We start from the raw sequence: 55,764 nt of genomic DNA on the forward strand, positions 1-55,764 counted from the left end.
GTAACCGACTCGGTGCGGGTGTTCCGGAGCGGGAGCGCCTCGTAAATGCCGCTGCCGCCGATGAAGCCGATGGTCATTCGTGATTCACGGTTCCGGCGGTTCCGGCTAAAGGGATGTGGATCCGATCGGGACCGGGGGATCCGACCCGAACCGGGGGATCGGACCGGAGTCGACCGCCCGGGGGGACCGCCCCGACCACGGATCCACACGTCTTTGTACGACGACGCGGGAGAACAGTCGGATCATGCTACTCGCGGGAACCGTCGTCGCCGACCCCGAAACCGTCGTGGAGGACGGCGCGGTCGTCGTCGAGGACGACACGATCGTCGCCGTCGGCGACGACGCCGACCTCCGGGATCGCTACCCCGGGCACGAGCGACGCGAGTTCGGGATCGTCGCGCCCGGCACCGTCGGCGCGCACGTCCACTCCGTGCAGTCGCTCGGACGGGGGATCGCCGACGACGCCGCCCTCCTCGACTGGCTGGAGGACCACGTGCTCCCGATGGAGGCCGGCCTCGGAGCCGACGGAATGCGACTCGCCGCCGAGTTGGGCTATCTGGAGTGCATCGAATCGGGCGTCACCACGGTGATCGACCACCTCTCGGTCCACCACGCCGAGGAGGCGCTGGAGGCGGCGATCGAGTCGGGAATCCGCGCTCGCGCCGGGAAGGTGCTGATGGACACGAACGCGCCGGACGGGCTGCGCCAGGACACCGAGCGGGCGCTCGCCGAGTCCGAGGGACTCATCTGGACGTACCACGGCGCCGACGACGGCCGGATCCGCTACGCCGTAACGCCGCGCTTCGCCGTCACCTGCACCGACGAGTGTCTGCGCGGGTGTCGCGAGTTGGCCGACGCGTACGACGGCGTTCGCATTCACACCCACGCCTCCGAGAACACCGACGAGATCGCCGTCGTCGAGGAGCGAACCGGCGAGCGCAACGTCGAGTACCTGCACGAGGTCGGCCTCACGGGCGAGGACGTGATCCTCGCACACTGCGTCCACACCGACGACCGCGAGCGCGAGATCATCGCCGAGACGGGCACGCACGTGACCCACTGTCCGTCCTCGAACATGAAGCTCGCCTCCGGGATCGCGCCCGTCGAGGACTACCTCGCGCGCGGCGTGAACGTCGCCCTGGGCAACGACGGTCCTCCCTGTAACAACACGCTCGACCCGTTCACAGAGGTGAAGCAGGCGAGCCTGCTCGCGAAGGTCGACGCGCTCGACCCCACCTCGGTCGACGCCCCGACTGCCCTCCGGATGGCGACGCTGAACGGCGCGCGGGCCGCGGGCTTCGAGCGCGTCGGCGCGCTCCGGGAGGGGTGGCGCGCGGACGTGCTCGGCATCGACACCGACCTGACGCGGGCGACGCCGATCCACGACCCCGTGGGCCACCTCGTGTTCGCGGCCCACGGCGACGACGTGACGTTCACGATGGTCGACGGCGCGGTCCTGTACGACGAGGCCGACGGCGGGCACGTGCGCCTCGACGCCGAGCGGATCCGCCGCGAGGCGAACGCCTTCGACGTGCCCGGAATCTAGGTGTGAGACGATTCACGGGTCCGTCGTTCGTGCCGCTTCCGCCGCCTCCACGTACCCGCGAGTGAATCCGGGCATGTCGGCCTCATCGCCGTCGTCGCCGGCGACCCGGTCGAGCGTGTACCAGTCGACGGCGGCGACCTCGTCGGGCGCGGCCGGGTAGGGGTCGCCCGCCTCGTGCTCGGCGAGGCAGACGACGTTCAGACACGGCTCGCCGGTGTCCAGCGCGAACACGCCGCTCGTGACGACCACGACCTCGCCGACCTCGACGGCGACTTCCTCGCGGAGCTCCCGCCGGAGGGTCGACTCGATGGCGCCGGCGCCCCCGAGGTCCGCCGGGTCGTCGGGGCTCGTCTCCATCGTCCCGCCGGGGAGGCCCATCGTCCCCGCGGCGTGGTCCTCGTCGGCGCCGCGCTCGATCAGCAGGTACTCCGGGTCGCCGTCGCGGAGGCGGTACACCGCGGCGTCGACGTTGACGACGTAGCTGTCGGTCATGCGATCGCTCCCGACGGACCCGTGAAAGGCGTTCGGTCCCCGTGTTTCGTGGTACCACGCGTGAGAAGCGTTCAAGACCCACCTTCGCTTCGTAGGTGGTATGACCGATTCCCCCTCGGCAGCGCAGGTGTCGGATCTCGTCGAGGGGGATCTGCTCCGGCCGATGTTGCGCGTCGCGTGGCCCCTGGTGCTCATCCAGCTGCTGCAGGTGATGTACAACGTCGCGGACACGTTCTGGCTGGGGCGGCTCTCGGCCGACGCGGTCGGCGCGCTCTCGTTGGCGTTCCCGATCGTCTTCCTGTTCATCAGCATCGGCGGCGGCTTCACCGCCGCGGGGGCGATCCTCGTCGCCCAGCACACCGGCGCGAGCTCCGCGGGCAGCGGAAGCGACCGCGAGGCCGGCAAGGTGGCGGGCACGGTCCTCGGGTTCGTGATGCTGGTTGCGCTGGTACTGGGCGCGCTGGGCTACCTCGCGGTCGGGCCCGCGCTGTCGCTCATCCCGGCCGACGAGGCGACGGCGAGGGACATCGTGCCGCTGGCGGCCCTCTACATGCGGGTGTTCTTCCTCGCGACGCCGTTCCTGTTCGGCTTCTTCGTGTTCGTGTCGCTGATGCGCGGCTACGGCGACACGCGCGCGCCGCTGCGGGTGATGGTCGTCTCTGTCGCGGTAAACGTCGCGCTCGACCCGTTCCTGATCTTCGGGTGGGGGCCGTTCCCCGCGCTGGGGATCGAGGGCGCCGCGTGGGCGACGCTGTTCTCGCGGGCGGTCGCGACCGTCGTCGGCTGGTACGTGCTGTTCGCCACGCCCGCCGGTCCGACGGTCCGTCCGGGCGACCTCGTGCCCGACCTCGGGATCGTGAAGAAGGTCGTCCGCCTCGGCGTCCCCTCTGCGCTGGAGCAGTCGGGCGTCTCGCTCGCGTTCGTCGTGTTGACGGCGCTGGTGGCGACGTTCCCGCCCGCCGTCGTCGCGGCGTACGGCCTCGGCAACCGCCTCATCTCGCTGGTGTTCCTCCCCGCGATGGGGCTGGCGCAGGCGGTCAACACCGTGGTAGGCCAGAACCTCGGGGCCGAAAAGCCCGATCGCGCGTGGCGCGCCGTCCGGGCTGCCCTGGGCGTCGTCACCGCGGTGATGCTCCCGGTCGCGCTCGCGACGGCGGCGTTCCCCGAACCCATCGTGCAGGTGTTCCTGCCGCCGGGATCGCCCGACGCCGCCGAGACGATCGCGTACGCCTCGACGTACCTCCGGGTCGCCACGGTGATGTTCGTGTTCCTCGGGGTCTTCGAGATCAGCCGCGGGGCGTTCCGGGGCGCCGGGCGGACCGGCACCGCGCTCGCGCTGTCGCTGGTGGCGGTGTGGCTCGTGCGCGTCCCCGTCACCTACGCGGCGGTGTTCGTGTACGACTTCGGCACCGCCGGCATCTGGTGGGCGGTCGTCGCCGGCGACGTGGTCGGCGCGATCGCCGGCCTGGCGTGGCTCCTGCACGGGACGTGGATGCGGTCGGTGGTGGAGCCGCCGTCGGGCGTCCCCGCGGACGATTGAGTCGTCACGGGTCCGTGTTATTCACGAATGTTCCCTAGTTTTCTTCCATGTCACTAGCGGAACTCCCTTATTCTTCAACAAGAGAGGTTCGGCAATGAGTGATGGACCCGGAACGTCCGATCCGCCGCCTGACGGCGATCGGCCGGTGCTCCTCCTGGCGCCCGCCCATCGACCCCCCGACGACGAGGCGTGCATCGACCTGCTCGCTGGCGAGGACCCGTCCGCGGCGAACGTCGTGAGCGTCACCCTGGAGGCGACGCCGGACGACCGACTGTCGGTCTGGCGGCGGGAGGTCGGGGACGAGCTCCCGAACCGGGCGACGGTCGTCGACGCAGGCAGCGGCGCCGACCCCCAATCCCAGGCGGTCGCATCCGACGAGTTCCCGCGGATGGACGTCGACGTGCTCCCGGAACACGCGGATCTCATGGACCTCTGTCTGTCGATCGCGTCCACGCTGGGGGAGTGGAGGAGCTCCGAGGGGCGGACAGTCCTGTGTTTCCACTCGCTGTCGACGGCGCTCCGGCGGTTCGAGCCGGAGCGCGTGATCGGGTTCGTGAACGGACTCAACGCCCTTTGTGAGCGAATGGGCGTTCGCGCGCACCACCACCTCGACCCCGACGGACACGACGAGGAGACGATCGCGACGCTGCGCCCGCTGTACGGAACGATCGTCGAGCACGTCCCCGACGGCGGATGGATCGTCTCCGCGGACGACCGGTCGGACACCGAGCCGTCGTTTCGCGAGACGAGCGCCCCGCCGGGCGGGGCGGCGCGGACCGACCCGGAGCGCCCCGAGACGGTCCCGATGCCGTACTCGTTCGACTCGGTCGTCGACCTGGTCTCCGAGCCACGTCGCCGCACTCTGCTGTACGTCCTGCGGTCGTGTCGGTGCGACGAGATCCACTTCGACCGGCTAATCGACCTGGTCGACGAGCGGGAACGTTCGATCCCGAGGCGCCGGTCGGACCGGTCGCGCGGGGACCTCGAGATCTCGCTCGGACACGTTCACCTTCCGAAGCTCGACGACATCGGCGTCGTCGACTACGACGACGCCGCCGGCGTCGTCAGGTACCACCGGAACCGGGGGCTGGAATCGTGCGTCCGATACGTCGAGACGCTCGAACTCGGCTGAGTCCTCCCGATCAGATCGGCGCTCCGGGGTATCAGATCAGCGCCGCGCCGTATCAGATCAGCCCTCCGGGTTCTCAGATCAGCGCTCCGCCCTCCAGCAGCGCGATCAGCCCCGTCAGTATCGGGATCGACGCCAGCGTCGTCACGAGGATCACGGTGCTCACGTACTCGGGGACGGAGACGCCGCCGATCTCGAGGTCGTCGGCGAAGGCGCCAACGAGGATGAGCGGCGTCACCGCCGCCGGCATCGCCGACTCCAGGACGAACACGCGCGCGACGGTGGCGTCCTGGAAGCCGACGGCGACCGCGATGGCGACCGCGACCGCGGGCGCGACGACCATCTTCAGGATCGAGGGGGCGGCCGCCTGCGAGAGCGCGGCGCCGTAGTCCGTGCGCGCGAGCTGGATGCCCAAGATCAGCAGCATCACCGGAATCGACGAGTCGCCGACGAGCTGGAGCGTCCCCATCGCGGTGCCGTCCGCGGGCGGGACGACGCCGAGCGAGCGGGCGCCGAGCGCGACGGGGACGGCCCACACCAGCGGGATCGTGAGCACGCGGCGGATCCCCCGGATCCCGCCCCCGCCGCCGGCCCGGGAGGCGACGTACACGCCGATGGTGTAGATGAGCACCGACTGGACCGCGAGATACAGCACCGCCGCCGGCCGGCCGCCCGCGGGGAACGCGAAGTCCGACAGCGGGATGCCGTAGTTACCCGAGTTGGGGAACGTCGCCGCGAGCACCAGCGCCGAGAGGCGGGGCTCCGACTCGCCGAGCAGCCGTCCGACCCCCTCGGCGACGACGAGCATCCCGAGGACGTACGCCGTGACCGCGATCGTCATCCGGGCGATCGTGGCGCCGGAGAAGGCGGCGGTCGCGAGGCTGTGGAGCACGAGTGCCGGCGCGAGCACGTACACGACGACCGTGTTCAGCGGGTCGGCGTCGATGTCGCTCGCGCGCCCCAGCGCGAACCCGAAGGCCGCGACCGTGATGATCGGCAGGACCGCGCCCGCGAAGATGTCGAGAAGCGCCACGTGGGCCGTTCCTGCCGGCGACGCCAAGAGCGGATCGACTTCGGCAGGCGCGACGGCCGCCGCGTCCCCGGGGACCGTTCCGGTGGTCCGGACCGGGTGTCCCGAACCACCGCCTCACGGGGCGGGGACTCGCGGTTCCAGCACGTCGTCACGGTTCCCGCACGTCGACGCCCGCGAACTCGAAGCGAGCGCCGCCCGCCCCGCTCTCGTCGACCCGGACCCGCCAGCCGTGTGCGTCCGCGATCTGCTCGACGATGTTCAGGCCGAACCCCGTTCCCCCGTCGGCCGTCGAGTAGCCGGCCTCGAAGACGGTGTCGCGCTCGGCGGGCGGGATCCCCGGGCCATCGTCGGCGACGGAGAAGCCGCCGTCGGCCCGACCGACCGACACCGTGACCTCCTCCCCGGCGTGCTCGACGGCGTTCCGGATCAGGTTCTCGAGGAGCTGGCGGAGCTGGTCCCGATCCGCCTCGACGACAGCGCCCGACTCGACAGCGAGCGTCGCGTCGCCGGTCGACACCGTCCCCCAGCAGGCGCCGACCAGCTCACCCAGGCGGATCGGTTCGACGGTCATCGCGTCCTCGCCCTCCCTGGCGAGCGTGAGCAGGTCGTCGGTGAGCGCGTCCATGCGGTCGAGCGCGTTCTCGACGGCCGCGACGTGCTCGCTGTCGGTCTCCTCGGCGACCAGCGAGAGATTCCCCCGCGCGACAGCAAGCGGGCCTCGGAGGTCGTGACTGACGACGCTCGTGAACCGGTCCAGCCGCTCGTTGCGGTCGACCAGCTCCCGCTCGCGGGCCGTCCGCTCGCCGATGTCGCGGTCGATGGCGACGAACCTGTCCTCGCCGTCGAGGTCGAGCCTGATGAGGTGGATCTCGATGGGGAGCGTCGTGCCGTCACTGCGCTTCAGCTCGCCCTCGAACCGTCGCGGCGTGTTCGTGGGCAGGTCGGCCCAGAAGGAGCGCGCGTGTTCCGGGTCGACCGTCGGGTCGAGATCCCACACTCGCATCCCGACGAGCTCCTCCTCGTCGTACCCCACTTCCTCACAGAACCGGCGGTTCACGTCGCGGACGACCCCCTCGGCGTCATGTATCACGATCATGTCCGGGGAGTTCTCGAACAGGGCCTCCAGCCGTGCGGTGCTCGCATGGAGGCGTTGCTCGCGCCGCTTCCGCTCGGTTACGTCGTTCTGGAACCCGACGAAGTTGGTGATCTCCCCGGTATCGTCGCGGATCGGAAAGACGTTGAGGAGGTTCCAGAACAGCTCCCCGTCGGCGTCGTAGTTGCGTATCTCCGTCGAGACCGGCTCGCCTGCGTCGATCGCCGCCCGGATCTCGGCGACCGTCTCGGGGTCGGTCTCCGGCCCCTGCAGGAACCGACAGTTCCGGCCGAGGACCGCCGACTCGTCGTACCCCGTCATCTCCTCGAACCAGTCGTTCACGTAGACGACGGGGTTGTCCTCCCGCGTCGGGTCCGTGATGACGACGCCCAGCTCGGCGGCGTCGAGCGCGTCGGTCTTGAGCGCCAACTCCGCCTCGAGCTCGTCCTCGCGGTCCAGCTCCTGCACGATGCAAACGTGACCGCCGTCGTCCATCTGCGTCAGGACCAGCCGCTCCGGGACCGGCCGGCCGTCCTCGGCGACCCCCGTCGAGCGTCCCCGCCAGGTCCCCTCGGACTCGAGCCGCGGGAGGATCTCGTCGTTGAACCGCCGCGTCTCCTCGGGCGGGTACAGCACCTCCCAGTGCTCGCCGATCAGCTCGGCGCGGTCGCGGTCGTACACCCCCGCGTACGCCTCGTTCATGTACTGATAGACGCCGTCCTCGTCGATGATCCCGATCCCTTCCTCTGCGGACTCGATCGCCTGGAACCCCCGTCGGACCTGGGCCTCCGCCCGGTGTTTCTCGACCAGGTTCTCGACCTTGTTGGCGAGCACCGGGTACTCCTCCGGGCCGCCCTTCTGGAGGTACTCGTCGACGCCCGCCGAGATCGCCCGGCTCGCGATCTCCTCGCTCCCTTTCCCCGTGAACAGGACGAACGGTACCTCCATCCCCTCCTCGCGGATCTCCTCGAGCAGTTCCAGCCCGTCGGTTCCCGGCATGTCGAAGTCGCTGACGACGCAGTCGAACTCCGCCTCGCGCAGTTCCCCGAGCGCGGCCTCCGGGTCGGTGCGGACGGTGGTCTCGGCGTCCGCGAGCTCGCGCTTCAGAAACGTCGCGGACAGTTCGGCCATGTCCTCGTCGTCGTCCACCAGGAGGATCGAGATGCCTCGCCCCTCGGGCCCGAACAGCGCGATCTCGCTCAGCGGAGACGTGACCATGGACCCACTGTTGCGCGTGGGATCGTATAATCGAACCCATTCGTTTCCGAATTAGTACATATCCGGGAGTCGGACACGCCCGCTCGACGGTCACTCGTCGCCGGCGTTGTCGAGCAGGCGGTAGCCGTCGGCCGTCTCGCGAACCACGTCGCGGCGCTCCATCTCGTCGAGCACCTCCTCGACGCGTCCCGGCTGGGCGATCTCCATCTCGATGCGGTCGATGCCGTGGAACTCCGCGAGGTAGTGGCGCACGTCCTCGACGGAGAACGTCTCGGCGTCCGCCTGCTCCATCGCCCCCGAGGTCAGGTCGATCATGTCCTCGATGAAGTTCCAGGGGTACACCATCCACGTCCACTCCTCGAGCTGTTCGCCGACGAAGTCGGGGTCGAACTCCGAGGTCTGCAGCAGCTGGAGCGTCGCCGTGCGCACCTCGCCGCAGTCGCGGTCGGCGACGTACTCGTGGGCGCGCTTGATCGAGCCGCCCGTATCGGCGATGTCGTCGATGATGAGCACGTCCTTGCCCTCGACGCTCCCTTCCGGCATCGGGTAGCGCACGGTCGGCTCGCCCGACTTCTCGGCGGTGCCGACGTAGTGCTCCATCTTGAGGCTCGTGAGGTCGTTGAGCCCGAGGAAATCACAGATACAACGGCCCGCGAACCAGCCGCCGCGCGCGAGCGCGACGACCACGTCCGGCTCGAAGTTCGCGGCCTTCACCTGATCGGAGACGTCCCGACACAGCCCGTAGATGTACTCCCAATTGGTGACCGTACAGTCGAAGTCGTCCGGGAGGTCGCTCATTACCGGCCTCTCGTGGCGGTGTTCGTATAAGGGTTTACAGCCGCGATCGTTCGGACCCGACGACGGTGCGGTCCGACGGCGACCGGGTCACAAATTCGGCCCACAGGGAAACGCCTTTACTCGCGTCGGATCTGTACTCCGGTAATGAGCGAGACGCCGACCTCGACGCGCGCCGTCGCCGTCGAGCCCCGCGTCCGCCCCGCCTTCTCCGCGAAACCGAAACGTGTGTGAGATCGTCCCTGGCCTGGCGTAGCGGCCGGTCGGGGGTGAGTTTCGGTCCGCCCGTGCCCGCCCGCATCCAGAACACACCCGACGAATCCACCCGACGAACCCAGACACACCACATCCATGACGATATCCCACGACACCTTCGCCGGCGTCTACCCGGCGATGACGACGCCGTTCACCGACGGTACCGACGAGGTCGACCACGAACAGCTCGCGGCCGACGCCCGACGACTCGCCGACGCCGGCGTCGACGGGCTCGTCCCCGTCGGCTCGACCGGCGAGGCCGCGACGCTCACCCACGACGAACACGCCGAGGTCGTCGAGACGGTCGTCGACGCCGTCGACGTGCCAGTGATCGCCGGCACCGGCTCGAACTCGACGCGCGAGGCGCTCGATCTCACCGAGCGCGCGGCCGACGCCGGCGCCGACGCCGCCCTGCTCATCTCGCCGTACTACAACAAGCCCGAGCCCGCGGGCCAGTACGAGCACTTCGCGACCGTCGCGGACGCCGTCGACATCCCGCAGGTCGTGTACAACGTCCCGAGCCGCACCGGCCTCAACCTCGACGTCGACACCGTCGTCGACCTCGCGGCCCACGAGAACGTCCGGGGGTACAAGGCCGCCTCCGGCGACGCGAACCGGATCTCGGAGGTCATCGAGCGCACGCGCGACGAGCAGTTCGACGTGCTCTCGGGTGACGACGGGATGACGCTCCCGCTCATGTCGATGGGCGCGACGGGCACCATCTCGGTCACCGCCAACGTCGAGCCCGAGCGAACCGCCGGGCTGGTTCACGCCGCCCTCGACGGCGACTTCGAGTGCGCACGCGAGATCCACCACGAACTCGGCCCGCTGACCCGGGCGCTCTTCCGCGAGACGAACCCCATCCCGGTGAAGGAGGCGATGGCGATCCGCGGCTACGGACCCGCCGAACTGCGCCCGCCGCTCACTCGCGGCAGCGACGAGACCCTGCGCGTGCTGACGGAGCTGCTCGCGGAGCTGGAGGAAACAGCCGACACGGCGGCGACCGCGACGGAGGTCTGAGATGGCGGCCGAGACGGGCGACTCGATCCGGGTCGCCGTCACCGGCGCCGGCGGCCGGATGGGACGGGAAGTGATCGAGGCCGCGAGCGACCGCGACGACTGCGAGGTCGCGCTGGCGGTCAACCGCTCGCCGGTCGACCCCGTCGCCGGCGTCGAGGTCAGGGACGCGGCCGACCTGCCGGCGCTGCTCGCGGGCGCCGACCCCGCGGTCGACGTGCTGGTCGACTTCACCGGCCCCGACTCAAGCGTCGAGTACGTCACCGCCGCCGCCGGGGCGGGCGTCGCCTGCGTCGTCGGCACGACCGGCTTCGACGACGAGCAGGAGGCCGCGATCGCCGACGCCGCCGACGCGGTTCCCGTCCTGCGCGCGTCGAACTTCTCGCGGGGGATCGCGGCCCTGCGCCGGGCAGTCTCGGCCGCCGCCGCCGCGCTCCCCGGCTACGACGTGGAGGTCACGGAGACCCACCACAACGGGAAGGTGGACGCGCCGAGCGGAACGGCGCTCACCCTCCTCGACGACATCGAGGAGGCCCGCCCCGACCTGGACGAGCGCGTCCACGGCCGCGAGGGCGACGCCCCGCGGACGGACGGGGAGATCGGTGTCCACGCTCGCCGCGCGGGCGACATCGCCGGCGAGCACGAGGTGCTCATGGCCGGCGACGAGAACGTGCTGGAACTGACCCACCGCGCCGGCTCCCGGCGCGTGTTCGCCGCCGGCGCGCTCGACGCCGCCGCGTGGCTGGCCGGCCGCGACGCCGGCGCCTACGACTTCACGGAGGTACTCGAATGACGACGACACTGGAATCCGACATCGACGACCTGTGGCACCGCTACGACGACGGACTCACCGCGGCCGACGCGACCGCCGACGACCGAGGCACCCTCGATGAGTTCCTCGACGCGCTGGAGGCCGGCGAGGTCCGCGCCGCGCGCAAGACTGGCGACGGTGTCGACTCCTGGGAGGCGAACGAGTGGGTCAAGCGGGGGGTCCTCCTGAACTTCGGGCTGCGCGAGACCGAGCGCCGCGAGTACGGCGGCGTCGGCTACTACGACGTGCTCCCGCTGCGCGAGACCGAGGACTTGGCGGCCAGAGGGGCGCGCAACACCCCCGACGGGACCGTGCTCCGCCGGGGCGCCCACCTCGGCGACGACACGATCATGATGAGCCCGTCGTTCGTCAACATCGCCGCGTCCGTCGGCGACGGCACCCTCGTCGACTCCTGTGACACGGTCGGCTCCTGCGCTCAACTGGGCGAGAACGTGAAGCTCGGCGCGAACACGCTGATCGGCGGCGTGCTGGAGCCGGTCGAGGACGCGCCCGTGATCATCGAGGACGGCGTCTCGCTGGGCGCGGGCTGTCGCGTCACCTCCGGGTTCCGCGTCGGCGAGAACTCGATCGTCGGGGAGAACACGCTGCTCACCCCCAGGATCCCGGTGTACGACCTCGTCGAGGAGGAGGTCGTCTACGGTCACCTGCCCGAGAACCGCCGCGCGTTCACCCGGTTCGTCGAGTCGAGCGTCAGCGACCACGACCTGTTCGAGGGCGGCGCGTACAAGCCCGCGGTCGTCGCCACCGACGTGGAGACGGAGACGCTGGAGGCGACTCGGCGCGAGGACGCGCTGCGCGAATGAGCGACGAGCAGCTACGAGGGGCTGAGAACCCGCCGATCCGGCGACTCGCGGAGTGGGACGTCGAGCGACTGCGCGAGCTGGCGGGCGAGCAGGGCACGCCGCTGTACGTCACCGACACCGACCGGGTCGCCGAGAACTGCGCCCGTCTCCGGGCCGCCTTCCCGGACGCGGACGTGAAGTACGCAGCCAAGGCCCACACCGGTCGGGCCGTCCTCGAAACGGTCCGCGAGGCCGGTCTCGACGCCGAGTGCGCCTCCGCCGGCGAGGTTCGCCGGGCGCTCGACGCCGGGTTCCCCGGCGCGCGCGTCGACTACACCGCGGTCAACCCTCCCGCTCGCGACCTCGATAGCGTGGTCGAGTGGTGGGACGACCACCCCGACATCACGGTCACCGTCGGCGCGCGCGACACGCTCGACCGGCTCGCCGAGCGGGGCTACGACGGCCGCGTCTGCGTCCGGGTCAACCCCGGCGTCGGCGCGGGCCACCACGAGAAGGTCCGCACGGGCGCGGCGCCGAAGTTCGGCGTCCCGTACGACCGCGCGGCCGAGGTCGTCGCCGACGCGCGCGACCGGTTCGAGGTCGTCGGGGTCCACGCCCACGCCGGGTCGGGCATCCACGGCGAGGAGGACCTGGCCGCCCACCGCGACCTCGTCGCCCGGATGGGCGAGCTGGCGCGCGAGATCGGCGACGACGAACTGGAGTTCGTCGACGTGGGCGGCGGGTTCGGCGTCCCGTACCATGAGGACGACCCGGCGCTCGACCTCGATTCGGTCGCGGACGCGACCCGGGAGGCGCTGGGCGACCTCGACGCGACGCTGGCGGTCGAGCCCGGGCGCTACGTCGTCGCCGACGCGGGCGTCCTGCTGACCCGGGTGAACACCGTGAAGCCGACGGCCGAGACGACGGTCGCCGGCGTCGACGCCGGGATGACGGACCTGCTTCGCCCGGCGATGTACGACGCGTACCACGCGATCCGGAACCTCGACGCCGGCGACGCTGGCGACGCCCGGGAGACCGGCCCGGTGACGGTCGCGGGGCCCATCTGCGAGACGGGCGACACGTTCTGCGACGGGCGGGAGCTGCCGCTCCCGGATAGGGGCGACCTGCTGGCAGTCGGCAACGCGGGCGCCTACGGCTACGAGATGGCTTCGACGTACAACTCCCGCCCGCGACTCGCGGAGGTGAGCCTCGCCGGCGATGTGCTCCGCGAGCGCGAGACGCTCGCGGGAGTTACCCGGCTGGAGCGGGGAGGGGCGGACGAATGAGCGAGTCGACGGAGCCGACCGAATCCGCCGGTTCCCGGACGGTCCCGGCGGTGAAGTACCACGGCACGGGCAACGACTTCCTCGTCGTCGACGCCGCCGACGCCGACGGACGGGTGCCCGACCGCGGCGCGTTCGCGGTCCACCACTGCGACCGCGAGACAGGCGTCGAGGGGGCCGATCGCACGGGTGCCGACGGCGTCCTGTTCATGGACATCGACGAGAACACCGTCGGCGGCGACGGGCCCGTTACGGCCACGATGACGCTCGTCCAGCCGGACGCATCGATCGCCGAGATGTGCGGCAACGGCGCGCGCTGTGCCGCCGCGTGGGTGCGCGAGCGCACCGGCGCCGACGTGGTCGATCTGGAGACGCCGGCGGGCGTCCGTCGTGCCGAGGTCCGCACCGGCGACGTGGACGGAACCGGCGGCGACGACCGCGCGAGCGACGCCGACGAGGTCACCGTCGAAGTGGAGATGGGTCGCCCGTCGTTCGCTCCCGCGGACGTACCGCTGGCCGCCGACCGCGACGAACCGCTCGTCGAGGAACCCGTCGAGGGGCTGACCGTCACCGCCGTCGACACCGGCGTCCCCCACGCCGTCGCGTTCGTCGACGGCGACGCCGGCGGCGTCGACGGCCTGGACCTGGAGTCGGTCGCGCCGCCGGTCCGCCACGCCGACGTCTTCCCGGAAGGGGCGAACGTCACCCTCGCGACGCGGACCGGCGAGGGAACCTTCGACCAGCGCACCTACGAGCGCGGCGTCGAGGGCGAGACGCGAGCGTGCGGCACCGGCGCGGTCGCCGTGGGCGCGTCCGCGCGCCGCCTCGGCCTGGCCGACAGAACCGACCTCGCCGTGTCGCCGCCGGGCGGCACCCTGCGGATCACGGTCCCCGAGGACGCGTCGGCGACGCTCACTGGACCGGCCGAGCGGGAGTTCGAGATCGACCTCGCGGTCCCGGAGTCGGGGACGGGGGGCGACGAATGAGCGACGGTCCACCGGCGTCGCCGGCGGTGGACTTCGACCCGGTCGAGTTCCTCGCCGACGCCGTCCGGATCGAGTCCCACGAGTCGCCCGCCGAGATGCGGGAGTTCCTCGTCGACACGCTCTCGACCCACGGCGCGGAGCCACGGGTCGACGCCGCGGGTAACGTCCGCGCGACGAAGCCGGCCGACGCGGCGGACGCGGCCGACGGCCCGCACCTCGTCCTGAACACCCACATCGACACCGTGCCCCCGCACGTCCCCTTCGAGCGCGGCGTCGACGACGAGGGGCGCGAGGTGTTCCGCGGCCGCGGCTCCTGCGACGCCAAGGGACCGCTCGCGGCGCTGCTGGCCGGCTTCCTCGCGGTCGAACCCGCCCGCGGGACGGTAACGCTCGCGATCACGCCCGACGAGGAGACGCTGTCGACCGGCGCGGACGCGCTGGTTCGCGGCCGCGGCGACGACCACCCCGGCGGTCCGGTCGACCCCGTCGACGGTGACCTGTTCCTCGTCGGCGAGCCGACCGACTGCGACGCCTGCGTCGCCGCCCGCGGGCGCTTCGAGGGGACGCTGACGCTCACGGGGTCGGCGGCGCACGCGGCCGAACCCGACTCGGGCGTCAACGCCGTCGCGGCGCTGGAGGACGCGCTGGCGGCGATCCGACGGTTCGACGACGACGCCGAGGCGCACCCGATGCTGGGGGAGCCGACGCTCGTTCCAACTGGCACGACGGGCGGGGAGGCGACGAACCAGGTGCCCGCCGAGGCGACGGTCACGCTCGACCGGCGGTCGGTGCCCCCGGAGACGGCCGAGGGGTTCCGGGCGTCGCTGGAGGCGACGGTCCGCGAGGCCGTCGCCGACGGGGTCGGCGTCGAGTTCGCGCTGACCGAGCGCCCGACGCCGTTCTTGGAGGCGTTCGACACCGACCCCGAGCACCAGTTCGTGAGGGCCGTGAGCGACGCGGCCCGGGCGGTCGGGGGCGTGGGTGGCGCCGCCGGCGACGACGGCAACGCCGACGCCGACGGCGAGGTGCGCCCCTTCGGCGCGGCGACGGAGGCGTCGTACTTCGCGCCGGCGCCGACGGTCGTGTTCGGCCCGGGCCACCTGGCGGACGACGCCGGCGCGGTCGCCCACAGCGAGCGCGAGTACGTCCGCGTCGACCGCGTCCGCGACGCCGCCGGGACGGTGCGGCGGGCGCTCGATTCGCTGCTCGGGTGATCCGACCGCCGTCGCTTTGTCCCTCGGGCGGGTAGCCGACGCCATGTGTACGCTGACGCTGGCCTGGCGGGTGTTCGACGGGGCGCCGGTCGTCGTGGCGGCCAACCGCGACGAGGCGTACGGCCGGCCCTCCGAGCCGCCCGCCGACCGCGGCGACGGCGTGATCGCCCCCCGGGACGCGAGGGCCGGCGGGACCTGGATGGGCGTCACCCGAGACGGCCTGTTCGTCGGGATCACGAACCGCTGGGTGGACGACCTCGAGGGCGAGCGCTCTCGTGGACTGCTCGTCGACGACTGCCTCCGGGCGGGATCGGCCGAGGCGGCCGCACGGCTCGTCGAGGAATCGTGTCGCGAGCACGGCTACGACGGCTTCAACCTCGTGTTGGCGGACGCCGAGGCCGCACTCCTGCTGGAGTGGGACGGCCACCTCACCGTGACCGACTTCGATCCGGGAGTCCACGTCGTCGGCAACACCGGTTACGACGGGCACTACTTCGAGCCGCCGGCACGGCCCGAGGCCGGCGCCGAGGAGGCGCGAAACGCGACTCGGCTCCGAACCGAACTCGCGCCGGAGTCGGGAGAGTCGGCGGACGCGTGGCTCGACCGCGCGGGCGCGGCGCTGGGCGACCACCGGTTCGGCGTGTGCGTCCACGACGAGGCGCGCGGGTTCGGAACGGTCTCCTCCTCGCTCGTCCGCCTGGGGGCCGACAGCGACATCCGCTACGAGCACGCTGACGGACCCCCCTGCGAGACGGCGTTCGAGCCCGTCGCGATCGACGGGTGAACGGTGGGGGCCTGGGCGGGTGAACGGCGGGGGTGCCCGGCGGGTGAACGGTGGGGTCGCGAGGAGGACAACGCCGCGGCGACGCCGGGAATTTTATCCGTGTAGGTTGCCGCCGGACGAACTAAAAGGGAAAGGGTAAACGGGGGCGCGGTCGTTGGGGCGTGTATGAGCGCCTCCGACGCCGAAGCGAGCCTCGCCGAGGACGAGCTCGCCGGCCTCGAACTCGTCCGCGAGACCGGCGGCATCCACCAGTCCGACTTCTGGAAGGAACTGGACGTCTCCTCGCGCAAGGGGAGCCGCATCGCCGAGAAGCTGGAGGACCTCGGGCTCATCGAGCGCGAGGACGCGGTCTACGACGGCCACAACACGTACTTCCTCGCGCCGACGGCGAAGGACCTTGACTTCTCGCTGCTCATGGCCGGCGACATGCTCTCGCCGTTCATCGGCGAGGAGGAGATCGACCCCAACTCCGACGCGTTCACGCAGTGGCTGATGAACCTCGCGTACGAGGAGTACTGACCGAACCGATCCCGACCCTACTGACGGCGTCGGTCGCGGACCCGCCGTCGTCCCGTTCCCTTCTGTCGTCGTCGTATCCGAGTCCGCGCTCCGGTCGCCCGAGCGACGGGAGGAACGAGACGGTCGCGCGGACAACGACACGCATTTCCGCGTCGTTCGGCTACGGGCGTCAGAATGGACGACCCGGCACGCGTGACCGTGGAGGCGGACGGCGATGCGGCGCGAGAGACGGTCTACGACACCGAGGGGGAGGTCGAGGCCGGCGGCGCGACGTTCCGGTTCAGCGTCGGCGGGGCGAGCGACGACGGGGACGACGCCGGCGAGACCGCCGGGAACGACGACGGGAACCCGGATGTCGACGAGGACGGCACCGGCGGGGATCCGCTGTTCGTCGCGTCGCTCTCGGAGGTGCCGACCGACTCAACGATCCGGCGGACGGCGATGTGGCCGGACGACCGCCGGGGCGTGGGATTCATCCTCCGGCGCGACGCCGAGACCGACGAGGTGTTCGCGTGGCGCAACTCCTGTCCCCACAAGCCGGAGGTGCCGTTGGACCCCGGCCGGGGGGCCCGCGTCGACGGCGGCGAGATCGTCTGTCACGAGCACGGCGCGCGCTTCGAGTGCGGCGACGGCCTGTGCACGTGGGGGCCGTGCGTCGGCGAGGAACTCGACCCCGTCGGCGTCGAGGTCCGCGACGGCGACGTGTATCTCGACGACGAGCGGTTCGCGTCGGTGCGTCCGCGGTAGCGACCGCGATCAGTTCCCGTCGCCGTCGTCGTCCAACTCGTCCACGAGGTCGCCGCCGTAGCCGACGTATCCCGCCGGCGTCAGCGCGTGCAGCTCCTCGCGCACCGACTCGTCCACGTCGAGGTCGTCGAAGAGGTCGCGGAAGTCCTCGATGGTGACGCGCTTGCCGCGGGTGAGCTCCTTCACGCGCTCGTAGGCGGCGGTGTCGCCCTCGCGTCGGAGGACCGTCTGGACGGCCTCGCCGATGACCTCCGGGGTCGCCTCCAACTCCTCGCGCATCACCTGCTCGTTGGGAACCACCTTCGCGAGTCCTGCGGCGGTCTTCGAGTAGCCGATGAGGCAGTGCGCCAGCCCGGCGCCGATATTTCGCTTCACGGTCGAGTCCGAGAGGTCGCGCTGGAGCCGCGAGGTGGTGACGTAGTCCGCGAGGAAGGTGAGATCGGAGTTCGCCTTCGAGAGGTTGCCCTCGCTGTTCTCGAAGTCGATCGGGTTCACCTTGTGCGGCATCGTCGAGGACCCGGTCTCGCCCGCGGCGGCCTCCTGGCCGAGGTAGCGGTCGGAGACGTACAGCCACACGTCCAGGTCCAGATCGAGGAGGACGTTGTTGACGCCGCGGAGGGCGTCGAAGACGGCCGCCAGGTCGTCGCAGGGGTTCACCTGCGTCGCCAGCGCGGTGTGGTCGAGGCCGAGCGAGGTCACGAACTCGCGGGAGAACGCCCGCCAGTCCACGTCGGGGTAGGCTGCGCGGTGGGCGGCGTACGTGCCGGAGGCGCCCGCGAGCTTCCCGGAGAGCGCGGCGGCAGCGGACTCGACGCGCCCGAGCGCCGTCCCGAGGCGGGCGGCGTAGACCGCGAGTTCCTTCCCCCACGTAGTCGGCGTGGCGGGCTGACCGTGCGTCCGCGCGAGCATCGGCACGTCTCGGTGCTCGCGGGCCTCGTCGGCGAGCGTGTCGCGCAGGTCGCGAAGCTCGGGCACGAGCACCTTCTCCACGGCGGGTTTCACGAGCAGCCGGTGGGCGAGGTTGTTCACGTCCTCGCTGGTGAGCCCGAAGTGGATCCACGGGTGGAGGCGCTCGGGCGTCTCCGTGCGAAGGAAGTACTCGACGGCCTTCACGTCGTGGTTGGTCGCCGAATACCCCTCGGCGCCCTCGGTTTCGAGGCGCTTGACGAGCCGCGCGTCGTCGGCGGAGAAGTCGTCGACGACGGCGCGCAGGTCGGCGCGCTCGCCGTCCGAGAGCGTCAGGTCGACGCCCGCCTCGTCGGCGAGCGCGAGCAGGTACTCGACCTCGACCTCGACGCGGGAGCGGATCAGGCCGGCCTCGCTGGCGTACGGGACCAGCGGCGCGGTCCGACCGGCGTACCGCCCGTCGAGCGGCGAGACGGCTGCGAGGGGGTCCTCGCGGGGGATGTCCATGTCCGGCGGTCCACCCGCGCGCATGAAAGCGGTTTCGGTCGACCGGCGCGCGAACCACCACGAGTGTGCATACGACACCGCGATCGACCCGTAGAGTTCGCGATTTCGATCCGGATTCGTGCATAATCGTGCCGCGAAGACCGCAACGCTCTTTCCGCCGGCGCGGGAGCGTTCGGGCATGAAGATCGCGGGCATGGCGAGCAATCGCGGGCGCAACCTTCGGAACATCGCCGACCGGGCGCCGGGCGGCGCCGAGGTGTCGGTCGTCCTCTCGAACGACGCCGACGCGCCGGTGCTGGACGCGATGGGCAAGCGCGGCGTGGCGACCGAGGTCGTCGAGCGCGACGAGGGCGAGGCACGGGAGGCCCACGAGAAGCGCGTCCTCGACGCCCTCGCCGACCACGAGTTCGACGTCGTCTGTCTCGACGGCTACATGCGCGTCCTGACGGACACGTTCCTCGACGCCGCGCCGACGACGCTGAACGTTCACCCGTCGCTGTTGCCGTCGTTCCCCGGCAACGACGCCCACCGGCGCGTGCTCGACGCGGGCGTTCGACAGACGGGCTGCACCGTTCACGTCGTCACCGAGGAGGTCGACGGCGGCCCCATCGTCACCCAGGAGGCGGTCCCCGTCTACGAGGGCGACGATACGGACGACCTGAAAGAGCGCGTGCTGTACGAGGCGGAGTTCGCCGCCTACCCGCGCGCGGTGAAGTGGTTCGCCGAGGGCCGCGTGACGGTCGATCCGGACGCCCACGAGGTCCACGTCGACGGCGACGACGCCGGGGGCGACGGGGACGGCGGACGCTTCCCGTCCCGGCGGACGACCAGCGAGGACCGCGTCCGGGAGCTGCGCTACGGCGAGAACCCCCACCAGGACGCCGCCCTCTACGCCGACACGACCTGCGACGAGGCGAACGTCGTCGCCGCCGAGCAACTGAACGAGGGCGCCAAGAAGCTCTCGTACAACAACTACAACGACGCCGACGGCGCGCTCAACCTGGTGAAGGAGTTCGACGAGCCCGCCGCGGCAGTGATCAAACACACCAACCCCGCCGGCTGCGCCACCGCGGACACGCTCGCCGAAGCGTACGCCGACGCGCTCTCGACGGACGCGAAATCGGCCTTCGGCGGCATCGTCGCGCTGAACCGCGAGTGCGACGCCGAGACGGCCGAGCTGATCGTCGACTCGTTCAAGGAGGTCGTCGTCGCCCCCGGCTACACGGACGACGCGCTGGCGGTGCTGTTCGGGAAGGACAACCTCCGCGTGCTCGACGTGGGCGACGAGGAGACGTTCGCGGAGCGGCCCGAGACACTCACCGAGAAGCCCGTCGTCGGCGGCCGGCTGGTGCAGGAGCGCGACCTGCAGGCGCCCCAGCGCGACGACCTGGATGTCGTCACCGAGCGCGCGCCCACGGACGAGGAGATCGAGACGATGCTGTTCGCGTGGCGCGTGCTGAAGCACGTGAAGTCGAACGGGATCCTGTTCGCCACCGGCACCGAGACGGTCGGCGTCGGCATGGGGCAGGTGAGCCGCGTCGACGCCGTCACGCTGGCGGCGATGAAAGCGGAGAAGGACGCCGAGGGCAAGTCCGCCGAGGGCGCCGTGATGGCCTCGGACGCCTTCTTCCCGTTCCCGGACGGCATCGAGGAGGCCGCCGACGCGGGCATCGGGGCGGTGATCCAGCCCGGCGGATCCGTCAACGACGACGACGTGATCGCCGCGGCCGACGAGCACGACATGGCGATGGTGTTCACGGGCGACCGCGCGTTCCGCCACGACTGACTCCCGCTCGGCCCGCTCGGCCGAACGAGTGTCCTCGGTGATATGTCGACCGGAGCAGTTATGAGAGCCGGGGACAGGCGTCGAGGTAGCTTCGGATCCGCGCATGACTGAGGACGTGACCCCTATCGACGCGAGCGCGACCGCGCCGTCTACGTCGGTCCGGCTGGCGAACCTCCACGAGGCGACGCGGTCGATGATGCTCGCGGAGTCGCGCGAGGGGGTCGCCCGGACGGCCGCGACGGCCGCGACCGACGTGCTCGGCTTCCCGTTGAACACGGTTCGGTTGTACGACCCCGAGAGCGACCGACTCATGCCGACGGCGGTGTCAGACGGGGTGGAGGAGCTCGCGGGCGAGCGGACGCCCTACGAGCGGGGCGAGACGATCCAGTGGGAGGCGTTCGACGGGGGCGAGCAGCTCGTGTTCGACGACATCACCGAGATCGACGACGACGTGCCACGTTCGGGTACCGGGAGCATGCTCGTCGCGCCGCTGGGCGAGCACGGCGTGCTCACCCTCGGATCGACGACCGAGGGGGGGATCGACCCCGCCGACGTGGAGCTGGCGCGGGTGCTCGCGGCGAACGTGGAGGCGGCGATGGACCGCGCGCGGCGGCGGGCGACGCTGGCCGAGCGAACCGAGTCGCTGCGGCGCAAGAACGAGCGCCTCGACGAGTTCGCCGCGATCGTGAGTCACGACCTCCGCAACCCGCTGAACGTCGCGCGTGGGTACGTGGACCTGGCGATCGAGGAGGACGACACCGAGCACCTCCCCGCGGCCGCCGAGGCGCTCGATCGGATGGACGACCTCGTGGACGCGACGCTGTCGCTGGCCCGACAGGGGCACACCGTCGAGGAGACGGAGGAAACGGATCTCGGTCGGCTCGCGCGGGAGGCGTGGGCGGTCGTCGACGCGCCCGGGGCGACGCTGTCCGTCGAGGACGCGCCCGTCGTCACGGCCGACCCGGAGCGACTGCGGACGCTGCTGGAGAACTGCCTGCGCAACGCCGTCGACCACGCCGGTCCCGAAGTGACCGTGGAGGTCGGCGCGACCGCGGACGGCTTCTTCGTCGCCGACGACGGTCCCGGGATCCCCGAGGGGGACCGCGAGAAGGCGTTCGACCGCGGGTACACGACCGCGGACGACGGCACGGGCTTCGGGCTCGCGATCGTCGCCGACATCGCCCGCGCCCACGGCTGGACGGTGGGTGTCGCCGAAAGCGCCGACGGCGGCCTCCGGCTGACGTTCGACGGCTCCCGGTAGTGACGTTCTACTGCTCCCGGTAGTGACGGTCGACGGTCCCCGGTAGCGACGGTCGACGGCTCCCGTTAGCCATAAGCGCGCGCCGCGAATCCGTCCGGGTATGCGCTACTACGAGGCGGCGAACTTCCTCTTCGACCTCCGGCGCTTTCAGGTCAAGCCGGGCACCGAGTCGGTGCGCGACCTGTTGGCGCATCTGGGCGACCCCCACGAGGGGATCGACTTCGTCCAGGTCGCGGGGTCGAACGGGAAGGGGAGCGTCGCCCGGATGGTGGAGTCCGTCCTCCGCGAGGAGGGCCGCCGCGTCGGCCTCTACACCTCCCCGCACTTCGAGGACGTCCGCGAGCGCGTCCGCGTCGACGGGCGATCGATCCCGAAGGCGGAGGTCGCGGCGTTCGTCGAGGCGGCCAAGCCGTGGCTGGTCGGCCGCGCGGCCGACGGCGAGCCGCTCACCTTCTTCGAGGTCGTCACCGCGCTGGCGCTGTGGCGGTTCGACCGCGCCGACGTGGACGTGGCGGTGCTGGAGGTCGGGATGGGCGGGGAGTACGACGCCACGAGCGTCGTCGACCCCGTCGCCGCGGCGGTGACGAACGTCTCGCTGGAGCACACGGCCGTCCTCGGCGACACGGTCGAGGAGATCGCGCGCACCAAGGCGAAGGTCGCGCCCGCCGGCGGCCCCCTCGTCACGGCGACGGAGGGTGAGTCGCTCGCGACGGTCCGGGAGGTCGCCGGCGACCGCGACGCGGACGTGATCACCGTCTCGGGGCCGACCGGCGGCCCCGACCCCGCGGACGCCGACCTGACGGCGAGGTACGAGGGCGCGGTGAGTCCCCAGGAGTCGCGCGTCGCGCTCGTCGGCGACGGCTGGGCCGTCGAGACGCGGATCCCCCTGCTCGGCGCGTATCAGGCGACGAACGCGGGCGTCGCCGCCGCGCTCGCGCGGGCGCTGGACGTCGAGGACGGGGGGACGCTCGCGCGCGGGCTCCGGAACGCCCACTGGCCCGGCCGCTTCGAGGTGATGGAGTCCGAGCCACTGGTCGTCCTCGACGGCGCGCACAACCCCGCCGCCTGCGGGACGCTCGGGGAGACCCTTTCTGAGCTCGACTACGACGACCTCCACCTGGTCTTCGGCGCGATGCACGACAAGGACCACGCCGAAATGGCCGCGGCGCTCCCGCCGACGGCCACCGTGCACACGTGCGCCCCGTCGCTGGACCGGGCGGAGGACCCCGAGGTGCTCGCGCGGGTGTTCGAACGGGAGACGGACGCGGCGGTGACAGCCGGCGACTCCGTCGCGGACGCGCTCGGGGCCGCACGCGAGGCGGCCGATCCGGACGACTGCGTGCTGCTCACGGGGTCGCTGTTCTGCGTCGCGGAGGCGCGCACCACATGGACCCGGCAGGTCGTCCCGAAGGACCTCGACGACGAGGCGGGCGCCCGCGACACACTGGCGGACGCGAACGTTCCGACCCCGGAGATCGACCCGACCGCCCGCGAGAGCGTCCACCGGACAGTGAAGACGCGCGTCTCGGAGTCGCAGGCGACGACGCTCCGCCGGGAGGCGGCCGGCGCGGGTGTCGCCTGTGGCGTCAGCGGCGTGGGCGGCGGCGAACTCGCGGAGGTCGTGCTCTCGGGATCGCGCGCGGAGTTCGACGCGTTGGTCGGGGCGCTGGAGGGCCTCGGCGACGGACTCGCCGGCGTGGCGGCGGACCTCCGGGGCGCACCCGACTCGGCGTCGGCGTCGTCGGCGTCGGCACCGGCGGACGACTACCCCTGGAGCGACGGAACCGCGGTGATGGGCGTGTTGAACGTGACGCCGGACTCGTTCCACGACGGCGGCGAGTTCTTCGACGAGGCCGACGCGCGGGCGCGGGCGGAGGCGCTCGCCGCCGCCGGCGCCGACATCGTCGACGTGGGCGGGGAGTCGACGCGACCCGGGGCCGAGACGGTGTCCGTCGAGGAGGAGATCGCGCGCATCGAGCCGGTTATCGAGGCGATCGCCGACGTGGACGCGCTGATCTCGGTGGACACGCGGAAGGCGGCCGTCGCGGAGGCGGCGCTGGACGCCGGCGCGGACGTCCTCAACGACGTGACCGGCCTGGAGGACCCCGAGATGCGCTTCCTCGCGGCCGAGCGCGACGTGCCGGTGATCGTGATGCACAGCATCGACGCGCCCGTCGACCCCGAGAGCGACCCGGACTACGACGACGTGGTCGAGGACGCCATCGCCGAGCTTGGCGAGCGCGTGCTGCTCGCCGAGAAGGCGGGGATCCCCCGTGAGAACGTCATCGTCGACCCCGGGATCGGCTTCGGCAAGTCGCCGCGGGAGAACTTCGCGATCCTCGGGCGCCTCGGCGAGTTCGACGCGCTCGGGTGTCCGGTCCTGTTCGGGCACTCCCACAAGCGCATGTTCGAGTTGACCGGCGAGACCGCCGGCGACGCCCCCCACGGCACCGTCGCGGCGACGGCGCTGGCGGCGGCCAACGGCGCCGACATCGTCCGCGTGCACGACGCCGCCGAGAACGTCGCGGCCGTCCGGGTCGCCGCGGCCGCCGCCGATCCGGAGGGGTTCGACGCGCCGCGACCGGGAGACGGCGACGGCGACCGAGAGGAGAACGGCGATGGCGACGCGGAGGGCGCCGGCAACGAGGACGGAACCGGGGGCGACGGCGACGGGGAGGACGCGTGACCGCGACTGACCCGGGACCGTACGAGGCCGCGTACGCCCGGCCCGACGGCGACGCGACGGCCGCCCGGCTCGCACAGACAGCGAGACGGTACGGCTACGACGGGCTCGTGATCCGCACGCGCGAGGCCGAGTTCGACGCCGAGGCGCTCCGCGAGCGCTACGACGTGGACGTGGTGCCGGCGGTCGAGGTCGTCGCCGACGAGCCCCCCTCCGCCAGCGGCGCGGTCGGGAACTTCCGGCCCGACTACCCCCTCGTGCTCGTGCGCGGCGGGACGGACGCGCTCAACCGCTTCGCCGTGGAGCAGGACCGCGTCGACGTGCTCGCGGCGCCGCTGTCGGGCGAGGGCGGGTTCAACCACGTGCTCGCGAAGGCGGCGGCGAGCCACGGCACGCGCGTGGAGTTCGATCTCGGCCCGGCGCTGCGGGAGTCGGGCGGACGGCGGGTTCGCGCGCTCAAGGGGCTCCGGAAGCTCCGGGAGATCGTCGGCCACTACGACGCGCCGTACGTGGTGAGCGCGCGTCCCGACTCCCACCTCGAGATGCGGTCCCCTCGGGAACTCGTCGCCCTCGGCGCCGAGTTGGGGTTCGAGGAGGAGTGGATCCGTGATGGGCTCGCGGAGTGGGGTCGGCTGGCGGCGCGCAACCGCGAGCGACTGTCCGCGGAGTTCATTTCCCCGGGGGTCCGAGTGGACCGGTGTGAAGAAGACGATCGCTGACCACGCGGCGCGGTTCTCCGAGGCCGCCGCCGACTACGACGACGAGCAGAACAGCGAGGAGTACGAGGCGTGCGCCGGGCTGGTCATCCGTCGCGCGGCGCCTGCCGGGAGCGACACGGTGCTCGATCTCGGCACGGGAACCGGGGCCATCGCGCTGGCGCTTGCTGACGAGGCCGGTCAGGTCGTCGGCCGCGACGTGAGCGAGGGGATGCTGGAACAGGCGAGAGGGAAGGCGGCCGAGCGAGGGACCGAGAACGTCGAGTTCGGCTACGGCGAGTTCCGCGACCCGGGGTACGACGGCGACGCGCAGATCGTCACCTCGAACTTCGCGCTGCATCACCTCGCGGACCAGGAAAAGCGCGAGGCGATCGAGACGTGGGCGGGCCTCGACGGCGGGACGACGCCCAGCCGGAGCGACTCGGTCGGGCCGCGGCGGATCGTCCTCGGCGACGTGATGTTCTTCGGCGAGCCCGACCCCGAGGAACCGTTCTACAGCCCCGAGGTCGACGACCCCGCGACCGTCGGGACGCTCGTCGACTACTTCACGGACGCCGGCTACGCCGTGACGCAGGTGGACCGCGTCCACGACCAGGTCGGGGTGATCACCGCCGAGCGCGTCGTCTCCGGCGGCCGCGAGTCGTGATCGAACCGAAGCGAGTCGTGCTCGCGTCGACCGCCACACCCGAGCGCCCGTGAAGCACCTCCCCAAGCACCTCCGGCCGCGGTGGCGCTACCTCGTCGTCGGGCTGGAGTCGTGGCCCGACGCCGACCTCTCGCGGGGGCCGTTCCAGCGGGAGGTGTGGTACGCTGCCCAGAACCTCCTGGGCGACCCCGGGAGCGCGGACGCCGATCTGACGGTCGTCCGGTTCCGGTTCGAGGCGGGCCGCGGCGCGGCGATCGTCCGCGCTCGCCGCGGCGAGGTCGAGCGCGCACGGGCGGCGCTGGCGTGCATCGACGCGGTCGACGGCCACCCGGTCGGCGTGCGCGTACGCGGCGTCTCGGGGACGATACGGGCCGGTGAGGAAAGCTATTTAGGCGGCGCGGGCGGATTCGTGGACGAGAGTACGGTCGAACTCACTGCCGACGGCGCGAGCGGACCCGGCCGTCGTCGCCGCGACGGCGCGGTAGACGTCACGACGCCGTCGGGGTACGTGGGCGCGACCGACGCAGACACTTCCCGACCGGGGCTGTCCGACCCGGACGACGACGCGGCCCCGGACGATCACTGAGACACGATGCAGGGACAATCCCAACAACAGGCGTACGACCGGGGGATCACCATCTTCTCCCCGGACGGTCGCCTCTATCAGGTCGAGTACGCGCGAGAGGCAGTCAAACGAGGCACGGCGAGCGTCGGGGTCCGCACGACCGACGGCGTCGTGCTTGCGGCGGACAAGCGGTCGCGCTCGGAGCTGATGGAGCCCGCCTCCGTCGAGAAGCTCCACAAGATAGACGACCACGTCGGCATCGCCAGCGCGGGCCACGTCGCCGACGCCCGACAGCTCATCGACTTCGCCCGGCGACAGGCGCAGGTGAACCGCCTCCGCTACGGCGAGGAGATGGGGATCGAGACGCTGACGAAGACCGTCACCGACCACATCCAGCAGTACACGCAGGTCGGCGGCGCGCGCCCGTTCGGCGTCGCGCTCATCGTCGGCGGCATCGAGAACGGCGAGCCCCGCCTGTTCGAGACCGACCCCTCGGGCACCCCGTACGAGTGGAAGGCGCTCTCGATCGGCGCGAACCGCGCCGACGTGCGCGAGCGTCTCGAGGAGGGGTACAGCGACGACCTCTCGATGGAGGAGGGGATCGAGCTCGCCCTCGCCGCGCTCGCGGAGTCGGACGACGACGACGGCCTCGAACCCGACGGCGTCGGCCTCGCGACGATCGGCGTCGACGACGAGGTGTACGTGGACCACGACGCCGCCTCGATCGAGGGCTACCTCGACGAGTTCGGCTACCTGGCCGAGGACGGCACTGAGGACGACGCCACCGACGACGCTCCCGACGAATAAGGACCGTCGACCGTTTCCGCGAACGGCCCGGATCTCCCCGCGACGCCGGACCGCTTTTCATCCACACCCGTCACCCGCAGGTATGCGCGACGATCGGTACGATCTGCGCCCGGGCGCCCCGACGGTCGAGGAGTTCCAGCGGCTGCGGGCGCTCGCAGGCATGAGCGAGCGCCCGCGCGAGGGGGTCGAGCGGGGGCTGCCGAACAGCCTCTTTGCGGTCCGCGCCGTCGACACCGAGGGCGATCCGGACGCGCTCGGCGGCGGGAAGCCGGGTGTCGACAATGACACGGCCGGCGTCGATGACCGGACGACCAGCGTCGACGACGGCACAGTCGTCGGGATGGGCCGCGTCGTCGGCGACGGGGGATCGGTGTACCACGTCTGCGACATGGCGGTCCACCCGGACCACCAGCGCCGCGGGCTCGGACGTCGGATCCTGGACGCGATCGACCGGTTCGTCGACGACGACGCGCCCTCCGGCGCCTACGTGAACCTTATAGCGGACGTTGACGGCTTCTACGAGCGCGCCGGCTACGCGGAGACGCGGCCGGCGTCGAAGGGAATGTACCGCCGGGTGGAGTGACGACTCGGCGGGTACTGGAGTGACCACTCGGCGGGTACGGTCTCCGGACACCTCGTCCGCGACGCCGCGCGGGCGGCACGGCGCCGGTGCGGACGGGTGTATCGGCACGGAACGCGGCGGCGACCCCAGACGTGGTGACAGTACTGTGGTGACAGACGGTGGAGCGTCGCGTGCTGGCCGGAGACGCTCCGTGGGCCGCCGCCGCTGACACAACAATTTACTCATGATAGAATAAGCCTTTTGGCGGCGCGCGTGGTACGACCGTGCATGAAAGCCATCGCCGTTCGTCGGGGGGAGGAAACCCCGTCCGTACTCGAGAAGCCGAGACCGGACCCGGCCGAGGGGGAGGCGCTCGTCCGGACACTCCGCGTCGGCGTCGACGGGACTGACCACGAGGTCATCGCCGGCAGCCACGGCGGCTACCCCGAGGGGGAGGACCACATCGTCCTGGGCCACGAGGCCGTCGGCGTCGTCGTCGACCCGAACGGGACCGGGCTCTCGGCGGGCGACGTGGTCGTGCCGACCGTCCGACGGCGACCGAACGGCTCGAACGACTACTTCGCCCGCGGCGAGCCGGACATGGCGCCCGAGGGGTTCTACCACGAGCGCGGCATCGACGGCGCGCACGGGTTCATGTCCGAGTACTTCACCAGCCCCGCCGAGCACCTCGTGCACTGCCCGCCCGAACTCGCGGAGTTGGGCTTCCTCGTCGAGCCGGCGTCGATCACTGAGAAGGCGATCGAACACGCGCGGGCGAGCCGGTCGGCGTTCGAGTGGGACCCCGAGTCCGCCTTCGTGCTCGGCAACGGGAGCCTCGGGTTGCTCACCGTGGCGATGCTACAGGCGTCGTTCGACCGCCTCTACTGCCTGGGGCGGCGCGACCGCCCGGACCCGACGATCGACATCATCGACGAGCTGGGCGCGACGTACGTGGACTCCCGGAAGACGCCCGTCGACGAGGTGCCCGACGTGTACGAGCCGATGGACTTCGTGTACGAGGCGACCGGGTACGCGAAACACGCCTTCGAGACGGTCGAGGCGCTGGCGCCCAACGGCGTCGGCGCGCTGCTCGGCGTCCCGAGCGACTGGAAGTTCGAGGTCGACGGCGGCGCGCTCCACCGGGAGCTGGTCCTCCACAACAAGGCGCTGGTCGGCTCGGTGAACTCGAACGTCCGCCACTTCGAGCGGGGGGTCGAGTCCGTCGCGGCCCTGCCGGAGTGGTTCACCGACGCCCTGGTGACCGGCGTGTACGACCTCGACGAGTTCGAGCGGGCGTTCGACGACGACGACACCACTATCAAGACGGCCGTGGAATTCGGGTCACGATGAAGAACGTCGACGACCTCATCGACGACGCGGCGGAGCTGGCCGAACGCGGGCTCTCGAAGGGCGAGATCGCCGACGAGCTGAACGTCTCGCGCGAGACCGCCTCCTGGCTCGTGGATCGCTCGGGCGCGACCCCCGGCGACGCGGGGGGAACCGACGAGACGGGCGCGACCGGCCCCTCGGGCCCCCAGGACATCCACGTCGACTGGTCGGCTATCGGCCGCGACTCGAAGCGGCTCACCCACGTCGGCCGGGCGATGGCGGACCTGCTCGCCAAGGAGGGCGAGGAGGTCGACCTCACCGTCGGCATCGAGAAGGCGGGCACGCCGCTGGCGACGACGATCGCCCGCGAACTCGACACCGACATGGCGGCGTACGCCCCGGCGAAACACCAGTGGGAGGAGGGCGACCTCGACCAGACCGGCGGCGGCTTCTCGCGCAACTTCGCGACGATCCGCGGCCGGGAATGCTTCGTCGTCGACGACACCGTCACCTCCGGCACGACGCTCACGGAGACGGTCGAGGCGGTGCAAGCGGAGGGCGGCAAGCCCAAGGCGTGCGTCGTGATCGTCGACAAGCAGGGGCTCGACGAGGTCTCCGGCGTCCCCGTCTACTCGCTGATCAACGTCGTCGGCGTCGGTCGCGACTAGGTCGGGTCGGACTCCCGCGGGAGCTCACGAGGCGTTTCGTCACCGAAGACCACGGTGACCGATGGTCCTCGGGGTACGCGTACGCCGGATTGCCGGTTTCGCTCGCGAACCCCCGTCACAACGTCTATCAACCGGAGTCGCCTACGATATCGTATGGCGTTTCAACCCGAAAGCGAACTGACGGCCGAGGAGGCCGCCGAGCGCGTCGAGGAGGCGCTCGCGAACGACGACGTGGTGCTGTTCATGAAGGGCAACCGGCTGATGCCCCAGTGCGGCTACTCCAAGCGCGCGCTCGGGCTCATCTCACAACACGTCGAGGAGTTCGAGACGGTCGACGTGCTCCCCGCGCTGCCGGAGTTCCGCGAGGCGTTGGAGGCCGAGAGCGGCTGGGAGACCATCCCGCAGACGTACGTCGACGGCGAGTTCGTCGGCGGCAGCGACATCCTCGCGGAGCTGGACGAGCGCGGCGAGTTGGCCGAGACCCTCGAAGGCGACGCGTAGACGCGCCGAAACGGGTGAGAGCCCCCTGCCCACGCGCCGGCGTCGGTCGGGGACAGGTGTTTTACGCATCGGGTGCGTAGATACCGGCGAGTAGGGTCGTACGGACGGCGACCGCGGGACGCCGCGGCGCTTCCTCGTTCCACCCACCCCACCACCCCACACATGTCAGGCCGCGTATACCGACTTCACTCGACGCTCGAACTGCCTCTGGAAGACCTGCAGGACCACTTCGCGTCCGACCCGGAACTCCCGGAGGGCGTCGAGGACGTCGACATCACACGCCGGAACAACACGCTCATTCTGAAGGCGGTGTCGAACGACGAATCGATCGGCAAGTACACCCCGACCGCGCAGCTGAAGGCGAGCGTCTCCGAGACGCGCGTGTACGAGGAGGAGCCGCCCCGGACGGGAGGCGGCTGGATGCAGGAGGAGGAGGAGGAGATCCCCTCCGAACTCGTCGAGTTCGCCTGCTTCAAGGGCGACCGCGAGACGGTGTTGCAGAACACCGCGCTGCAGTATCAGATGTTCCTCGTGCTCCGCGAGATCGCGCTGCTGTCGGAGAAGGGGACGCTCACCGCGATCACCGAGGTCGACGAGGAGCTCCACGCCCACCGCATCGTCGAGGGCGAGGAGCGCCCCGCCAGCGTCGAGGTCGTCGAGACCCCGAACCGCGACGCCGAGAAGGGTGGCGTCGAGTGGCGGGACAACAAGTTCATCAGCTGATCGGGGCGCAGCATCCGGGCGGGCCGGTTCGCACGCGTCGGTCCGGTCAGGGCCGGACGGCCGACGGCGCTCGCGAGTCGCTCCGGATCCCCTCGCGACCGCCGGTTACGGTCACAAGAACTTTAGCCGTCTAATTATATCTCATTACCAGGCATGGCCGACTCACAACAGCAGTTCCCGGAGTATCTGGACGTGGACTACACCGCCGGCGAGGGCGAGGAGCCCGGCGACTACCCCAGCATCGAGCACAAGCTCGAGAAGGCGCTGGAGGTCGTCGAGACCGGCCTTCGCGAGTACGACAACCCCGCGGTGATGTGGACCGGCGGGAAGGACTCGACGCTGACGCTGTACTTCGTGAAGGAGGTCGTCGAGCAGCACGACGAGCTGGAGCTGCCGGTGACGGTGTTCATCGACCACTACCAGCACTTCGACGAGCTGATGGACTTCGTCCGCCACTGGGCCGCCGAGTGGGACCTCGAGGTCAAGTGGGCCCGCAACACCGACGTGGGCGAGTACGTCGACGAGAACGGGCTCGAGCCGGGCGACGACATCCCCGTCGAGGCGCTCTCCGAGCACAACCGGCACCACATCCGCAACATCCTGGAGTACGAGGAGGACACGTTCCCGTTCTTGCTGGACACGTACGTCGGCAACCACCTGCTGAAGACGGTCGCGCTCAACGACACGCTGGAGAGCGAGGACATCGACGGCATCATCTCGGGCATCCGCTGGGACGAGCAGGAGGCCCGCGCCGACGAGACGTTCTTCTCGCCGCGTCACGACCCGGAGATCTACCCGCCGCACGACCGCATCCAGCCGATCCTGCAGTTCGAGGAGGCCGACGTGTGGGACGCCTTCTGGTACTTCGTCGTGCCGGAGACGGTCGAGGGCTACCCCGAGGACGGCTACGTCCCGCAGGGGTTCGACGACCTGCCGGAGGGCATCGAGATCGAGGACATCCCCGTCTCGCCGAAGTACTTCGCTGGCTTCCGCTCGCTGGGCTCGGAGATCTCGACGGACAAGTCCGCCGAGGAGCCCGCCTGGCTGCAGGACATGGAGAACACGACCGAGCGCGCCGGCCGCGCCCAGGACAAGGAGGACCTGATGGAGCGCCTCCGCGACCTGGGCTACATGTGAGGACGGCAAGCACCCGACGGTCGGACCGGACCGCGTAGCCTGTCACCAACCCGCCCATCCTTTCTGACCGGGACTCGGATCGCCCACCAGGCAGCGATCGGTTCGCCGCCGAGCTATCGCTTCTCGATCGGGACCCGCGTCCAGCCGTCGCCCGCGCGGTCCGGACGGATCGGACGGATCGGACGGAGGCCGTCGACGCCACGATCGGGCGATCGCCCGAGCACCCCCTCGCGCTCGGCCCGCCGTCGAAGGCGTTCGATCCGTTCGTCCATCGGCGGATGCGTCGACAGGAGGCGGACGAGCGGCTGTTCTTCCCCGTCACGGCCGCGGCGATACAGCGGCGCGAACGGGAACGGCGACCGGCTCGCACTGTCGATCCTCCGCAGGGCGCTCGCCAGCGCGAGCGGCCGTCCGGTCACCTCGACCGCGCGGTCGTCGGCCGCGTGCTCCCGCCGCCGGGAGTACGCGCGCAACAGCAGCGTCAACGCGATCAACAGCAGGGTCAGCGTCCGTTTGAGGCCGACGTGCAGCCGGCCGGGGAGCGTCCGGTGCCAGCGGTCCGGCGCGCCCCGGACGAGCGCGACCCCGCGGGCGAACCCGCCGGCGACGGCCGCGACCGGCACGAGCGCGAGCGCGACGAGTCCCACGGCGGTGTGGACGACGCTGTGGCCGAGCGTCTGTACGAGGCCGTCGCGACCCTCGATGTGGGCGAGTTCGTGGGCGAGCACGCCCTCCAGCTCCGTGGCCGACAGCAGGCGAAACAGCGAGTAGTCGATCACGAGCGCCGGAGTCGGGCCGCCGAGCGCGAGCGCGTTCGGCTCGCCCAGGCGGGCGACGAACACGCGCGGACGCGCCACATCCATCCCGCCGGCGAGCGCGTCGACGATCCGGTGGACTGTCGGCGCGCGCTCGCGCGGTACCTCGCGGGCGTCGAGGCCGGCGAGCGTGCGGCCGGTTCCGAACCGGTAGGTCAGGTAGCCGGACGCGAGCGTCGCCACGAGGAACGCCGCCGCCAGCGTGAGCGGGTCGGGGCGGTTCGCCCAGACGAACCGCACGAGCAGCCAGAGCGCGCCTGCGACGACGGCGTAAACCGCGATGGTCGCTGCGCCCGCGACGACCATGGCCGTCCGGACTCCGAGGGGCGCATCCGGGGCCGAGGACATGAGTCGTCGGTCCTACGCCGTGGGTGCCCAAACCGATGTCGGCGCGGGCGACGGGACGCCGCCGCCGACCGTCACGGGTAAGGCCGGGTCGGCGCGTATCGACGGTATGAGCGACGACGAGGGCGGCGACACGGCCGCCGGCGGCGACGGAGACGGCGACGGCGCCTACGTCGGGCTGTTCTCCGGCGGGAAGGACTCCTCGTGGGCGGTGTACCGGGCGCTGGAGCGCGGGCTCCCCGTCGAGCGACTGCTGACGGTCCATCCCGCGGGCGACTCGTACATGTACCACGTCCCCGAGACGCGCCTCGCGGTGCTGGCGGCCGAGAGCATCGGGCTCCCGCTGGTCGAGGTCGAACCCGACGACTTCGGCGCCGACGAGGCGACCGACTCGGGCGCCCAGGGCGACAGCGAGCTGGAGCCGATGGAGGCGGCGCTGACCGACCTCGCGGCGGATCTGCCGATCGCGGGCGTCACCGCCGGCGCCGTCGAGTCGGAGTTCCAGACGAGCCGGATCGAGGCGATGTGCGACCGCCTCGGGATCGATCTCTTCGCGCCGCTGTGGCAGCGCGACCCCCGAACGCTGGCCGAGGAAATGATCGACGCCGGCTTCGAGATCCGGATCCTCCAGGTCGCGGCCGCGGGGCTCGACGAGTCGTGGCTCGGCCGCACCATCGATCGCGAGGCGCTGGCGGAGCTGGAGCGGCTCAACGACGAGTACGGCGTCCACCTGCTCGGCGAGGGCGGGGAGTTCGAGACGTTCGTGGTCGACGGGCCCCACATGGACCGGCGGATCGAGTTGGAGTACGACACGGAATGGGACGGCACTCGGGGACGGATCCGGGTGACGGGCGCCCGGCTGGCGGAGTAAAACGGAGTAAACGGGCGACCGAGTCGGAGCGATTCGTTGGCTCAGCCTTCCTCGTTCGTCAGCCGCGAGTGCGCGCCGATGAGCGCGCCCGACAGGTCGAGCCCGTCGACGACGGTCTCCTCGTCGATGATGCTGCGGCGCACGTCGGCGTCTCGGACGGTCGCGTTTCTGAAGACGACCGACGAATCGAGCGAGGAGTCGACGATCTCCGCGCCCTCGAGGACGTACACGTCGTCGCCGATCTCGGAGTTCTCGACGGTCGCGTCCGGGTGGACGATCGACTCGCCGTCGAGGTACCACGAGACGGCATCGAGGTAGCTCTCGGGAGTGCCGATGTCGAACCACGCCTCCTCGAAGGTGAACGCGTGGACGGGTTGGCGCGACTGGAGCCACTGGATGAACCAGCCCGGCTCGTCGGGGTTGTTGCCGTCAGAGAGGTACTCCTCGAAGTCCGGGAGCGTCCCCTGCGGGAACGCGTAGCAGGCGATGGACACGAGCGTGCTCTTGGGGTCCTCGGGCTTCTCCTGGAAGTCGATGACGCGGTCGCCGTCGAGTTCGACCAGGCCGTAACTCTTCGCACGCTCGCGCGATCCCACGTCGTAGGCCGCCAGCGCCGGCGTCCCCTTCTCGGCGAAGAAGTCGACGAACTCCCCCACGTCGAAGGAGATCAGGTTGTCGCCGGCGACGACGACGAGGTCGTCGTCCACGTTCTCGCGGTCGATCAGCTGCGCGAGCGCCCCGACGACGCCGAACTTCTCGGACTCGGCGCTGGTGTCCTCGACGGAGACGGTCGGCTTCTCGAACTCCGAGTCCGCGAGGTACGCCTCGAACTCCCCCGCGAAGCGCTCGTTCGTGGAGACGAACACCTCGTCGATCCGGTCGTCCGCCTCCAGATCGCCGAAGATCTCGTCGATGACGGTGCCGTCGCCGACCGGAAGCAGCATCTTCGGCCGGTTGCGAGTGATCGGCCACAGCCTCGTCGCGTACCCCCCAGCGAGCACAACTGCCTTCATGGACTCAGGGTTACGCCCGACCGACAAGGGTTTTTCCTCTTTCGATTCACGTTTCCGACAGGTTATCGCCGGCACCGACCCGGACGGCGGTCGCCCGAAACCGATTCCCGCGGCGGCGACCTACGGTCGGTATGCCCGATCGGACGACCCGCGAGCGGATCGCCGAGGCGCTGCGCGAGCGGGCGTGTTCCGGCAGCGCGCTCGCCGCCGAGTTCGACGTGCCCCGTTCCGTCGTGTACGACCACCTGGACCACGTCGCGGAGTCGCTGCCCCAGAGCGAACAGTTTCTGGTCGCGCCGCCGACGTGTCGCGACTGCGGCTTCGACGACTTCGACGACCCGGTGAACGCCCCGTCGCGGTGTCCCGAGTGCAAGGGAGAGAACGTCGAGGAGCCGCGGTTCGTGATCGAGTCGGACTGACGCCGGCCTGCGGCGACATCGGGACGCAGTCGCTTCGCATACGCGGTCGCCTCGTCTACGCGGCCGCGTTGACTACACGGTCGCCTCGTCTACGCGGCCGCCTCGACGCCCAGTTCCGCGAGGAGCGTCTCGGCGGCCTCGCTCGACGAACCGGGCCCGCGGGCGGTGATCAGGTCGCCGTCGACGGTGACGCTGGTGTCGACGTCGAGCTCGGCGTCGAAGTTCCCGCCGGCGGCGACGACCTCGTCCTCGACCCAGTACGGGAGCTTGCGCCCCTCGACCCGGTCGAGGTCGTCGACGATCCCCTCCTCCCACTCGTTCGGGAAGCCGGTCACGTCGCGGCCGTCGACGAGGAACTCCCCGTCCGTGGTCCGCGTGAACGCGAGGATCCCGACGGCGTGACAGACGACCAGCGCGACGCCGTCGTCGCCGGCGACCGCCTCCCGGAGCATGCCGCGGGCGTGGCGGTCCTGGTTCACGTCCCAGACGGTGCCGTGGCCGCCGGGGAACACGACGGCGTCGTGGTCGGCGGCGTCGACCGTCGAGATCGGTTCGGGATCGCGGAGCCGGTCGTCGGTCTCGTGGATCTCGCGGTACCGTTCGACGGTCTCCTCGCCCACGTCCTCGGGGTCGAGCGAACGCTCGTCCACCACCGGCGGCGACCCGGACGGCGTCGCCACGGTCACGTCGACGCCGGCGGCGTCGAGTGTCGTGAGCGGTTCGATACACTCCTCGGCCCAGTACCCCTCCTCGCTGACGACGAACAGCGCCGTGGTATCGCTCATGCGTTCGATGATCAGGACCCGAACTCCGGAAAACGTGTCGCCGGCGGAACTGCATCCGCTCGGCGGGCGGCCGTCCCGTCGTCGGGAGGGCGACCGCGGCGGAGGCCGGCTCGTCGTCCGCAGCGACGGCCCGGTCGGCCGTTCCCGGGCCGCTTATGCCGACCGACCGACAACGTGGGAGTATGGCAGTGGGTACGCGGACGGTACTCGCCCTCCTCGGCGGGGTCGTGCTGACGGTGGGGGTGTACCTCCACGCGACCGAGCGCGAGAGCACCGGCTACGCGGTGATGGCGCTGGGGTTCGCGACCGCGGGCGCCTGGGCGTTTCTCGGCATGGAGCTGGCCCGGCTCGGCCGGGCGTCGACGCCGGAGACGACGTACCTCTCGGGCGCGATGGCCGCCGTCACCCTCGCGATGTACTTCGGGATCCGCGCGCGAGCGCTCACGAGGGGCGAGTGAGCGGTCCAACGGGGCTCTCCCCCCGTCGAACACATTCCCAAACCTACAATAAATCTGTCTTTCGTTCACGGCGGTTTTCGCGAGGTCACGATCGTCGAACGTAATCGGCGACTAATTTACATTCGTGAGTTCTGCGACCGGTTCCTGGGGAAACAACGGTATAGATGGGTGAAATACTGATTTCAGTGATCTGCTTCGTTGTGCGAGGATCCCACATACTTAAGTTTGGTATTCCATAACGAAAGCGCGTATGTCAGACAACCAGTCCGGTTCCAGCCGGCGTCGGTTCCTCCAGGGAACTGGCGTCGCTGCGGTCTCCGCCGGCCTCGCAGGCTGCTCAGGCAACGGCGGCGACGGCACCGAAACCCCCGGCGACGAGTCGACTCCAACCCCCGATCAGACGCCGACCGAGGTAGAGAATACCGACGACATCCCGACCGGCGGGATCTTCGACTTCGGGATGGGGACCTCGCCGAACACGCTCAACGTGCTGGCGAGCTCCTCGGCGTACGTCGGCGTCATCACCGACCGGATCTACGAGTCCGGCGCGGCGATCGACCCGGTCAACTTCGAGATGCACCCGAACGTCTTCACCGACTGGGACTACGAGGTGCTCGACGAGACCGGTGAGGACGACCGGCCGAACGTCGAGGTGTACTTCAACGTCCGAACGGACGGCCTCACCTGGAACGACGGGGAGGAGTTCACGGTCGACGACGTGATCTTCTCGTACAACTACCTGATGGAGCAGAACCCCGGCGGCTACGCCGCGTCCATCAACCCCATCGTCAGCGTCGAGGAGCACGACGGCGACTGGGACTGCGTAATGACCCTGAGCCAGCCGAACGGGACGTTCGCGTACGACCAGCTCGGCCTCCCGATCCTCCCGGAGCACCGCTGGGGGGACGTCGACGACTACCAGACCTACGAGCCGGCCGACACCGACTTCGGTCCCGTGGGGCTCGGCCCGGGCGTCGTCACGCAGTACGACCCCGACACCGCCGTCGAGGTGTCGTTCGCCGACCGCCAGGGCGAGTACAACCTCTCGGAGCTGAGCTGGCGCGAGGAGGTCTCCGGTATCATCGCCGGCGGCCCGTTCATCGACGCCATGCGGATCCGCGTGTACTCTTCCACGTCGGCGCTGCACCAGGCGCTGTTCCAGGGCGACATCGACTCGCTGTACGACGGCGTCCGCACCTCGCGGATCGGTGACGCCCAGGAGGACGAGAACATCGAGCTGTACGACGGCTTCGACACCGGCTACAGCCACTACTCGTTCAACCTCCGTCGGACGCCGCTGGACGACCTGCCGTTCCGGCAGGCGCTCAGCTTCGCGTTCGACGACTTCTACTGGACCCAGCAGCTGCTTCGCGATTACGCCCAGGAGGGCGACTTCGTGATGCCGCCCGGCTACACGGCCGTGCGTCCGGAGACGGGGTCGGACCAGGAACTGCTCGAAGGACCGTCGACACAGGCGTTCAGCTTCCGCCAGTCGAGCCCGAGCATTCCGGACGTCGAGGCGATCCGTTCGTTCCTCACGGAGGGGCAGATGATCACCGGCGAGGAGGGGACGTTCGTCGGGCAGGAGTATCCCGGCAGCCTCACCGGCGTCACCGCGAGCCAGACGGAGCCGAAGCACGACTACAGCTTCGGCCCCGTCGAGTCCGAAGTGCTCCAGGAGTCCGACGCCGAGCCCGATCAGGAGATCCGCGTCAACGGCGAGACGCTCACCGAGGTCCACGACGGACCGCTCACGATGCTGCTGTCGCCGGCGCAGGAGGCGCCCCAGACGGCCCAGATGGTCTCCGACTGGATCACCTCCCTCCACGAAGTCGGCATCCCGATCGACCGCGAGGTCGTCTCGTTCAACACCCGCGTCACCCGTGCGTACGGCTCCGAGGACTTCGACATCTTCAGCATGGGCTGGGTGAACCTCTCGCCGTTCGCGACGAACACGCTGTACAGCCTGTTCCACTCCGACAACGCCGACGACCACTCGGTCGCGGAGACGGAGGGCGACGACGAGAACACCTCGACGCTGTTCAACAACGCGATGGGCTACGGGCTGTTCGAGGACGCGAGCGCCGACGACCTCATCGACGAGGCGCGCACCACCCTCGACGCCGAGCCGCGCAACCAGGCCTCCCGGGAGGCCGTCGAGCGGATCTACCTCGACTTCCCGACGATGGTGACCAACTACGGCGTTCCGAAGTGGCCGGTCTCCACCGAGTGGTCGGGTGCGATCGAGAACATCCCGGGTCCGGGTTCGACGTACCTCGGAACCCAGATCATGCAGCTTCACCAGAACGAGTAACGCCCCTCGAACCGATCGCCGCGTCCGACTGACGCGCGGCGTCGGGCACCCCGCTTTGCCCCCCTCGAACCGGTGGGGCGGAACGGGGCCCCTGACGGCGTCGCCCGTCGGGTATCGGACGATTCAACAGGTTCAAACGGCCGCCTTCGTGATACAGTAGTACGCGGAACGGTCCCACAAAACGCATGACCAGAATCAGTGGAAAATACCTCGCAAAGCGGATCGTCGTTTCGTACCTGACGCTCCTGGTGATCATGTCGCTTCTGTTCGTCCTCCTGCGGAGCATGCCGGGCTCGTTCATCACGAGCATGATCAGCTCCGGCATGACGGCCGAACAGATCGAGCGGATCCGGGAGACGTGGGGACTGAACGAACCGCTGTGGAGACAGTATCTCGACTTCATGATCAACTACCAGACCGGCAACTTCGGCCGGTCGCCCACGTACAACGCCCCCGTGGCGGATCTCATGATCCGCCGGATGCCGCGGACGCTGATCCTGTTCGGATCGACGTTCCTGATCGGCTTCATCATCGGCCCGCTGGTCGGGATGTACCTCGGCTGGTGGCGCGGGTCGAAGAAGGACAAGTCCATCTTCAGTACCTCGCTGCTGCTGTACTCGATGCCCAGCTTCTGGATCTCGTGGCTGTTCATCTGGGTGTTCAACTACGAGTTCGGCCTGTTGCCGAGCGCGTACATGTTCACGCAGTTCCCCGAGTTCCAGTGGACCGCCTTCACCGTGATGCGTGACGTGCTGTACCACATCGCGCTGCCGATCATGAGCCTCACGTTCATCGGCTGGGTCGGGTCCATGCTCATCATGCGCCCGACCATGAACCAGGTCACCGACGAGGGGTACGTGTTCCTCGCACGGGCGAAGGGCCTCTCGGAGCGGACGGTGATGATCAAACACGCCGCGCGCAACGCGCTCATCCCGGTGGCGACCGGCGCGGTCGTCGGGCTGGCGTTCCTCATCGACGGCTCGATCATCATCGAGAACGTGTTCAACTGGCCGGGCATGGGACAGATCATCGTCACGTCGGTGCTGGAGCGCGACTTCCCGGTCGCACAGGCCACGTTCTTCCTGTTGGCCGTGCTGGTCGTCATCATGCGGCTGCTCACCGACGTCGTGTACACGTACCTCGATCCCCGGATCAAGTTCGGGGAGGGTGAATAATGGCAACCGGACAAGGAGACACCGAGACCGACGGCGAATCGTACGCGCGGCGCTGGGGGCCGCGGATCGAGCGACTCAAGCGCGGCTGGAGCCGGTACACCGAGCACAACATCGGTATCCTCGGGCTCGTTATCCTCGCGATATTCAGCCTGTGGGCGGTCATCCCGGGCGTCTTCGCGCCCCACACCCCAGACTGGATCGCGTACATCGGCGAACCCCCCATCGAGAGCCGACTCACGGCCGACCAGGTCCGCTCGCTCCCGCACCCGCCGGCGTTCGGGGACCCGTTCTTCGCACCGCTGGGGACGAACGCGAACGGGAACGGCATCCTCTCGCTCGTGATCTACTCCGCGAGCAACGCCATGTACATCGGCCTGGCCGCCGGACTGCTGTCCAGCCTCGTGGGCGTTCCCCTGGGCCTGATCTCCGGGTTCTACGGCGACACGTGGATCGACGAGGCGATCCAGCGGTTCGTCGACATCATGTACGGCCTGCCGTTCCTGCCGTTCCTGATCGTGCTCGTCGCGATCCGAGGGATCACGACGACGAACATCATCATCGGCATCGCGGTCACCTCCTGGCTCAACAACTGTATCACGATACGCGGGGAGACGCTCTCGCTGAAGGAGCGGTCGTACGTCGAGTCCGCGAAGGTCGCCGGGGCCTCCGACACCCGGATCATCTTCCGGCACATCATGCCGAACGTCCTCCCCATCTCGTTCGTGTTCCTCGCGCAGGACGCCGCGGGCGCGGTCATCGCGCAGGCGTCGCTGGCGTATCTCGGGCTGGCGGACTTCACCGCCAACTCCTGGGGGATCATGCTCGAGAACATCAAATCGCAGGGGTACATCTTCGACGCCTGGTGGTGGCTGCTGCCGCCGGGGATCGCGCTGATGTTGATGGCCGCATCGTTCTACTTCATCGGCTTCTCGATGGAGGACGTGACCAACCCGCAGCGGTGATCTGATAGCACATGACACTACTCGAAGTAAACGACCTCTCGATCCGATACGCGGTCGACGACGGCTCGTCGGTTCACGCCAGCGACGACGTGAGCTTCTCCGTCGAGCCCGGCGAGACCTACGGGCTCGTCGGCGAGTCCGGCTGCGGGAAGACGACCCTGGCGAAGAGCCTCGTGCACCTGCTCGACGACAACGGGTACATCGAGGAGGGGGAGGTGTGGTTCGACACGACGCTCCCCCAGTGGGCCGACGAGAACGGCGACCCGAAGCAGTCGGTCATCGACGACCCGGACAAGCCGGTTCGCGAGGACGGGAAGACGAACCTCGCGGAGCTCGACGACAAGCAGATCCGCGACATCCGCTGGCGCGACATCGCCATCATCCCGCAGTCGGCGATGAACGCCCTGAACCCGGTGTACAAGGTCGGCGACCAGATCGTCGAGGCGATCCTCCGACACGAGCCGGAGACCACCGCCGAGGAGGCGCACGAACGCGCCCGCGACCTGCTCGAGCGCGTCGGCATCGAGCCGGACCGCGCCGACGACTACGCACATCAGTTCTCCGGCGGGATGAAACAGCGGGCGGTCATCGCCATGGCGATGGCCTGCAGCCCGGACCTGCTGATCGCGGACGAGCCGACGACGGCGTTGGACGTGATCATCCAAGACCGGATCCTCGAGGAGCTGGAGGCGCTCCAGGAGGAGTTCGGCGTCTCGATCCTCGTCATCAGCCACGACATCTCGGTGATGGCGGAGATCTGCGACCGGATGGCCGTGATGTACGGCGGGAAGGTGATGGAGTCGGGGCGCACGGAGGACATCTTCGGCGAGACCGCGAACCCGTACACGCTCGGGCTGAAGAACTCCTTCCCGACGATCACCTCGACGGATCAGGACCTCGTTTCCATCCCGGGGACGCCGCCGACGCTGCGTGACCCCGACGAGGGGTGTCGCTTCCGCGACCGGTGTCCGTTCGCCGTCGAGGAGTGTCACGCCGCGCACCCGCCGATGTACGACGTCGCCGCCGCCGACGAGGACGGCCGGACGGTGGAGGCGACGGACCGGCGGGCACACGCGACGGCCTGCTACCGAATCGACGACCTCGAACAGCTCCGAACCGACGCACTCAACGAATCCACATGGACCGATCAGACGATCGAGAACCGTTAGTAGAGATCGAGGGGCTCCGGAAGCTCTTCGACCAGTCACAGGGCATCATCGACACCGTCCTGGGTCGCGAGCCGCACCCGGTTCGCGCGGTCGACGGCGTGTCGCTCGACATCTACCCGGGCGACACGGTCGGCATCGCCGGCGAGTCCGGCTGCGGCAAGACCACCCTCGGGAAGCTGCTGGTGAAGCTGTACGAGCCCACGGAGGGGTCGATCAGCTTCGACGGCGAGGACATCACCGACATGACCCGCGAGGAGGAGCGCGAGTTCCGCAAGCGGGTCCAGATGATCTTCCAGGACCCGTTCGAGTCGCTCAACCCCCGGATGACGGTGTACGACACCGTCGCCGAGCCGCTCAAGATCAACGAGATGACCGAGGGGTACGACGAGCGGCGCGCGCGCGTGAAGCAGGTGCTCGAGGACGTCGGGCTGGGTCCCGCCGAGGTGTATCTCGACGCGTTCCCGGACGAACTGTCCGGCGGTGAGCGTCAGCGCGTTGCGATCGCGCGGGCACTCGTCGTCGACCCGGACTTCATCGTCTGCGACGAGCCGGTGTCGATGCTGGACGTGTCCATCCGCGCGGGCGTGTTGAACCTGATGCAGGAGCTCCAGGACGAGTACGACCTCACCTACCTGTTCATCAGCCACGACCTCTCGCTCATCCGCTACATGTGCGACCGCGCCGGGATCATGTACCTCGGCAACATGGTCGAGCAGGGGCCCACGGACGACGTCATCGACGACCCCAAGCACCCGTACACAGAGGCGCTGTTCGACGCGGTACCGGACGTTGAACTGGGTGACGACCGCCGTCGCGCCAACGCGACAGGCGAGGTTCCCTCGCCCCGGAACCCCCCCAGCGGCTGTCGGTACCACCCGCGGTGTGCCCACATCATCCCGCCCGACGACTGGGGCGGCAGCCAGGAGGCGTTCCGGCGGGCGTTCCAGTTCAAGCTGAAGGCGAAGCGCGGCGAGCTCGACGCCGATGCCGCGCGCGACGACGCCGGCGAGGTCGGCGATGCGGTCGAATCCCTCGTCGAACAGGGGCTGACGCTGGACGTGCCCGAGGAGTACCGCTCGGAGACGGAGATCGAGACCGGCGGCCACCGGGTCGACGCGTCGACCCTCGATCTCCCGTCGGACGCCCGCAACGCGCTCGAGGAGTCGGCCCAGGCAGTGCTCGACGGCGACGCCGAGGCCGCCGTCGCGGCGCTCGACGACGTGATCACGACATCGTGTGCAACCCGCGAGCCGCGGCCGCTCCCGTCGGGGACGCGCGAGGTCGCGTGTCACCGGTACGAGGACGACGGCGTCGAGGGGATCGGCGGCTCCGACGGCGGGCTCAACGCGGCCCCCGCGGAGGATTGACCGGTGGTCAGGTCCCCACGTACCCAGCGTGCCCTCCTCGTCGCGCTCGCCGTCGTGCTCGCCGTCAGCGGCGCCGCGTTCGTCGCGACCGCGAGCGCACAGCTGGCGTGGCAACAGCGCGACACCATCGACTTCCGGGCGACGGAGTACGAGCTCGTCGACGGCGACGACCCGCGGCTCCGGGTGACCATCGACGTGCGGAACCCGACGAGCGTCGACGCGCGCGTTCGCGCCGGCTCGCTGGTCGTGTACGACGGCGACCCCGCCGACGGCGAGGCGTTGACGGTTCCGCGAAGCGAGCGGCTGGCCGGCGACCGTGAGGCGGCGGTCCCCGCCCGCGGAACGACGACCGTGACGCTCGTCGCGGACGTCCCAGCGGACGCGGTCGAACGGACGCGGGCGGCCATCGAGGCCGACCGCGCGGTCACCTCCGGGACCGTCTCCGTGACCATCCGCGGGCGGAGCTACGAGGCCAATGTCTGAGCCGACGTCCGGACTGGCCGCGGCCGCGATACGGCCCGCGCGCGCCTCCTACGGCTCGCGAAGCGAGCGGATCGTCTCGGCGGTCACCGTCGGGCTGCTCACCGGGTTGGCGACCGCGATGGCGACGTACACGCTGTGGCAGGCCTCGCTGGCCCCCGGATGGGCCGGCGACACCGTCATGGCGGCGCTCGTGTTCGCGGCGGGCGCGCTTGTGAAGCTGCTGTGTCAGAACCTAAGGACGAGCGTGCTCGCGCTGTCGATCGCCGTCGTCGCGGGCGCAACCCTGACGGCGGCGGCCGGGGTGGCCCCGTATCTGCTGCTCGACATCGGGACGCTCGGGGGGATCGTGTTGCTGCCGGAGCTTCGCGACGTGATCACGCTCGTGGTCTTCGCGCAGGTGCCGCTGCTGTTGTTCGGCTACCTCGTCGCGATCGTCTACGACGGCGCGACCGCCTGAGGGCGCGCGCCGGCGACACCGACGACGCGGGCGACGACAGGCCTTTACTCCGCTGTCCGGTACGCGACGGTATGCCCAAGGAGATCCCGACCGACGAGAAGTCGGTGCGCGAGCGCGGGACGTACGCCAACGACGGCAACGACCCGACGCTGGCGTCGTACCTCTCGTCGCTGTTCTTTCTCCTGTCGGTGCCGGCGTTCGTCACGCTCGCGTACGTCGGCTACTGGGCCGGGCTCTACGGGGAGGCGACGGTCGTCCCCGCGTTCGCGGGGTTGCTCCTCGCGGGGCTGGCCGGCGTGTTCGCGGTGATGCACTACACGACCGGCAGGTGAGGCTGACCGGCAGGCGAAGCACGGGTGCCCGCGGAGGGGAGTCCGGTTCAGCTTGGGCGTCGCGAGCGACTCGGACGGAACGCGGAACCGAGGAGCGTTCAGAATCGAATCGTGTCGAAGCGAGACGGCGTGAGGACTTACTGTGCGGCCGCGAACGGGGTCAGTACCACTTGTCCTTGTACACGCACTGGAGGGGCTCTGTGACGACGTTCGTCGCCAGCGCCATGGAGACGATCTCGACGGCGTCGTCGTACTCGGCGGGATCGACCGATTCGTCGTCCCAGGCTGCGGTGCCGACGCCCAACTCGACGTGGTAGTCGTACACGGTGATCAGCCACTCGTCGGGGAGCGTGCGCTCGTCGGCGTCGGACTCGTTGATCACTCGGAGGAGGTACTTGAACGTCGTGTCCTCGCGGTCGGAGAGGTCGTCGCCGGCGTCGTAGCCGGGAACGTTGGGCGTGCCGAACAGCTGAACGAGCCGGTAGAGGGCGGTGCCGATGTCGTCGTGGCTGCCGCGCTCGGTGGGATCGGGTTCGAGCTCGACGTGGACGTCGTTGCGCGTCTCGCGGAGGTTCACCTCCTCGAGGGAGGCGCCCGCCTCGCGACGCGACAGGATCTCCTCGCGCGATATCGGGACCATCGTGAACTCGCGAAGCTCCTCGACCGGCGGCGCCTGCGGATGGTCTCGGATGTCGTACTGCATCTCAGTACGCGAACCCCATGAACCCCTTCCAGCCGAAGTAGCCGGCGACGATGCAGGCGAGGCCGGTCGCAGTCACGGTCAGCGCCTCCACGTCGGAGATCCCCTGGATCCCGTTCAGGTTCAAGACGAGGGTGACCCCGAGCATGGTGAAGATGTAGCCCACCACCAGGCCGAGGATCATGACGCCGAGCGAGGCGGCGCCGAGGGGACCTTTGAGGGGATCGGGGACACGATTGCTCACGGACATTCGTACGTGTCGGTAGCGGATTCGCGGGTCTTAATTCCCTCGTTACGCGGTGGCATGGTGTCGGGGCGAACCGGGGCGGAGCGATCGGCGCCGGAGGCTGTTACCGGTCGTTGTCGCCGTCGCCGCGGCGGTCGCGTTCCGCGGTCCCGGGTTCGGCCTGGCCGAGGGGGCTCATCTCGGGGTCGAACGCCGACTCGTCGTCGTCGGGGCCGTCCCCCTCGGCGGAGGGCGACCGCTCGCGACGCTCGTGTTCGCCGCGTTCGCGGGCGTCGCTGGTGAGAGCGTACTCCTCGGCGATCGGCTTGCGGGCGCGGTAGCCGATCGCGATGGCGACGACGCCGGCGACGCCGTACACGACGACCGGCGTCGAGGTCACGCCCACCTCGCCGGTGACGACCGAGAGGTGCAGCGCCTGGCCGATCGAGAGGGCGCCGACGACGAGCATCGACGTGGAGATCACGCCGAGAAAGCGAGTGGAAACCATGCAGCTAGTGGGGTCGCCGTCGTGAAAAGCGCGGGGGAGTCGGCCGACTCAGCCGTCGCCGTACTCGTCGACGACGACGACCTCCCCGTCCTCGACGGTGACGTTGATCAGCGTCTTCACCGAGTGGTCGGTGTCGTCGAGCTTGTTCGGGCCGGCCTTCTTGATCACCGCGACTACGTCGACCACGTCGGCGCCGATGTGGGTGAGCGCGTCGAGGATGCCCTTCATCGTGCCGCCAGTCGAGAGCACGTCGTCGAGGACGAGCACGCGGTCGCCCTCGAACACGTCGTTGATGTACATCTCGCCCTCGGAGTAGCCCGTCTCCTGCTGGAGCGCGACCTCGCCGTCGAGGCCGTACTCGCGCTTGCGGATGACGACCAGCGGGATGTCGGTCATCAGCGACAGCGCGGTGGAGATGTGGATCCCCATTGCCGCGGGGGTGACGATCTTGTCGACGTCCTCGATCTGGGCCTTCCGGATGATCCGGATGACGATCTCCCGGAGGAGTTCGGGCTCCAGCATGGGAACGCCGTCGCTGATGGGGTGTACGAAGTACTGGTACTCGCCCTTCTCGATTATCGGCGCGTCCAGCAGGGACTGGCGCAGGCGGTCCATGACGCCGGTACCGCCACCGAGGTGAAAAGCGCGGCGGATCCCCGCAGCGGTCGAGTGGGGCTCCCGCGGTACGGCGAACCACGATCGGTCACCGACTGGCGTCCGAAGTGCCACCGGACCCCATTCCGTTCGATCGTGAGTCGATCGTCCGGGGACTACGCCGGCGTGGTCCCCCTCGCAAGCGTCTGCGAGCTGCCCCCGTCGGGGGCGGTCCAGATAACACGGACCGTCGTGTTCGGCGGGACCGCGTCGTCACCGTCCAACGACGCGGACGTGCCGGCGGTGGCGGGCAGCTTGAACTCACTCGATTGACCCGTTTCGGCCGTCACCACGAGCGACCGCGCGTTCGACGTGGAGACGGTGGCGCCGCCCTGGTGGGTGGCGGTAACGGCGAAGTCGCCGTCGTCGTTCTCGGCGTACTCCATCTCGAAACTCGCGGTCGGTGTGACCTGCCTGATGTCGTCGCCGAGTCCGAGCACGAACGACCCGATGGCGGCCGCGAGGACGACCGTGACCGCGATCATCAGGATCACCCCGATGACGGGCGAGACGGCCCGTTCGTCGGTTGTCGATTCCGTACGGTCCTGCCGGATGAGGGATGCGAGGTTCATGTGTCTTGGTGGGTCCGTTGTCGTCGTGGCAGACCGGCGGCCCTCGCCGCGCTGCCGTCGCTTCCCGATGGACGCCAGCTATGGTTTGTTATAGACCGTCTGAACTCCGGTTATTACTCGAATATCGATAGAATGGCATAGGATGACTACCACTAATCGTCGAGATTTCCACCGATGCGGGAGCCGACGCAGATCCGTCCGTCGATCCGCTATCCGACCCAAGCATTCATGCCGACGAACGCGACGAGGAACGACCACGTGACCCGGTGTGGCGGCGAGGAGCGGTTCCCCACGATTAGGAGTCCCGTCCGAGTTCGGTTCCTCGCGAGCTCAGACGAGCAACAGCAGCGCGACGACGACCAGCAGGACGACCAGCAGCACGCTGGTTCCGAACCCGGCTCGGAGGTCGACCTCCGTCCGCTCGCGTGCGCCGTTGGTCAGCGCGTCGTCGCCGGCGACGACGCCGACCGCGCCGAACCGGTCGAGCGTTCCCGCGGGGTCCCTGACGGCCCCCGCGATCGCGCCCGAGGCGGCGACGACCGCGCGGTCGACGGCCGCGTACAGCTCGGTGACGCCGACGACGAGCGCGCGGGTGCCGTAAAAGCCCGCACGGTTGTAGATCGCGTCCACGTCGGGGACGCGGCCGACCTTCGAGAGCGGCTTCTTCACGATCGCGAAGCCGACTACGCCCAGCGCCGCGAGGATCAGGCCCTCCTGCACGTGGGGAACGGTGTAGGTCGTGTACTCGTAGCTTCCCGTGTCAGGCAGCACCGCGAACAGCGCCGGCGGGTAGAGGCCGAACACGACACACAGCACGGCGACGGTTCCCATCGCGACCTTCTGGCCGACGTTCGCCGGCCGCACGTCGCCGCCGTACTCGCCGTGGAGGAACACGTAGTACCCCAGCTTGATGAACGAGAGGAACGTGCCAACCCCGCCCGCAAGCAGGAGGTACCAGATCACGTCGTAGTGCTTCTTGTGGGCGGCCGCGATCACCATCCCCTTCGAGACGAAGCCGTTGAACCCGGGGAACCCCGCGATCGACAGCGCTGCGATCAGGAACGCGGCGGCGGTGAGCGGGAGGTGTCGCCAGAGGCCGCCCAGCTCCTCCAGGTGCTCCTCGCCGGTGCGGTAGATGACGACGCCGACGGTCATGAACAGCAGGCTCTTGTAGAGGATGTGGTTGAACACGTGGCCGAAGGCGCCGGCGGTCGCGAGCGCGCCGCCGAGGCCGACGCCGGCGACCATGTAGCCGACCTGCGACTGGATGTGATACGAGAGCAGCCGGCGCATGTCGCCCTGCAGCAGCGCCATCCCGGCGCCGAAGACGGCCATCAGCGCGCCCATGTACGCCACCGCGAGCTCGCCCTCGGGGAACGCCCGGAACATCCCGTACACGCCGGTCTTGGTCGTGTACACGCACAGGAAGACGCTGGCGGCGATGTGCGGACGCGGGTACGTGTCGGGCAGCCACGCGTGCAGGCCGATGAAGCCCACGTTGACGCCGATGCCCACCGCCGCGAGCACGGGGGCGACGACACCAGCGAGCCCGTCGCCGGTGAACACGAACGTCCCCGTCTCCACGTAGTGCCAGACGATCGCGCCCAGCAGGAGCGTGCCGCCGATGCCGTGCAGGAGGGCGTACCGGAAGCCCGCCCGCACCGCGCGGCCGCCGTAGTGCCACACCAGGAGCGTGCTGGTGACGGCCATCAGCTCCCAGAAGACGATCAGCGTGAGCCAGTCGCCGCCGAAGACGGCGCCGAGGCTCGTGCCGACGTAGCCCAACGCGAAGGCGGTCTGGCGCTCGTCGGCGCCGCTGGCCCACGAGTACAGCACCGCGATCGCGCCGATGAAGCCGAAGATGACGCCCATCAGCCGCGAGAAGCCGTCCACGTTGAACAGGACGGCGTCGAAGCCGAACAGCAGCGTCGGGAGGTGCGCGCCGCCCGGCACGAGCCACACGTACGGCACGACCGCCGCGGTCGCAAGCACGCCGAGCGCGTGGCCGGCACGGCGACCCAGCAGCGGGACGACCAGCGCCGCCGCCAGCACGAACAGGAACGGCGGGATCAGCGGGTCGATCACCGCCATCAGACGGTCACCCCCGTGGCACCCGCGACGATCAGGCGGACGACCCTGAGGAACACCGCGCCGTCGGGGACGATCCCGAGGGCGACCGAGCCGAGGGCGGTGACGAGGATCGGCGCGAGCATGAACCACGTCGACTCGCCGCCGGTCCAGCCGCGGCGCTCCCAGCCGCCGCCGTGGCCGTCGCCGGCGTCGCGGTCGGACGCGTCGCCCCCGTCGGCGACCGCGTCGGTGTCGGTCCCCGCGTCGTCGCCCGCCTCGGCGGCGGCCGCGCGACCCCACGACAGCCGGCCGCCGAGCGGTCCCTCGACGAGCGGCTTCTCGTCGCTCTCCTCGGGCGACTCGAAGAAGGCGGTGTAGACGACCGGCCAGAAGTAGCCGATGTTGAGCACGCCCGAGACGAGCAGCGCGACCGCGAACAGCGTCTCGCCCGCCGTTATCGACCCGATGAGCAGGAAGTACTTGCTCACGAAGCCGGCGACCAGCGGGATGCCCGCCATCCCCGCCGCGGCGACGGCGAACGCCGCCATCGTCAGCGGCATCCGTCTCCCGATGCCGGCCATGTCGGAGATGTCGTCGGTGTGGGTCTCGACGTGGATCGCGCCGGCGGCGAAGAACAGGGTGATCTTCATGAACCCGTGGGCCGGGATGTGCAGCAGGCCGCCCACAAGCGACGTGGGCGCCAACACCGCCAGTCCGAGGACGATGTACGACAGCTGGCTCACCGTCGAGAAGGCGAGCCGGCGCTTGAGGTTGTCCTGTCTGAGCGCGATCACGGACGCGACGACGAGCGTGAACGCCGCGACCGTAGCCAGCGGAAGCCCCATCCCGAGGTCGCCGACTGTCTCCGGCCCGAACACGTCCAGGACGACGCGCGCGATGCCGAAGACGCCGCTTTTCACGACCGCGACCGCGTGCAGCAGCGCCGACACCGGCGTCGGCGCGACCATCGCGTCGGGCAGCCACGAGTGCAGCGGCATCAGCGCCGCCTTGACGCCGAACCCGGACGCGAGCAGCGCGAACGCCAACCGGGCGAACATCGGGTCCGCCGAGGCGAGTCCCTCGATGCCGCCGGGGGTGAACGCGACCGTTCCCGTGAGCCAGTAGACGAGCGCGGTCCCCGCCAGCACGGCGACGCCGCCGCCGAAGGTGTACGCGAGGTACTTCCGGGCGGCCGAGCGCGCCTCGTCGGTCTCGTCGTGGGCGACGAGCGGGTACGTCGCCACGGTGAGCAGCTCGTAGAAGACGAAGATCACCAGCAGGTTCGACGCGAACGCGACGCCCACCGCCGCCGAGACGCTGGCGGCGAAGGCGGCGAAATAGCGAGTCTGGGCGTGCTCGTCGAGCCCGCGCATGTACCCGATGCTGTAGCTGCTGGTGACGATCCACAGGAAGCTCGCGAGCAACGCGAAGAGGATGCCCAGCGCGTCCGCCTCCAGCGCGAACCGGGCGCCCGGAAGGAACGACCCCAGGTCGGTGACGTACGTGTCGCCGGCGAGGACGCCGGGGACCATGCTGACGACGATGCCGAACTTCGCGAGCGCCGCGACCGCGGTCCACGACTCGCGGAGGTTGGGTCGGCTCCCGGACAGCAGGATCGGTCCGATGGCGACGGCGGAGACGAGCACGGCCGCGAGCGGTCTGAGTGAGGTAATATCGGTCATGAGAGGAGCACCTCCACGGTCGGGGCGAGGGCGGATTCGTACGCCGGGACGGCCGCCCCGAGGCCGACGGCGAGCAGCGCCGCCGCGAGGACGGCGGCGACCATTCCGAGCGAGACGCCGCGATCGGCGAGGGAGTCGCCGCCGGCGTCGTGTCCGTCGCCGCCGTCGGCGACGGCAGCGTCGGCGTCGGCAGCCGAACCGGTCCCCGCCCCCGCGGGCGTCTCGCGGAAGAACATCCGTTCGAGCAGGCGCGCGAAGTACGCGAGCGTCAGCAGCGTCGACAGGAGGATGACGATCGCGAGCCCCCACGCGCCAGCCTCCAGCGTGCCGACGACGATGTACCACTTGCCGAAGAAGCCGATCGCCGGCGGCACGCCCACCATCCCGAGCGCGAGCGTCCCGAAGCCGGCGGCGGCGACGGGCATCCGCGAGCCGAGCCCGTCGTAGTCGGCGACCGAACGGCCGCCGACGCCGGTGGCGACCAGCCCGGCCGCGAGGAACAGCCCGCCCTTCATCACCGCGTGGCCCACGAGGTGGACCGTAAGCCCGACCAGCGCCGTCGCGTTCGTCACCGACAGCGCGGCGACGACGAGCCCGAACTGCGAGACCGACGAGTACGCGAGCATCCGCTTGATGTTCGTCTGGGAGACGGCCAGGCCGCTCCCGACGACGATGCTGACGGCCGCTGTCGCCGCCAGCAGCGGGCGCGCGAACGCGACCGCATCCAGGAACTCGGGCGTGAACACTGTGAGCACGATCCGGACGAGCGCGTACGCGCTCACCGTCGACACGAGCGAGGCGATGAGCGCGCTCACCGAGTCGGGCGCGCCCGCGTACGCGTCGGGCTGCCAGGTGTGCAGCGGGAACATCGCGACCTTGACGAACAGCCCGACGACGATGAACGCGAACGCCGCCCGGACGAGGGGCGACGCGTAGCCGACGGCCGCCAGCTCGTTCGCCAGGTCGGCCATGTTGAGCGTCCCCGTCGAGATGTACGCGTAGCCGACGCCAAGCAGGTACAGCGAGGCGCCGAACGTGCCGACGAGGAGGTACTTCAGGCCGGCGACCGCCGAGCGCCCGCCCTCGCCGCTGGCGACGAGCGCGTAGGCGGTCAGGCCGGTGATCTCGAGGAAGACGTACATGTTGAACGCGTCCCCGGTGATCGACATCCCCGTGAGCCCGGTGACGAGCAGGAGATACGTCGAGTAGAAGCGGTTCGAGCGCGGCCCGGCGCGGCGCGCGTACGCGAGCACGCCGAGCGCGACGACCGCCACCAGCACGACCATCGTCGCCGACAACCCGTCGACGAGCAGTTCGATGCCGTACGGGATCGTGAAGTCGCCGACCGCGTAGCTCCCGGGGGCGCCCGAGAGGCCGTCGGCCGCGAACGCGACCGCGCCGGCGACCTGCACGGACAGCGTCGCGGCGGCGACGTACCAGCCGGAGCGGTCCCAGCGGATCCCCGCCAGGAGCGACACCAACGACCCCAGGATCGGGAGCACGACGAGCAGCGCCGGAAGGTCACTCACCGTCGTTCACCTCCGCGATCAGGTCCGCGCGAAGCGTCCCGTACTCCCCGTAGATGCGGACGATGAGCCCCAGCGCGACCGCGGTGAGGCTCACCCCGACGACGATGGCCGTCAGGATGAGCACGTGCGGCAGCGGGCTCACGTACGGCCCCGGCTCGGACAAAAGCGGCGCGGACGCGCCGGTCACGTACGCCGAGGCGATGAAGAACAGGAAGATCCCCGTCTGGAAGACGTTCATCCCGATCACCTTCTTGACCAGGTTTCGGTCCCCGATCAGCATGTGGGCGCCGATCCCGAGCAGGAGGAACGCGACGACGAAGTACGCCCGGTCGACGAGCACGTCGATCACTCCTCCACCTCCTCGGCCTCGTCCGTCGCGTGGCCGGCCGCCAGCGCGAAGAACAGGCCGACGACGGTGCCGGAGACGATGATCCCGATCCCGACCTCGACCAGCTCGATGCCGTACTTGCTGGCGTGCGACACCGGGATCGCGGTGTACTCGAGGAACGCCCCGCCGAAGGCGACCGCGGCCAGGCCGATCCCCATGAACAGCGCGACGCCGAAGACCACTAGGACCGTCAGGAACGACGCCGACAGCCAGTCGCGGGTCGGCCCGACGCCGAAGGCGATCGCGATCATCAGGATCACCGTCCCGACGATGACGCCGCCCTGGAAGCCGCCGCCGGCGGAGTCGGCGCCGTGGAACATCACGAACGCGCCGAGCGTGAACACGAACGGCGCGACGACCCGGACGGTCGCCATGATGATCGGGCTCTCGACGTACGGACGGGCGGGGGCGTCGCCGACGGCGAACTCGTCGTCGCCGTCGGCGGTCGACGACGAGCTCATGCCAACACCCCTCGGTCGAGCACGACCAGCAGTCCGATGAGCGCGGCGAAGACGACGACCGCCTCGCCGAGGGTGTCGAACCCGCGGTAGGCCGCGAGCACCGCCGTCACGGCGTTCTCTACCTCGGTCTCCGTGTAGGCGTTCTCCAGGTAGTAGTTCGTCACCCGGGAGGTCGCCACCGGCGTCGAGGCAGACCCGACCGCCGGGAGCGCCGACAGCGTCGTCGCCAGCGCGGCCACGAGCAGCCCGGAGACGCCGAGGGCCGTCACGTCGATGTCGACGAACAGGTCGTCGCCGGCGGGCCTGACGGTTTTCGCGATCGTCAACAGGAACAGCACCGTCGTCACGCCGGCGCCGACGGCGGCCTCGGTCAGCCCCACGTCCGGCGCGCGCAACAGGAGCCAGACGACGGCGATACCCAGGCTGTAGGCCGCGAAGGCGATGATCGACGCGAGCACGTCGCGAAGCAGCGCCGTCGCGAACGCACAGCCGAGCACGAACGCCAGGATCGCCCACTCGACGGGCGTCACCGGCGCTCACCCCCGTCGGTGGCGGCGCCGTCCGGGTCGCCGTCGGCGGGGTCGCGACCGCCGTCCGCCGCGTCGGCGCCGGGCGCGTCGTCCGTGTCGGCCTCGTCGGCGCCCCCGTCGGCGTCCTCGACGGTCCACGGTTCGATGCCCTGATCTGCGGCCGCCCGCGTGATGGCGTGGGCGGCGGTCGGGTTGGTGATGAACATGAAGACGATCAACAGCACGAGCTTGAGCGTGTCGACGCCCGCATCGAGCGCGAGCGCGGCCGCCCCGAGCGTGAGCACCGCCCCGAGCGTGTCGCTCTTGGAGGCGCTGTGGGTCCGAGTGTAGAGATCCGGCAGCCTGATCAGACCGACAGCGGCGACGACTCCGAAGAAGAGGCCGCCCGCGAGCAGCGCGATCACGGCCGCCTCGGTGAGCGTCACCATCTACAGCACCCCCCCGCGCTCGACGGTGAACTTCGAGATCGCGATGCTCATCAGGAAGTTGAGCAGCGCGTACACGAGCGCGATGTCGAGCGCGCCCGGCGTGTCGGTCGCCGCGGCGAACAGCGCCGCGATCACGACCGTGTTCGAGCCGACGACGTTCACCGCGATGACGCGGTCCTGCATCGTCGGTCCCTTCACCGCGCGGTAGAGCACCACGAGCGAGACGAGCACGAACCCCGCGGCGGCCGCCAGCAGCGCGTCGGTGACGAGCGTCACTCCTCCACCTCCTCGCGCTCGCTCGGCGAGGGACGTCGGGCCGCCGAGCGGCCATAGAAGACGAACCGAACGGCACGCTCGAGCTTCCCGTCCAGCAGGTCCTCGCGGGCGCCGGGGGTCAGCGAGTGGATGGTGAAGTGCCGGCGCTGCACGTCGACGGTCAGCGTCCCGGGCGTGAGCGTGATGCTGTTCGCCAGCGTCGCCGCGGGGACGGTCGACCACACGTCCGCGTCGAACTCGACCATCTTCGGGTCGATCGGCAGCGACGGGTGCAACACCACGTACGCGATCTGGATGTTCGCCTTCGCGATCTCCCACAGCAGGAAGACGGCGTACAGACAGAGCCGCCCGAACTGGACGGTCAGCCGCCGCAGGTCGACCGCGCCGGTGAAGGAGACGTGCCACAGCGTGGCGGCGACCGCGCCGGCCGACGCCGCGCCCGTCAGGAGGTTGTACGGCGTGAGCGACCAGCCGGCGAGGAACAGGTAGAATCCGGCGGACAGGCCGAACAGCAGCAGGAACTGCCCGACGCCGGACCGACGGACGAGCCGCCCTCGCCGAGTTTCGCGCTCGACCGTGGCCTCCTCGACGTCGAGCCCGGTTCCCTTGATCTCCCACTCCAGCGCCGGCAGCAGCGGCGTCGCGCCGGTCGGCCGGTACTCGGGGTCGAGCACGACCCGGCGCACGCCCCGATCCTCGGCGTACTCGGCGAT

At 70.2% G+C, this 55,764-nt stretch carries 58 protein-coding genes and 1 pseudogene (2 of these 59 cut by a window edge); 36 read left to right on the forward strand and 23 right to left on the reverse strand.

From position 1 onward, the window contains the following. Positions 1-77: the 5' portion of an S-methyl-5'-thioadenosine phosphorylase gene (mtnP, locus tag K6T50_RS00260; RefSeq protein WP_222607460.1), read on the reverse strand. The gene continues 802 nt to the left of window position 1, outside the view; only the first 77 of its 879 coding nucleotides appear in the window; the start codon lies at positions 75-77; its stop codon lies off the left edge, out of view. Between the two features lie 167 nt (positions 78-244). On the opposite strand from mtnP, the gene K6T50_RS00265 reads away from it, so the two are divergent. Then, positions 245-1,546, forward strand: coding sequence for a 5'-deoxyadenosine deaminase (locus K6T50_RS00265; protein WP_222607461.1), 1,302 nt, complete (start codon positions 245-247; stop codon positions 1,544-1,546). Positions 1,547-1,558: 12 nt separating this feature from the next. On the opposite strand, the gene K6T50_RS00270 is transcribed toward K6T50_RS00265, so the two are convergent. Next, a complete protein-coding gene (locus tag K6T50_RS00270; RefSeq protein WP_222607462.1) occupies positions 1,559-2,038 on the reverse strand; it encodes an NUDIX domain-containing protein in 480 nt (159 codons plus the stop codon). Positions 2,039-2,138: 100 nt separating this feature from the next. Here K6T50_RS00270 and K6T50_RS00275 point away from each other — a divergent pair, with 100 nt between their 5' ends. Continuing rightward, positions 2,139-3,578 (forward strand): MATE family efflux transporter, encoded by a 1,440-nt coding sequence (locus K6T50_RS00275; protein WP_225935342.1) that lies wholly within the window; start codon positions 2,139-2,141, stop codon positions 3,576-3,578. Positions 3,579-3,672: 94 nt separating this feature from the next. Then, the gene (locus K6T50_RS00280; RefSeq protein ID WP_222607463.1) at positions 3,673-4,710 is read left to right on the forward strand and encodes a DUF7504 family protein; all 1,038 of its coding nucleotides are present in this window, start codon (positions 3,673-3,675) and stop codon (positions 4,708-4,710) included. Between the two features lie 73 nt (positions 4,711-4,783). On the opposite strand, the gene K6T50_RS00285 is transcribed toward K6T50_RS00280, so the two are convergent. The 3 genes from K6T50_RS00285 to K6T50_RS00295 form a co-directional block, all read right to left on the reverse strand. Then, positions 4,784-5,740: an AEC family transporter gene (locus K6T50_RS00285; protein ID WP_222607464.1), complete on the reverse strand. Its 957-nt coding sequence runs from the start codon at positions 5,738-5,740 to the stop codon at positions 4,784-4,786. Between the two features lie 148 nt (positions 5,741-5,888). Further along, positions 5,889-8,051, reverse strand: a complete 2,163-nt coding sequence (locus tag K6T50_RS00290) for a PAS domain S-box protein (protein ID WP_222607465.1) — start codon at positions 8,049-8,051, stop codon at positions 5,889-5,891. A gap of 90 nt (positions 8,052-8,141) precedes the next feature. After that, positions 8,142-8,849: a phosphoribosyltransferase gene (locus K6T50_RS00295; RefSeq protein ID WP_222607466.1), complete on the reverse strand. Its 708-nt coding sequence runs from the start codon at positions 8,847-8,849 to the stop codon at positions 8,142-8,144. 348 nt (positions 8,850-9,197) lie between these two features. Here K6T50_RS00295 and dapA point away from each other — a divergent pair, with 348 nt between their 5' ends. From dapA to K6T50_RS00340, 9 genes are all read left to right on the forward strand, one after another. Further along, on the forward strand, positions 9,198-10,121 hold the full coding sequence (gene dapA / locus K6T50_RS00300; RefSeq protein WP_222607467.1) for a 4-hydroxy-tetrahydrodipicolinate synthase: 924 nt from the start codon (positions 9,198-9,200) through the stop codon (positions 10,119-10,121). 1 nt (position 10,122) lies between these two features. Continuing rightward, complete coding sequence (gene dapB, locus K6T50_RS00305; protein ID WP_222607468.1) at positions 10,123-10,911, forward strand: 4-hydroxy-tetrahydrodipicolinate reductase; 789 nt, start codon at positions 10,123-10,125, stop codon at positions 10,909-10,911. After that, positions 10,908-11,753: a 2,3,4,5-tetrahydropyridine-2,6-dicarboxylate N-succinyltransferase gene (locus K6T50_RS00310; protein WP_222607469.1), complete on the forward strand. Its 846-nt coding sequence runs from the start codon at positions 10,908-10,910 to the stop codon at positions 11,751-11,753. Before dapB ends, K6T50_RS00310 begins: the two co-directional genes overlap by 4 nt. After that, complete coding sequence (gene lysA, locus K6T50_RS00315) at positions 11,750-13,018, forward strand: diaminopimelate decarboxylase (protein ID WP_222607470.1); 1,269 nt, start codon at positions 11,750-11,752, stop codon at positions 13,016-13,018. Before K6T50_RS00310 ends, lysA begins: the two co-directional genes overlap by 4 nt. After that, a complete protein-coding gene (gene dapF / locus K6T50_RS00320) occupies positions 13,015-14,001 on the forward strand; it encodes a diaminopimelate epimerase (RefSeq protein WP_222607471.1) in 987 nt (328 codons plus the stop codon). The genes lysA and dapF overlap by 4 nt, the downstream gene beginning before the upstream one ends. After that, a complete protein-coding gene (locus tag K6T50_RS00325) occupies positions 13,998-15,215 on the forward strand; it encodes a M20/M25/M40 family metallo-hydrolase (RefSeq protein ID WP_222607472.1) in 1,218 nt (405 codons plus the stop codon). Before dapF ends, K6T50_RS00325 begins: the two co-directional genes overlap by 4 nt. A 43-nt stretch (positions 15,216-15,258) precedes the next feature. Beyond that, positions 15,259-15,999 carry an NRDE family protein gene (locus K6T50_RS00330; protein ID WP_222607473.1) on the forward strand — a complete coding sequence of 247 codons (741 nt, stop codon included), beginning with the start codon at positions 15,259-15,261 and terminating at the stop codon, positions 15,997-15,999. 165 nt (positions 16,000-16,164) lie between these two features. Continuing rightward, positions 16,165-16,518 carry a helix-turn-helix transcriptional regulator gene (locus K6T50_RS00335; protein WP_222607474.1) on the forward strand — a complete coding sequence of 118 codons (354 nt, stop codon included), beginning with the start codon at positions 16,165-16,167 and terminating at the stop codon, positions 16,516-16,518. Between the two features lie 174 nt (positions 16,519-16,692). Further along, positions 16,693-17,265, forward strand: a complete 573-nt coding sequence (locus K6T50_RS00340) for a Rieske (2Fe-2S) protein (RefSeq protein WP_222607475.1) — start codon at positions 16,693-16,695, stop codon at positions 17,263-17,265. A 9-nt stretch (positions 17,266-17,274) separates the two neighbouring features. Here the strand turns inward: K6T50_RS00340 and purB are convergent, their stop codons facing one another. Further along, on the reverse strand, positions 17,275-18,678 hold the full coding sequence (gene purB / locus K6T50_RS00345; RefSeq protein ID WP_222607476.1) for an adenylosuccinate lyase: 1,404 nt from the start codon (positions 18,676-18,678) through the stop codon (positions 17,275-17,277). Between the two features lie 178 nt (positions 18,679-18,856). Here purB and purH point away from each other — a divergent pair, with 178 nt between their 5' ends. The 13 genes from purH (at position 18,857) to K6T50_RS00410 (ending at position 32,062) form a co-directional block, all read left to right on the forward strand. After that, positions 18,857-20,464, forward strand: a complete 1,608-nt coding sequence (gene purH / locus K6T50_RS00350) for a bifunctional phosphoribosylaminoimidazolecarboxamide formyltransferase/IMP cyclohydrolase (protein WP_222607477.1) — start codon at positions 18,857-18,859, stop codon at positions 20,462-20,464. A gap of 103 nt (positions 20,465-20,567) precedes the next feature. Further along, positions 20,568-21,725 (forward strand): sensor histidine kinase, encoded by a 1,158-nt coding sequence (locus tag K6T50_RS00355; RefSeq protein ID WP_222607478.1) that lies wholly within the window; start codon positions 20,568-20,570, stop codon positions 21,723-21,725. 100 nt (positions 21,726-21,825) lie between these two features. Next, entirely contained in the window at positions 21,826-24,411 is a 2,586-nt protein-coding gene (gene folP, locus K6T50_RS00360; protein ID WP_222607479.1) for a dihydropteroate synthase, read from the forward strand. Continuing rightward, positions 24,408-25,127, forward strand: a complete 720-nt coding sequence (locus K6T50_RS00365) for an RNase P subunit p30 family protein (protein ID WP_222607480.1) — start codon at positions 24,408-24,410, stop codon at positions 25,125-25,127. Before folP ends, K6T50_RS00365 begins: the two co-directional genes overlap by 4 nt. Then, a complete protein-coding gene (locus K6T50_RS00370; protein WP_222607481.1) occupies positions 25,108-25,770 on the forward strand; it encodes a class I SAM-dependent methyltransferase in 663 nt (220 codons plus the stop codon). Before K6T50_RS00365 ends, K6T50_RS00370 begins: the two co-directional genes overlap by 20 nt. A gap of 49 nt (positions 25,771-25,819) precedes the next feature. After that, on the forward strand, positions 25,820-26,356 hold the full coding sequence (locus K6T50_RS00375; protein ID WP_222607482.1) for an Rpp14/Pop5 family protein: 537 nt from the start codon (positions 25,820-25,822) through the stop codon (positions 26,354-26,356). A gap of 6 nt (positions 26,357-26,362) precedes the next feature. Further along, positions 26,363-27,142: an archaeal proteasome endopeptidase complex subunit alpha gene (gene psmA, locus K6T50_RS00380; RefSeq protein ID WP_222607483.1), complete on the forward strand. Its 780-nt coding sequence runs from the start codon at positions 26,363-26,365 to the stop codon at positions 27,140-27,142. Between the two features lie 82 nt (positions 27,143-27,224). After that, positions 27,225-27,725, forward strand: a complete 501-nt coding sequence (locus tag K6T50_RS00385; RefSeq protein WP_345778649.1) for a GNAT family N-acetyltransferase — start codon at positions 27,225-27,227, stop codon at positions 27,723-27,725. A 267-nt stretch (positions 27,726-27,992) separates the two neighbouring features. Continuing rightward, a complete protein-coding gene (locus K6T50_RS00390; RefSeq protein WP_222607484.1) occupies positions 27,993-29,054 on the forward strand; it encodes a glucose 1-dehydrogenase in 1,062 nt (353 codons plus the stop codon). Continuing rightward, a complete protein-coding gene (gfcR, locus tag K6T50_RS00395; protein ID WP_222607485.1) occupies positions 29,051-29,701 on the forward strand; it encodes a transcriptional regulator GfcR in 651 nt (216 codons plus the stop codon). Before K6T50_RS00390 ends, gfcR begins: the two co-directional genes overlap by 4 nt. 153 nt (positions 29,702-29,854) lie before the next feature. Continuing rightward, a complete protein-coding gene (locus tag K6T50_RS00400) occupies positions 29,855-30,202 on the forward strand; it encodes a glutaredoxin family protein (protein WP_222607486.1) in 348 nt (115 codons plus the stop codon). 162 nt (positions 30,203-30,364) lie between these two features. Further along, the gene (locus K6T50_RS00405; protein WP_222607487.1) at positions 30,365-30,925 is read left to right on the forward strand and encodes a DUF7110 family protein; all 561 of its coding nucleotides are present in this window, start codon (positions 30,365-30,367) and stop codon (positions 30,923-30,925) included. A 153-nt stretch (positions 30,926-31,078) separates the two neighbouring features. Next, the gene (locus tag K6T50_RS00410) at positions 31,079-32,062 is read left to right on the forward strand and encodes a phosphoadenosine phosphosulfate reductase family protein (RefSeq protein WP_222607488.1); all 984 of its coding nucleotides are present in this window, start codon (positions 31,079-31,081) and stop codon (positions 32,060-32,062) included. 113 nt (positions 32,063-32,175) lie between these two features. Here the strand turns inward: K6T50_RS00410 and K6T50_RS00415 are convergent, their stop codons facing one another. Continuing rightward, positions 32,176-33,183, reverse strand: coding sequence for a M48 family metallopeptidase (locus tag K6T50_RS00415; RefSeq protein WP_222607489.1), 1,008 nt, complete (start codon positions 33,181-33,183; stop codon positions 32,176-32,178). A gap of 148 nt (positions 33,184-33,331) precedes the next feature. On the opposite strand from K6T50_RS00415, the gene K6T50_RS00420 reads away from it, so the two are divergent. Continuing rightward, positions 33,332-34,093: a diphthine--ammonia ligase gene (locus K6T50_RS00420; protein WP_222607490.1), complete on the forward strand. Its 762-nt coding sequence runs from the start codon at positions 33,332-33,334 to the stop codon at positions 34,091-34,093. 41 nt (positions 34,094-34,134) lie between these two features. Here K6T50_RS00420 and K6T50_RS00425 read toward each other — a convergent pair whose 3' ends face one another. Continuing rightward, positions 34,135-35,106, reverse strand: a complete 972-nt coding sequence (locus tag K6T50_RS00425; RefSeq protein ID WP_222607491.1) for a nucleotidyltransferase family protein — start codon at positions 35,104-35,106, stop codon at positions 34,135-34,137. Positions 35,107-35,237: 131 nt separating this feature from the next. Between K6T50_RS00425 and K6T50_RS00430 the strand changes: the two genes are divergently transcribed. Then, positions 35,238-35,525 (forward strand): transcriptional regulator, encoded by a 288-nt coding sequence (locus tag K6T50_RS00430; RefSeq protein ID WP_222607492.1) that lies wholly within the window; start codon positions 35,238-35,240, stop codon positions 35,523-35,525. 89 nt (positions 35,526-35,614) lie between these two features. Here K6T50_RS00430 and K6T50_RS00435 read toward each other — a convergent pair whose 3' ends face one another. Beyond that, entirely contained in the window at positions 35,615-36,310 is a 696-nt protein-coding gene (locus K6T50_RS00435) for a type 1 glutamine amidotransferase domain-containing protein (protein WP_222607493.1), read from the reverse strand. Between the two features lie 182 nt (positions 36,311-36,492). On the opposite strand from K6T50_RS00435, the gene K6T50_RS00440 reads away from it, so the two are divergent. From K6T50_RS00440 to K6T50_RS00480, 9 genes are all read left to right on the forward strand, one after another. Next, the gene (locus K6T50_RS00440) at positions 36,493-36,768 is read left to right on the forward strand and encodes a hypothetical protein (RefSeq protein WP_222607494.1); all 276 of its coding nucleotides are present in this window, start codon (positions 36,493-36,495) and stop codon (positions 36,766-36,768) included. 250 nt (positions 36,769-37,018) lie between these two features. Next, positions 37,019-39,082, forward strand: a complete 2,064-nt coding sequence (locus tag K6T50_RS00445; RefSeq protein ID WP_222607495.1) for an ABC transporter substrate-binding protein — start codon at positions 37,019-37,021, stop codon at positions 39,080-39,082. 185 nt (positions 39,083-39,267) lie between these two features. Next, complete coding sequence (locus tag K6T50_RS00450; protein ID WP_222607496.1) at positions 39,268-40,257, forward strand: ABC transporter permease; 990 nt, start codon at positions 39,268-39,270, stop codon at positions 40,255-40,257. Next, the gene (locus tag K6T50_RS00455; protein ID WP_222607497.1) at positions 40,257-41,219 is read left to right on the forward strand and encodes an ABC transporter permease; all 963 of its coding nucleotides are present in this window, start codon (positions 40,257-40,259) and stop codon (positions 41,217-41,219) included. The genes K6T50_RS00450 and K6T50_RS00455 overlap by 1 nt, the downstream gene beginning before the upstream one ends. A gap of 11 nt (positions 41,220-41,230) precedes the next feature. Beyond that, complete coding sequence (locus tag K6T50_RS00460; protein ID WP_222607498.1) at positions 41,231-42,388, forward strand: ABC transporter ATP-binding protein; 1,158 nt, start codon at positions 41,231-41,233, stop codon at positions 42,386-42,388. Further along, positions 42,358-43,755: an ABC transporter ATP-binding protein gene (locus K6T50_RS00465; protein ID WP_222607499.1), complete on the forward strand. Its 1,398-nt coding sequence runs from the start codon at positions 42,358-42,360 to the stop codon at positions 43,753-43,755. Before K6T50_RS00460 ends, K6T50_RS00465 begins: the two co-directional genes overlap by 31 nt. Before the next feature lie 3 nt (positions 43,756-43,758). Continuing rightward, positions 43,759-44,238, forward strand: a complete 480-nt coding sequence (locus K6T50_RS00470; RefSeq protein WP_222607500.1) for a hypothetical protein — start codon at positions 43,759-43,761, stop codon at positions 44,236-44,238. Then, positions 44,231-44,695 (forward strand): hypothetical protein, encoded by a 465-nt coding sequence (locus K6T50_RS00475; protein ID WP_222607501.1) that lies wholly within the window; start codon positions 44,231-44,233, stop codon positions 44,693-44,695. Before K6T50_RS00470 ends, K6T50_RS00475 begins: the two co-directional genes overlap by 8 nt. 71 nt (positions 44,696-44,766) lie before the next feature. Beyond that, positions 44,767-45,027: a hypothetical protein gene (locus K6T50_RS00480; RefSeq protein ID WP_222607502.1), complete on the forward strand. Its 261-nt coding sequence runs from the start codon at positions 44,767-44,769 to the stop codon at positions 45,025-45,027. A gap of 160 nt (positions 45,028-45,187) precedes the next feature. On the opposite strand, the gene K6T50_RS00485 is transcribed toward K6T50_RS00480, so the two are convergent. The 14 genes and pseudogenes from K6T50_RS00485 to K6T50_RS00550 all read right to left on the reverse strand — a co-directional run. Beyond that, a complete protein-coding gene (locus K6T50_RS00485; protein ID WP_222607503.1) occupies positions 45,188-45,730 on the reverse strand; it encodes a hypothetical protein in 543 nt (180 codons plus the stop codon). Between the two features lies 1 nt (position 45,731). Then, a complete protein-coding gene (locus tag K6T50_RS00490) occupies positions 45,732-45,977 on the reverse strand; it encodes a hypothetical protein (RefSeq protein ID WP_222607504.1) in 246 nt (81 codons plus the stop codon). 100 nt (positions 45,978-46,077) lie between these two features. Then, positions 46,078-46,461: a hypothetical protein gene (locus K6T50_RS00495; protein WP_222607505.1), complete on the reverse strand. Its 384-nt coding sequence runs from the start codon at positions 46,459-46,461 to the stop codon at positions 46,078-46,080. A gap of 48 nt (positions 46,462-46,509) precedes the next feature. Then, entirely contained in the window at positions 46,510-47,076 is a 567-nt protein-coding gene (gene hpt, locus K6T50_RS00500) for a hypoxanthine/guanine phosphoribosyltransferase (RefSeq protein ID WP_159665962.1), read from the reverse strand. A 155-nt stretch (positions 47,077-47,231) separates the two neighbouring features. Then, on the reverse strand, positions 47,232-47,687 hold the full coding sequence (locus K6T50_RS00505) for a type IV pilin domain-containing protein (RefSeq protein ID WP_222607506.1): 456 nt from the start codon (positions 47,685-47,687) through the stop codon (positions 47,232-47,234). A 330-nt stretch (positions 47,688-48,017) separates the two neighbouring features. Further along, complete coding sequence (locus tag K6T50_RS00510; RefSeq protein WP_222607507.1) at positions 48,018-49,778, reverse strand: Na(+)/H(+) antiporter subunit D; 1,761 nt, start codon at positions 49,776-49,778, stop codon at positions 48,018-48,020. Further along, positions 49,778-51,439, reverse strand: a complete 1,662-nt coding sequence (locus tag K6T50_RS00515; protein ID WP_222607508.1) for a cation:proton antiporter — start codon at positions 51,437-51,439, stop codon at positions 49,778-49,780. The genes K6T50_RS00510 and K6T50_RS00515 overlap by 1 nt, the downstream gene beginning before the upstream one ends. Then, positions 51,436-52,968 carry a monovalent cation/H+ antiporter subunit D family protein gene (locus K6T50_RS00520; protein WP_222607509.1) on the reverse strand — a complete coding sequence of 511 codons (1,533 nt, stop codon included), beginning with the start codon at positions 52,966-52,968 and terminating at the stop codon, positions 51,436-51,438. Before K6T50_RS00520 ends, K6T50_RS00515 begins: the two co-directional genes overlap by 4 nt. Beyond that, positions 52,961-53,317, reverse strand: coding sequence for a cation:proton antiporter subunit C (locus K6T50_RS00525; protein ID WP_222607510.1), 357 nt, complete (start codon positions 53,315-53,317; stop codon positions 52,961-52,963). The genes K6T50_RS00520 and K6T50_RS00525 overlap by 8 nt, the downstream gene beginning before the upstream one ends. Continuing rightward, positions 53,314-53,817: an MnhB domain-containing protein gene (locus tag K6T50_RS00530; RefSeq protein ID WP_222607511.1), complete on the reverse strand. Its 504-nt coding sequence runs from the start codon at positions 53,815-53,817 to the stop codon at positions 53,314-53,316. Before K6T50_RS00530 ends, K6T50_RS00525 begins: the two co-directional genes overlap by 4 nt. Further along, positions 53,814-54,347 (reverse strand): DUF4040 domain-containing protein, encoded by a 534-nt coding sequence (locus K6T50_RS00535; RefSeq protein WP_222607512.1) that lies wholly within the window; start codon positions 54,345-54,347, stop codon positions 53,814-53,816. Before K6T50_RS00535 ends, K6T50_RS00530 begins: the two co-directional genes overlap by 4 nt. 113 nt (positions 54,348-54,460) lie before the next feature. Then, positions 54,461-54,772: pseudogene (mnhG, locus tag K6T50_RS00540) on the reverse strand (monovalent cation/H(+) antiporter subunit G); the annotation flags it as partial. A 3-nt stretch (positions 54,773-54,775) separates the two neighbouring features. Continuing rightward, positions 54,776-55,051, reverse strand: coding sequence for a cation:proton antiporter (locus K6T50_RS00545; protein WP_222607514.1), 276 nt, complete (start codon positions 55,049-55,051; stop codon positions 54,776-54,778). Continuing rightward, positions 55,048-55,764, reverse strand: the 3' portion of a protein-coding gene (locus tag K6T50_RS00550; protein ID WP_225935343.1) for a monovalent cation/H+ antiporter subunit E. The gene runs 333 nt beyond the window's last position; the window shows 717 of its 1,050 coding nt (coding positions 334-1,050); its start codon lies beyond the right edge, outside the window — the gene reads right to left on this strand; its stop codon occupies positions 55,048-55,050. The genes K6T50_RS00545 and K6T50_RS00550 overlap by 4 nt, the downstream gene beginning before the upstream one ends.

It is taken from the genome of Halobaculum magnesiiphilum, assembly GCF_019823105.1.
GTDB lineage: Archaea > Halobacteriota > Halobacteria > Halobacteriales > Haloferacaceae > Halobaculum > Halobaculum magnesiiphilum.

What these genes read in the sequence shown, in the direction of transcription:
- K6T50_RS00265 (WP_222607461.1), top strand. Translation starts at nt 245, where the DNA reads ATGCTACTCGCGGGAACCGTCGTCGCCGACCCCGAAACCGTCGTGGAG.
- K6T50_RS00270 (WP_222607462.1), bottom strand. Translation starts at nt 2,038, where the DNA reads ATGACCGACAGCTACGTCGTCAACGTCGACGCCGCGGTGTACCGCCTC.
- K6T50_RS00275 (WP_225935342.1), top strand. Translation starts at nt 2,139, where the DNA reads ATGACCGATTCCCCCTCGGCAGCGCAGGTGTCGGATCTCGTCGAGGGG.
- K6T50_RS00280 (WP_222607463.1), top strand. Translation starts at nt 3,673, where the DNA reads ATGAGTGATGGACCCGGAACGTCCGATCCGCCGCCTGACGGCGATCGG.
- K6T50_RS00290 (WP_222607465.1), bottom strand. Translation starts at nt 8,051, where the DNA reads ATGGTCACGTCTCCGCTGAGCGAGATCGCGCTGTTCGGGCCCGAGGGG.
- K6T50_RS00295 (WP_222607466.1), bottom strand. Translation starts at nt 8,849, where the DNA reads ATGAGCGACCTCCCGGACGACTTCGACTGTACGGTCACCAATTGGGAG.
- dapA (WP_222607467.1), top strand. Translation starts at nt 9,198, where the DNA reads ATGACGATATCCCACGACACCTTCGCCGGCGTCTACCCGGCGATGACG.
- dapB (WP_222607468.1), top strand. Translation starts at nt 10,123, where the DNA reads ATGGCGGCCGAGACGGGCGACTCGATCCGGGTCGCCGTCACCGGCGCC.
- K6T50_RS00310 (WP_222607469.1), top strand. Translation starts at nt 10,908, where the DNA reads ATGACGACGACACTGGAATCCGACATCGACGACCTGTGGCACCGCTAC.
- lysA (WP_222607470.1), top strand. Translation starts at nt 11,750, where the DNA reads ATGAGCGACGAGCAGCTACGAGGGGCTGAGAACCCGCCGATCCGGCGA.
- dapF (WP_222607471.1), top strand. Translation starts at nt 13,015, where the DNA reads ATGAGCGAGTCGACGGAGCCGACCGAATCCGCCGGTTCCCGGACGGTC.
- K6T50_RS00325 (WP_222607472.1), top strand. Translation starts at nt 13,998, where the DNA reads ATGAGCGACGGTCCACCGGCGTCGCCGGCGGTGGACTTCGACCCGGTC.
- K6T50_RS00330 (WP_222607473.1), top strand. Translation starts at nt 15,259, where the DNA reads ATGTGTACGCTGACGCTGGCCTGGCGGGTGTTCGACGGGGCGCCGGTC.
- K6T50_RS00335 (WP_222607474.1), top strand. Translation starts at nt 16,165, where the DNA reads ATGAGCGCCTCCGACGCCGAAGCGAGCCTCGCCGAGGACGAGCTCGCC.
- K6T50_RS00340 (WP_222607475.1), top strand. Translation starts at nt 16,693, where the DNA reads ATGGACGACCCGGCACGCGTGACCGTGGAGGCGGACGGCGATGCGGCG.
- purB (WP_222607476.1), bottom strand. Translation starts at nt 18,678, where the DNA reads ATGGACATCCCCCGCGAGGACCCCCTCGCAGCCGTCTCGCCGCTCGAC.
- purH (WP_222607477.1), top strand. Translation starts at nt 18,857, where the DNA reads ATGAAGATCGCGGGCATGGCGAGCAATCGCGGGCGCAACCTTCGGAAC.
- K6T50_RS00355 (WP_222607478.1), top strand. Translation starts at nt 20,568, where the DNA reads ATGACTGAGGACGTGACCCCTATCGACGCGAGCGCGACCGCGCCGTCT.
- folP (WP_222607479.1), top strand. Translation starts at nt 21,826, where the DNA reads ATGCGCTACTACGAGGCGGCGAACTTCCTCTTCGACCTCCGGCGCTTT.
- psmA (WP_222607483.1), top strand. Translation starts at nt 26,363, where the DNA reads ATGCAGGGACAATCCCAACAACAGGCGTACGACCGGGGGATCACCATC.
- K6T50_RS00385 (WP_345778649.1), top strand. Translation starts at nt 27,225, where the DNA reads ATGCGCGACGATCGGTACGATCTGCGCCCGGGCGCCCCGACGGTCGAG.
- K6T50_RS00390 (WP_222607484.1), top strand. Translation starts at nt 27,993, where the DNA reads ATGAAAGCCATCGCCGTTCGTCGGGGGGAGGAAACCCCGTCCGTACTC.
- gfcR (WP_222607485.1), top strand. Translation starts at nt 29,051, where the DNA reads ATGAAGAACGTCGACGACCTCATCGACGACGCGGCGGAGCTGGCCGAA.
- K6T50_RS00400 (WP_222607486.1), top strand. Translation starts at nt 29,855, where the DNA reads ATGGCGTTTCAACCCGAAAGCGAACTGACGGCCGAGGAGGCCGCCGAG.
- K6T50_RS00405 (WP_222607487.1), top strand. Translation starts at nt 30,365, where the DNA reads ATGTCAGGCCGCGTATACCGACTTCACTCGACGCTCGAACTGCCTCTG.
- K6T50_RS00410 (WP_222607488.1), top strand. Translation starts at nt 31,079, where the DNA reads ATGGCCGACTCACAACAGCAGTTCCCGGAGTATCTGGACGTGGACTAC.
- K6T50_RS00415 (WP_222607489.1), bottom strand. Translation starts at nt 33,183, where the DNA reads ATGGTCGTCGCGGGCGCAGCGACCATCGCGGTTTACGCCGTCGTCGCA.
- K6T50_RS00420 (WP_222607490.1), top strand. Translation starts at nt 33,332, where the DNA reads ATGAGCGACGACGAGGGCGGCGACACGGCCGCCGGCGGCGACGGAGAC.
- K6T50_RS00425 (WP_222607491.1), bottom strand. Translation starts at nt 35,106, where the DNA reads ATGAAGGCAGTTGTGCTCGCTGGGGGGTACGCGACGAGGCTGTGGCCG.
- K6T50_RS00430 (WP_222607492.1), top strand. Translation starts at nt 35,238, where the DNA reads ATGCCCGATCGGACGACCCGCGAGCGGATCGCCGAGGCGCTGCGCGAG.
- K6T50_RS00435 (WP_222607493.1), bottom strand. Translation starts at nt 36,310, where the DNA reads ATGAGCGATACCACGGCGCTGTTCGTCGTCAGCGAGGAGGGGTACTGG.
- K6T50_RS00440 (WP_222607494.1), top strand. Translation starts at nt 36,493, where the DNA reads ATGGCAGTGGGTACGCGGACGGTACTCGCCCTCCTCGGCGGGGTCGTG.
- K6T50_RS00445 (WP_222607495.1), top strand. Translation starts at nt 37,019, where the DNA reads ATGTCAGACAACCAGTCCGGTTCCAGCCGGCGTCGGTTCCTCCAGGGA.
- K6T50_RS00450 (WP_222607496.1), top strand. Translation starts at nt 39,268, where the DNA reads ATGACCAGAATCAGTGGAAAATACCTCGCAAAGCGGATCGTCGTTTCG.
- K6T50_RS00455 (WP_222607497.1), top strand. Translation starts at nt 40,257, where the DNA reads ATGGCAACCGGACAAGGAGACACCGAGACCGACGGCGAATCGTACGCG.
- K6T50_RS00460 (WP_222607498.1), top strand. Translation starts at nt 41,231, where the DNA reads ATGACACTACTCGAAGTAAACGACCTCTCGATCCGATACGCGGTCGAC.
- K6T50_RS00465 (WP_222607499.1), top strand. Translation starts at nt 42,358, where the DNA reads ATGGACCGATCAGACGATCGAGAACCGTTAGTAGAGATCGAGGGGCTC.
- K6T50_RS00475 (WP_222607501.1), top strand. Translation starts at nt 44,231, where the DNA reads ATGTCTGAGCCGACGTCCGGACTGGCCGCGGCCGCGATACGGCCCGCG.
- K6T50_RS00480 (WP_222607502.1), top strand. Translation starts at nt 44,767, where the DNA reads ATGCCCAAGGAGATCCCGACCGACGAGAAGTCGGTGCGCGAGCGCGGG.
- K6T50_RS00485 (WP_222607503.1), bottom strand. Translation starts at nt 45,730, where the DNA reads ATGCAGTACGACATCCGAGACCATCCGCAGGCGCCGCCGGTCGAGGAG.
- K6T50_RS00490 (WP_222607504.1), bottom strand. Translation starts at nt 45,977, where the DNA reads ATGTCCGTGAGCAATCGTGTCCCCGATCCCCTCAAAGGTCCCCTCGGC.
- K6T50_RS00495 (WP_222607505.1), bottom strand. Translation starts at nt 46,461, where the DNA reads ATGGTTTCCACTCGCTTTCTCGGCGTGATCTCCACGTCGATGCTCGTC.
- hpt (WP_159665962.1), bottom strand. Translation starts at nt 47,076, where the DNA reads ATGGACCGCCTGCGCCAGTCCCTGCTGGACGCGCCGATAATCGAGAAG.
- K6T50_RS00505 (WP_222607506.1), bottom strand. Translation starts at nt 47,687, where the DNA reads ATGAACCTCGCATCCCTCATCCGGCAGGACCGTACGGAATCGACAACC.
- K6T50_RS00510 (WP_222607507.1), bottom strand. Translation starts at nt 49,778, where the DNA reads ATGGCGGTGATCGACCCGCTGATCCCGCCGTTCCTGTTCGTGCTGGCG.
- K6T50_RS00515 (WP_222607508.1), bottom strand. Translation starts at nt 51,439, where the DNA reads ATGACCGATATTACCTCACTCAGACCGCTCGCGGCCGTGCTCGTCTCC.
- K6T50_RS00530 (WP_222607511.1), bottom strand. Translation starts at nt 53,817, where the DNA reads ATGAGCTCGTCGTCGACCGCCGACGGCGACGACGAGTTCGCCGTCGGC.